Here is a 56,423-nt window from a genome sequence, read left to right on the forward strand (position 1 = left end):
GGAGGGCCCCGGACGGCTCACTTCCGCGGTGTCAGACCCTGGAGCACCGCGTCGATGATGCGCCCGGCCAGATCGTCGTCCAGGGGCGCGTCCGGCCGGTGCAGGGTGCGGACGAGCATCGGACCGACGATCATGTCGCTCATCAGGTCCACGCCCAGGTCGTCACGGAGCTCGCCGGTCGCGATGCCCCGGCGGATGGCGGCCAGCGTGGCCACGCGCCGGGGCTCTATGACCATCCGGTGGTACTCGCCCCACAGCTTGGGCCGGCTCTTCATCTCCGCGAAGACGTTGTGCAGCAGGACGGACGAGCGCTGGGCGAGCCCGCGCCTGCGCAGGGATTCCAGGATGACGGTCAGATCGTCCAGGGCGGAGGTGCCGGGCAGCTCCGGCTCGGGCGGCTCGATCTCCCGCAGGACATCGACGAACAGCTCTTCCTTGTCCTGCCAGCGGCGGTAGATGGTGGCCTTGCCGACGCCCGCGGTGCGGGCGATGCGCTCTATGGACAGGGCGCCCAGCGGCACACCGTCCTCCAGCAGGGTCACGACGGCGGCCAGGATCGCCCGCTCGGCCGCCTCACTGCGTGGCCTGCCGCGCCGGTGCTCCTTTTCGTGATCATGCTCCCGCACGTGTGTCACGCCTCACCCCTCGCTGCCGTCCGCTGCCGTGCGCCGCCGTCCGCCGCGCCCGTTCGGCCGCACCCGTTCGCCGCGCTACTCGCTGCGACGATTCTCGTACACAGCGGCGGCACCCCGTCCCGCCGCCCGTCCGGCCCTGCCACGGGACGAGCGGCGGGGATACGGCCGCACCGGGGAACGGGGCTCAGTGGCTCGCGGCCTCCGCCGGCGCCGGCGCCTCGTCGGCCCCGGCCGGCTGCTCCGCCCGCGGCCGTCCCGGCAGGAACACCGCGACCACCGCGGCACCGATCAGCGCGACGGCCGCCGAGCCGAGCGCGGTGACATGCATGGCGTCGAGGAACGCGTCGTACGCCGAGCCGATCAGCGGCTTGCCCGCCGGGCCGAGCCTGGCCGCGACGCCGAGGGTCGCCTCGATCGACTCGCCCGCCGCGTCACGCGCGGCTGCCGGGACGGCCCCGAGGTGTCCCTCGATCTCTCCCCGGTAGGTCGCGGACAGCACAGAACCGAGGACCGCGACCCCCAGCGCCCCGCCGACCTGGCGGAAGGTGTTGTTGATCGCCGAGCCGGAACCGGCCTTCTCGCGGGGCAGGGCCTGCATCACGGCGACGGTCACCGGCGGCATGATGTGGGCCATTCCGGTGCCCTGGACGAAGAAGACCAGGCACAGGACCCAGACCGGTGTGCCGGTGTCGAAGAGCGCGAACGCCGCGAGCCCGGCCGCGACCAGCAGCATGCCGACGGTGCAGACCGCGCGGGCGCCGAACCGGTCCACCACCAGCCGGGCGCGCGGGGCGAAGATCATCTGGGCCGCCGCCAGCGGCAGGATCAGCAGGCCGGACTGGAGCGCGCTGTAACCGCGCACGCTCTGCAGATAGAAGGCCGAGAAGAAGGTCACCCCCATCAGCGCGAAGAAGACCAGGGCGATGGCGGCGACCGCGGCGGCGAAGGCCGGCTTCCTGAAGTAGCTGATGTCGATGGCCGGATGGCTGCTGCGCTTCTCGTGCCAGACGAAGCCGGCCAGCACCGCCACCCCGCCGAGCAGCGGGAGCAGCACCGTCGGCTCGGTGAAGTCGGCCAGCTCGCCGCCCCGGATGATGCCGTACACCAGCAGGACGAGTCCGACGATGGAGAGCGCGACACCCAGCGGGTCGAGCCGGCCCGGCCTGGGGTCCCTGGAGTCCGGGACGAGCAGCACCATCGCGATCAGCGCGACGACCACCACGGGGACGTTGACCAGGAAGATCGAGCCCCACCAGAAGTGCTCCAGCAGGAGTCCGCCGGTGATCGGGCCGATGGCGATGCCGAGGCCCACGCTGCCCGCCCAGATGCCGATGGCCTTGGGCTGCTCCTCGCGTTCGAAGACGTTCATCAGGACGGCGAGGGTGGCGGGCATCACAAAGGCGGCGCCGAAGCCCATCAGGGCCCGGTAGCCGATGAGTTCGGCGGGCGATCCGGACATCGCGGCGAGCGCCGAGCCCAGGCCGAAGACGAGTATGCCGAAGAGCAGCACCTTCTTGCGGCCCACCCGGTCACCGAGGAGGCCCGAGGTGAAGAGCAGTCCGGCGAAGACGAGCGTGTAGGAGTTGATCGCCCACTCCAGCTCGCTCTGCGTGGCGCCGATGCCGGCCGGCGCGGGGGCGGCGATCGTCTTGACCGCCACATTCAGTATCGAGTTGTCCAGCACGACGATGAGCAGGCTGAACATGAGGACGCCCAGGATGGCCCAGCGGCGGCGGTGAACGGCTTCGGGTATTCGAGGTGCGGCGGCAGGGGCGCCGGACGGTGTGGACATGGCGTACAGACTAGGCGTATTTCGATACGAGACCGTCTCGTATTGGAAAGTCTTTACCGTGCGGCGGACCGGGCTCCGGGTCCGGTGCCGGGCCCACTTCCCGTGGACGGCCTCGGGATGCCACCATGGTTGTGGTCCGGGGACACCGTCAGGGTGCCTCGAGATGACGAAAGGGCCATCGGCCATGACTCTTCAGGCTGAGCAGACGCCGGCCGCGGGCGGTTCCGCCGGCAGCGCCAAGGCGCTCTACGGCGGCAAGAGCTCCCGTCGCATCACCGTCCACGACATCGCCGCCGCCAAGGAGCGCGGCGAGAAGTGGCCCATGCTCACCGCCTATGACGCGATGACGGCCTCCGTCTTCGACGAGGCGGGCATCCCGGTCATGCTCGTCGGCGACTCCATGGGCAACTGCCATCTCGGCTACGAGACCACCGTCCCCGTGACGCTGGACGAGATGACGATGCTCTCCGCCGCGGTCGTCAGGGGCACACGGCGCGCGCTGATCGTCGGCGACCTGCCGTTCGGCTCGTACCAGGAAGGCCCGGTGCAGGCCCTGCGCAGCGCCACGCGCCTGGTGAAGGAGGCCGGGGTCGGCGCGGTCAAGCTGGAGGGCGGCGAGCGCTCGCACACCCAGATCGAGCTGCTGGTGCAGGCCGGTATCCCGGTGATGGCGCACATAGGGCTCACTCCGCAGTCCGTCAACGCCATGGGATACCGGGTGCAGGGCCGCGGCGAGGAGGCCGCCCAGCAGCTTCTCCGCGACGCCAAGGCGGTGCAGGACGCGGGCGCCTTCGCGGTGGTGCTCGAACTGGTACCGGCCGAGCTGGCCGCCGAGGTCACCCGGGTCCTCCAGATCCCGACCGTCGGTATCGGCGCCGGCCCCGAGACGGACGCCCAGGTGCTCGTCTACACCGACATGGTGGGCCTGACGGGCGGCAAGGTGCCGCGCTTCACCAAGCAGTACGCGAACCTCCGGCAGACGCTCGGAGACGCGGCGAAGGCGTTCGCCGACGAGGTGGTCGGCGGAACGTTCCCGCAGGAGGAGCACACCTTCCACTAGGGCAGCGACGGCGCCCAGGTCCCCGGAGGCCGCCGCGCCGCGGCCTCTCCCGGAGCCACTGCCCGCATGAAGCGACAGCCCGCCGATCTTCCCCCGTCGGCGGGCTGTCGCGCGTCACGGGGCCGCCGGCCGGTGCCGGTGCGGTGCCCGTGACGGCCTGTCGGCGGAGTGTCGGGAGTCGTTGGGCCCTGTCGGCGGATTGTCGGCGGATTGTCGGTGGCGGCATGTCCAATGGTGGCATGACGCGAATCGACAAGAACCCCAACGGCGGCCGCTCGGGCAACGCCGTCGAGGTGCGGGGGCTGGTCAAGCAGTACGGCGGACCCCAGGGCACCCGGGCCCTCGACGGAATCGACCTCGATGTGCGCGAAGGCACCGTCCTCGGTGTGCTCGGACCCAATGGCGCCGGCAAGACCACGCTCGTACGCATTCTGTCCACGCTCGTCCAGCCCGACGCCGGCACCGCGATGGTCGCCGGATACGACGTGCTGCGCCAGCCCCGGCAGTTGCGCCGCACCATCGGCCTCACCGGCCAGTACGCCTCGGTCGACGAGAAGCTCTCCGGCTGGGAGAACCTCTACATGATCGGGCGGCTCCTCGACCTGTCCCGCAAGGACGCCCGCCGCCGCTCCGACGAGCTGCTGGAACGTTTCTCGCTCACCGAGGCGGCGAAGAAGCCGGCGATGCAGTACTCCGGCGGTATGCGGCGCCGCCTCGACCTGGCCGCCTCGATGATCGGCCGCCCGTCCGTGCTGTATCTGGACGAGCCGACGACGGGCCTCGACCCCCGTACCCGCAACGAGGTCTGGGACGAGGTGCAGCGGATGGTCGCCGAGGGCGCCACCGTCCTGCTCACCACCCAGTACATGGAAGAGGCCGAGCAACTGGCGAGCGAGCTGACGGTCATCGACCGCGGCAAGGTCATCGCCAGCGGCGGGGTGGACGAGCTGAAGGCGAAGGTCGGCGGCCGCACGCTCCAGATCCGGCCGGCCGATCCGGCGCAACTGCCCGCGATGGCACGGGCGATCACCGAGACCGGCCTCGACGGACTGTCCGGCACCCAGGCCGTCCCCGACGAGGGCCTGCTCTACGTACCGATCCTCAGTGACGAGCAACTCACCGCCGTCATCGGCCTGCTCGGCGAACGCGGCTTCGGCATCGCCCACATCGGCACCCATCTGCCCAGCCTGGACGAGGTGTTCCTGGCCGTCACCGGCCAGAAGACGAGCCACGCGTCCGACACCACCCCCGAGGAGATCGCGGCATGAGCACGACCACACTGCCCACCTCCGCTCCGACGCGGACACCCGGGCCCGCCGCGGCGGCCGACGACGACGCCCGGATCGGAGTGCGCGCCAATCTGCGCCACATCGGCGCGCTGGCGCGCCGCAACGTCCTCCAGATCAAGCAGGACCCGGAGTCGATGTTCGACGTCCTGCTGATGCCGATCGTCTTCACGCTGCTGTTCGTGTACGTCTTCGGCGGTTCCGTCGGCGCGAGCCTCGGCGGCAGCCGGGACGCCTATGTGAACTACGTGGTCCCCGGTCTGATGGCGATGATGGGCATGAACATCGCCATGGCGGTCGGCACCGGGGTGAACGACGACTTCCGCAAGGGCGTCATGGACCGGTTCCGTACGATGCCGATCGCCCGGTCCTCCGTGCTGATCGCCAAGATCGTGGTCGAGATCGGCCGGATGCTGGTCGCCACGGCGATCCTGCTCGGCATGGGCTTTCTGCTCGGCATGGAGATCAGGACATCGGTGTTCGAGCTGTTGGGCGCCGTCGGTCTCTCGCTGGTGTTCGGCGCCTCACTGATGTGGATCTTCATCCTGCTGGGTCTCACCATGAAGACGGCGCAGGCCGTCCAGGGCGTGGCCATGCTGGTGCTGATGCCCCTGCAGTTCGGTTCGTCGATCTTCGCCCCGCCGGCCACCATGCCGGGCTGGCTCCAGACCTTCACGGACTACAACCCGCTGTCCAACCTCGCCGACGCGGCGCGGAATCTGATCAACGGCGGTCCGGTCGCGCACTCGGTATGGGTGACGCTGGCGTGGGCCGCGGCGATCACGGTGGTGACGGCGCCGCTGGCGGTCGCCAGGTTCCGCAAGAAGTCCTGAGCGCGGACACGGCTCCTCAGACGAGTGCGGCGGCCTCCTCCATCGTGAGGCCGCCGCCCTCGGCGTGTCCCGCCTCGTACCCGGCCTCGCCGAGCACGGCGGTCACGCTCTCCCGCGCCTTCGCCAGCAACTCCCGCTCCATGGAGGCCCGGAAGTGTCCCTCGGGCAGGAGCACCTCATAGGCACCGAGCAGCCGCGCCGCGTCCCACGCCCGGTCCGGCGGGCCGGTCCCGGCCGCGCGCTCCCGGTCCGCGCCGGCCAGGCCGCTCAGCGCCCAGGCGGCCGTGACCAGATGGAGCGCGGCCATCTCGGGCGCCATCAGCCGCGACAGCGGCGACAGCGAGGTCTCCAGGGCGGCGCGCGCTCCCTCCAGCCCCTCCGCGTACCGGCCGTCCGCGCAGTCCAGCCAGGCCAGGATGCCCCGCACGAAGCCGCCGAAGATGGCGAGGGTCTCGGAGCTGAACACCTCCATCAGCGCGCCCAGTTGCTCCCGGGCCTCGTCCCGGCGCCCGGTACGGCCCAGCCGCAGCGCGAGAAAGAGCCGGGCGGCGGCCAGCGCCTCATGGGCCCCGTCCCGGCCCTCGGCCAGCACCTCACGGAGGATCCGCTCGCCCTCCTCACCCCGGCCCGTCTCGAACAGCGACGCCGCCAGCCGGGACCGCAGCACCGCGACCTGGGTCTGCGCGCCGAGCCCCTCGGCATGGCCGATGGCGGCCGTGTAGTCCTCGGCGGCGAGGGCGAAATCCCCCCGCTTCTCACGTGCCTCGCCCCGGGCGGAGAGCGCCTCCGCGATGCCCCAGGCGTCGCCGAGCCGGTCGAAGATGGCCAGGCTCCGGTCGGCGTCCCGGCTCGCGTCGCCCGCCGAAGCGCCGCGGTTGGCCAGGACATTGGCCCGCATGTGGAGCACCATGGCGAGCTCCCAGTCGTAGCCGAACTCCTCACAGGCGCGCACGGTCTCGTCCAGGACGCCTCTGAGCTGCTCCGCCTCTCCGGTGAACATGAGCACGAAGAACCACAGCGTGCCGGGGAAGCGGCAGGTCTGCGGCAGACCCGGCCGGTAGACCGTGGCCACCGCGCCCAGCCAGGCGCGCCGCTCCGGCGAGGTCCAATCGCCCGCCTCACGTTCCAGGGAGACCATCTCGATCAGCCGCACCTGCCGCCGGGCCTCATCGAGTACCTCCGGGGCCAGCGGCGGCGGCGCGTCCGTGCACCGCTCGGGCAGCGGCGGCGCGGGCCGCGCGGGCGGTGCGAACGGGTCGGGGCCGAGGGCCGCGGCGGCCTTCGACCACTGCCGCGCGTCGGCGAGCAGATCGATCATCTGCCAGAACCACGCCAGGGAGAGCACGAGGACGAGCGCCTCGTGTTCGTCGCGGGCGGCGACGGCGCGGCGCAGCGCGGTGCGCAGATTCTCCTGCTCCAGCCGGAGCCGGGCCATCCCGGCGCGCTGGCCGGCGCCGCGCAGTACCGGATCGGTGGTGCGGGCCAGTTCCCGGTAGTGGACGAGGTGCCGGCGTTCGGCCGCGGCGCGGTCGCCGGCCTGGTCGAGCCGCTCCGCGGTGTACTCCGCGACGGTTTCGAGCAGCCGGTAGCGCATGTCGCCGTCCGGCGACGGCGCCGCGACGACCAGGGACTTGTCGATGAGGGCGCCGAGGAGCCCGGAGACCTCGCGAGGACCGACGGCGGCGTCCGCCGTGCCGTCCGCGCACACGGACTCGGCGGCCGTCAGATCACAGCCGCCGGCGAAGACGGACAGCCTGCGCAGCACGGAGCGTTCCGGCGCGTCGAGCAGGTCCCAGGACCAGTCGACCACGGCGCGCAGGGTCTGCTGGCGTGGCAGTACGGTCCTGCTGCCGCTGGTCAGCAGGCGGAAGCGGTCGTCCAGACGGTCGGCGATCTGCCGGGGGGTGAGCATGCGCAGCCGGGCCGCGGCCAGTTCGATGGCGAGGGGCAGCCCGTCGAGCCGGCGGCAGATCTCGGCGACGGCGCCGGGGTCCTCGGCCGGGTCGAAGCCGGGCTGGACGGCGCGGGCCCGCTCCGCGAACAGCCGGTGCGCCGGGTCCGGCGGCAGTGGCTCGACGGGGCGTATCACTTCGCCCGGGACCCCGAGCGGCTCCCGGCTGGTCGCCAGGACGGTCAGCTCGGGGCAGCGCGCGAGCAGTTCCTCCGCGAGGGTCGCGGCGGCCTCGACGACATGCTCGCAGTTGTCCAGAAGGAGCAGCATGCGGCGGCGCGCGCAGTGCTCGACCAGCCGTACGAGGGGCTCGCTGCCGTGCCGGTCGGCGGCCCTCAGCTCCTCGGCCCCGGCCCCGCGCAGCACGGTCTCGCGCGCCCCGAGCGCGGTCAGCACGGCCTCGGCCACGGTCTCCGGGTCGTCCACGGGCGCGAGTTCGGCCAGCCACACTCCGTCCGGCCAGCCCTCGGCGACCCGCTCCGCGGCCTCCTGCGACAGCCGCGTCTTCCCGGCGCCGCCGGGGCCGAGCAGGGTCACCAGCCGGGCCCGGCCGAGATCATCGCGAATGGCCCCGATGTCCGACTCGCGCCCCACGAAACTGGTCAGCCGCGCGCGGAGGTTGCCGTTCGGCGGGCTCCCCCGGTCCGCCGGTACGCCGCCCGGACCGGGCCGCCGGGCCGCGCCGCCCGGCCCGTTCTCCGGGCCGGGCCTCTCCCCCCGGGCCGGGCCGTGACCGCTCGTCCGCTCGTCGGTCCTCTCGCCCGCGTGGAGCAACTCCTCGTGCAGGGCGCGCAGTCCGGGGCCGGGATCCGTACCGAGCCGGTCCGCCAGGGCGCGCCGGACCGTGTCGTACGCCACCAGGGCCTCGGCCGGACGGGACGCGTCGCGCAGGGCCCGGACACGCAGCGCGTGCAGGGGCTCGTCCAGCGGGAACTCGTCGCAGAGCGCGGCCAGTTCGGGCAGCGTCTCGTCGGCGCGGCCCAGGTCGAGCGCGGCCGTCAGCCGGGCCCGGCGGGCCTCGAGACGGCGGGTCTCCCAGCGGGCGGCCTCCGGCGCCCGGTCGGGCAGATCGGCCAGGGCCGGGCCCTGCCAGAGCGCGAGCGCGTCGTCGAGGAGGGCCACCGCCTTGACCGCGTCCCCCTCCTCCAGGGCCCTGGCGCCCTCGGCCGCGAGCCGTCCGAACCGGTGGAGATCGACGTCCTCCTCGTCGGCGCACAGCCGGTACCCGCCGTCGGACGAGGACACGGCCTCGTGCCCGAGCGCCCGCCGCAGCCGTCCGACCAGCGCCTGAAGGGCGCCCACCGCGTCCACCGGCGGATCGCCGGCCCACACCTCGGCGACCAGCGCGCCGACGGGCACCGTGCGCCCCGTCCGCAGGGCGAGGACCGTCAGCAGCGCACGCAGGCGTGCTCCGCCGAGGGCGACGGGCGTGCCGTCGTCGTGCAGTGCTCGTGTGGTGCCGAGGACGCGATAGCGCATCCGCCCATTGTCCCCGGCACGGCCCCGGCGTCCACGCGCCCCTCCCGGCGGCCGGGACCTTCCCGCCCGCGGGTCCGCGCGGGCTGGAACCCCGGACCCCTCGCGGGACGTTCTTCCGGCGTCGCGAGGGCCCTGTCCGGCACCTGGCGCCGTCCGCCCGCGGGCCCGCCGGGATGTGCCGGAGGGGGCCGAGTACGGTCGATCCGCACAGCCACCGACCCCGGGGAGCCCCGCCCATGACCACCGCCACCGTCCGCAGCAGCGATCGGCGGATCTCTCCCGTCTTTCTCGGCATCGTCGCCGTCATGGCCGTCTCCGGCTGGGCCGTGTGGACGGACTTCTCCGCCAACGCCGGAGTGGCCGTCTTCCTGTTCGTCACGGCCGCCTGGATCGTCTCGCTCTGTCTGCACGAGTACGCGCACGCCAGGACCGCGCTGCACGGCGGGGACATCTCCATCGGCGCGAAGGGCTATCTGACGCTCAACCCGCTCAAGTACACCCACGCTCTGCTGAGCATCGTGCTGCCCGTGGTCTTTGTGATCATGGGCGGGATCGGGCTGCCCGGCGGAGCGGTCTTCATCGAGCGGAACCGCATCCGGGGCCGCTGGAAGCACAGTCTGATCTCGGCGGCCGGGCCGCTGACGAACGTGCTGTTCGCGATCGTGTGCACGGCGCCGTTCTGGCTGGGCGCGCTCGACGGCGTGCCGCTCGGTTTCCAGTACGCGCTCGGTTTCCTCGCGCTGCTCCAGGTCACGGCGGCGATCCTGAACTTCCTGCCGGTGCCGGGTCTGGACGGCTACGGGGTGATCGAGCCGTGGCTGTCGTACAAGGTCCGCCGGCAGGTCGAGCCGTACGCGCAGTTCGGGCTGCTCGGCGTCTTCGTCATCATCCTGATCCCCGGCGTGAACGAGGTCTTCTTCGACGCGATTCACGCGATCCTCGGCGGGCTCGGTGTCTCGGATCTGGACGCCTACTGCGGACGCAACCTCTTCAGTTGGTGGACCGCCAGGAACGAATTCGCCTGCGGCCCTGTCAGCTCGTAGCCGCGGTCGTACGGGCCGCCCGCTCGGCCCTCGCCCGGCGCACGTAGTACCAGGCCATGTTGGACGACAGCGCGGCGAGCAGCACCCAGACGAGGCCGAGCCAGTTCCCGGCGACGAAGGAGACCACGGCCGCGACGACGGCGAGGACGCAGACGGCTGTGGCGTAGAGAGCGAGGCGGGGCATGGGGGTCGGCTCCTGTCGGGGGCGGCTGACCGGGCCGCGTCCACGCGGCCGGCGCCGTCCAGTGTCCCCCATGCCCGCCGGTGCCGGTCGCCCGGCCGCCGGTCACACGTCGGTGACCCGCAGCCCGGCGTGCGCCTTGTAGCGGCGGTTGACCGAGATCAGATTGGCGACCAGCGACTCCACCTGGTGGGCGTTGCGCAGCCGGCCCGCGAAGACCCCGCGCATCCCCGGGATACGGCCGGCCAGCGCCTGCACGACATCGGTGTCCGCGCGGTCCTCGCCCAGCACCATCACGTCCGTGTCGATCCGCTCGACCGACGGGTCCTGGAGGAGCACCGCGGACAGGTGGTGGAAGGCGGCGGTGACCCGCGAGCCGGGCAGCAGGGCGGCCGCCTGCTCGGCGGCGCTGCCCTCCTCCGGGGTGAGCGCGTAGGCGCCCTTCTTGTCGAAGCCGAGCGGATTGACGCAGTCCACGACGAGCTTGCCCGCGAGGTCGTCCCTGAGGGCCTCCAGGATCTCGGCGTGGCCCTCCCAGGGCACGGCGACGACGATCACATCGCTGCGCCGCGCGCACTCGGCGTTGCCGGCGCCCTCGACGCCGTTGCCGAGTTCGGCGGCGGCCGACTCGGCCCGCTCGGCGGCCCGGGAGCCGATGATCACTTTCTGCCCGGCCCTGGCCAGCCGGTAGGCGAGGCCGCGGCCCTGGTCGCCGGTGCCGCCGAGCACGCCGACGACCAGACCGGAGACGTCCGGGAGGTCCCAGGGGTCCTTGGCCGGGGGCTTGGGCGCGCTGCCGCTGTCGTGTGAAGTCATGCCCCGACCCTACTTCCCGCGCTACTCGCAGGTAGCGGCCCCCGTTCGGGTGAGCCCGGGGGTGACCGGCCCATACGGGCGGCCCCGCTGCGGCAGGATGCGGGCGCATGGATGCCGTACGCGTCGCACTGCTGCGTGAAGTCCTCGCCGGGACGCAATGGCCGTCCGCGGCCCGCCGGTTCGCCGGGGTCCTGCGGTCCTCCGTCGTCCCGCAGGGCGGCGGGCTGCTGCTGGTCGGGACCGAGGAGTACGAGCCGTGGCATCTCGCCGCGCATCTGGTGGACGAGGCCGCGTGGTCCGGCCAGCCGGAGCTGAATCCCACGCTGGTGCGCCACCGGGTGCGGCCGGAGGATCCGGCGCATCTGGCCGTCGGGCTGGGCCGGCTCAGGGCGGTGGGCCGGGGAGAGACCCTGCTGGTCGTCGCGCCGGAGCAGCCGGACAGCGGGCTGCTGGAGCGGGTGCACGACGCGCGGCGGGCCGGGGCGACGGTGCTGTCGCTCGACGGCGGGGACCCGGAGGTGCACGGGCTGGCGCACGAGGCGCTGACGGTGGCCGCGGCGGACATGGAGCACGGGGTGGACCTCGACACCGTGCAGCATCTGGTGAGCGCCGCCGCCGGAGAGAACAGCGTGCCGGGGCCCCGGGGACGGCGGCGCTTCCGGGACCGGCTGTCGCGGCTGGCGGAGCAGCTCACGGCGCCCCCGCCGGCCCGCTGGTAGCGGAGCGGCCGGCATCACCAGGATTTCGCTTGCATGTTCCACCTATCAGCACGGAACATGGCCCCTCGTGACCAGAAAGCTCCAGTCGATCCTGCCGGATCTCACCCCGCTCCGTACCCTGCGCGAATTCCGGCTGCTCTGGATCCAGGGCCTGGTGACCTCCTTCGGCAGCTCCATGGCCATGATCGCGCTGCCGCTCCAGATCAAGGACCTCACCAACTCCCCCTTCGCGGTCGGGGCGATGGGTGCCGTCGAGATGGTGCCGCTGATCGTCTTCGGGCTGTACGGCGGCGCGCTGGCCGACGCGGTCGACCGCCGCAGGGTCATCCTGCTCTCCGAGGCGGGGCTGGGGCTGCTCGCCACCGTCCTGCTGGTGAACGGGCTGCTGCCGAGTCCGGCGCTCTGGCCGCTGTACGTGGTCGCCGCCGGTGTCTCCGCGCTCTCCGGCCTCCAGCAGCCGGCGCTGGGCTCGCTGATCGCCCGGATCGTCCCGCACGACCAGCTCACCGCGTCGGCCGCGCTGAACTTCATGCGCGGGCAGATCGCGGCCGTGGTGGGCCCCGCGTTCGCCGGTGTCGTCGTCGCCTTCGCGGGCGCGCCCACGGCGTACGCGGTGACCGTCACCGGTTTCACGGTCTCCGTCCTGATGTGTCTGCGGCTGTCGCCGGCGCCGCCCTCGCACACGGCCGGCAAGCCATCGCTGCGCAGTGTGGTGGAGGGCGCGCGCTACGCCTGGAGCAAGCCCGTCCTGCTGGGCACGTACGCGATCGACATGGCCGCGATGTTCTTCGCCTATCCGATCGCGGTGTTCCCGTTCCTCGCCCAGGACCTGCACGCCGAGTGGGCGCTCGGGCTGATGTACGGGGCGATCCCGCTCGGCGCCGTCCTGGTGAGCCTGACCAGCGGCTGGGCCTCCCGGGTGCGCCGCCACGGCCGGATGGTCACACTGGGCGCGGCGGGCTGGGGTCTCGCGATGACCGCCGCCGGGTGGATGTCGAACATCTGGCTGGTCCTGGCCTGTCTGGTGATCGCGGGCGGCGGGGACATGGTCAGCGGTCTGGCCCGCCACACGATCTGGGACCAGACCGTCCCGGAGGAGCTGCGCGGCAGGCTCGCCGGGATAGAGGTGCTGTCGTACAGCACCGGGCCCCAGCTCGGCCAGCTACGGGCCGGCACGGTGGCCGGCTGGACCGGCGCCCGTCCGGCGATCTGGAGCGGCGGCCTGGCCTGTGTGGCGGCGGTGGGGCTGCTGGCGGCCGTACTGCCGAAGCTGATGACGTACAACGCCGACACGGACGAGGACGCGCTGCGCCGCCGGGCCCAGCGGGAGGCGACGGCCGGGGAGGCGGCGGCCGGGCCCGGCGCGGCCCCCGCGGGCGCGGAGGCCGCGGCCTGAGTGCCGCCGCCGTCAGGCGGTCGGGGCGTCGTCGTCCCCGCCCCGGGAGCGGTCGTGCCAGCGGGGGTCGTTCTCCCACTCCAGATTGCGCTCCCGCGCCGTCTCCATCGCGTGTTCCGCCTCCTGGCGGCTCGGGTAGGGGCCGAAGCGGTCCTTGGCCGGACAGTCGGGGCCCTCCTCGACCTTCTTGTGCTCCAGGCAGTAGTACCACTCGCCGGCCTTGGCGGTCGTACGCTTCTTGAACAGGGCCATCGTCGGCTCCTTCCTCTGACGCCATGCTGCCCCACGGTCGCCGGCCGGGCGTGTTGTGAACGTCCCGTCCGGCTCACGACGCCACCTCTCAGACACGCCCTAGACTCGCTGGCATGTCTGGCCAGTCGCTGCTCGTACCAGGGGAGATCTCTCCCGTCCGTTCCGTTCCCGGAAACATCCGGCGCCCCGAATATGTCGGGAAACCTGCTCCTACCCCGTACAACGGGCCGGAAGTGCAGACGCCGGAAACGATTGAACTGATGCGGATCGCGGGGCGGATCGCCGCGCAGGCGATGGAGGAGGCCGCGAAGCACATCGCGCCCGGTGTGACCACGGACGAGCTCGACCGGGTCGCGCACGAGTTCATGTGCGACCACGGCGCCTATCCGTCGACGCTCGGTTACCGCGGTTTTCCCAAGTCGCTCTGCACATCCGTCAATGAGGTGATCTGTCACGGCATCCCCGACTCCACGGTGCTGCGTGACGGCGACATCGTGAACCTCGATGTGACCGCCTACATCAACGGTGTGCACGGCGACAACAACGCCACCTACTTCTGCGGGGACGTCGACGAGGAGTCGAGGCTCCTGGTGGAGCGGACCCGCGAGTCGCTGAACCGGGCGATCAAGGCGGTGCGCCCCGGCCGCCAGATCAATGTCATCGGGCGTGTCATCGAGTCGTACGCCAAGCGGTTCGGCTATGGCGTCGTCCGGGACTTCACCGGGCACGGCATCAACTCGTCCTTCCACTCCGGGCTGATCGTCCCGCACTACGACAGCCCGCACGCCACCACCGTCATCCAGCGGGGCATGACCTTCACCATCGAGCCGATGCTCACGCTCGGCACCTACGAGCACGACATGTGGGACGACGGCTGGACCGTGGTGACCAAGGACCGCAGGCGGACCGCGCAGTTCGAGCACACGCTGGTGGTGACGGAGACGGGCGCGGAGATCCTGACGCTGCCCTGAGGTTGCCGCCGGGCGGGCGGGGAGTAGCGTTTTTACCGACAGGACGTCGGGAACCAGTTGACTTAGGTAAGCCTAAGTAAGAGTATCGGTCCTGGCGGCGGCCCCGTGCCGCCGCCGGCCCTTGCCTGCTCCCGTCCCCTCGGTCCCTGGAGGCCCGCCTTGGACGCCACCGCCACCGCCACTCCGTTCTCCACCCTCATCCGGGTCGCCTCGCACGAACAGCACACCGAGGCGGAGACCTCCGCCTTCATGAGCGACATGCTGGGCGGCCGGCTCGGAGTGGACGCGTACACGCGGTACACGGAGCAGCTCTGGTTCGTGTACCGGGCGCTGGAGGGCGCCGCCGAGTCGCTGCGGCCGGACCCGGTCGCCGGTCCCTTCATCCAGGACGAGCTGTTGCGTACGCCCGAACTGGAGCGCGACCTGGCGCATCTGCGGGGCGCCGACTGGCGGACGGGCCTGGAGCCGCTGCCGGCGACCGCCGCGTACGCCGCGCGGATCGAGGAGTGCGCGCGCACCTGGCCGGGCGGCTATGTGGCGCACCACTACACCCGCTATCTCGGCGACCTCTCCGGCGGCCAGATCATCCGTGACACGGCGGAGAAGACCTGGGGCTTCGACCGCAAGGGCGACGGCGTCCGCTTCTATGTCTTCGAGCGGATCTCCAACCCGGCCGCGTTCAAGCGGGGTTACCGCGAGCTGCTGGACCGGGTGGCGGCGGACGATCTGGAGAAGCAGCGGATCATCGGTGAGTGCAAGCGCGCGTTCGACTTCAACGGCGCGGTCTTCCGTGAGCTGGGCGAGCAATTCCCGCTGAGTGCCTGACCGGGGCGCGGCCGGGACGGGCCAGGTGCCCGCCGGCCGTCGCTCAGTGTGCCGAGAGCAGGCGGACGCGTCCGCCTATCTCGATGGAGCCGTCGGGGCCGGGGGCCGTGAGGAGTTGCGACCCCCGGCCCTGAGTGATGTTCAGGGCGCGGCCCAGCTCCGCCGTGAGCAGCAGCGCCGCCGCGCCGGTCGCCTCGTCCTCGGTAATGCCGTCGTCGCGGCGCGGGAAGGCGCGGGCCCTGACCCGGCCCGCCGCCTCGTCCAGCCAGGCCCAGGCGTAGAGCCAGCCCTCGCCGGGCGGCGGAGCGGGCAGTGCGTCGACCTCGGCGGGTGAGGCGTACCGCTGGATCGTGCGCGGCGGCGCCCATTCGGGCCGGGCCGTGATCCAGGTGAACTCGCCGTCCTGGCGCACCCATACCTCTCCGGCGGGCGGATTGACCGCCTCCAGGTCGAGCAGCCAGGCGGCGCCGACGAGCGGATGCCCGGCGAACGGCAGCCGCAGCCCCGGCGTGTAGATGTCGACCACGCCGCGTTCGGGATCGTCGACGAACACGGTCTCGCTGTAGCCGAGCCGGGCCGCGAGCGCCTGCCGGGCCGCCCGGTCCGGGTGGGCGCGCCCCTCGCGGACCACGCCGAGCGTATTGCCGTGCCGGCCGTCGGCGGCGCAGAAGACGCTGAGTACGTCGATGTCTGTCACCCGGGCATTCAAACATCACGGGCCCGCCGGGCGGCACCGCGGTGTGTCCCGGGCCGGACCCCGCGGCGGGACACGGCGGCGGGGCCGCGCCGTCCTTCCGGTCGGTGCGGCCCCGCCGTCGCGGGCGTGAGCGCGAGGGTTACGCGGTCTCCTCCTGGGGTGCCCGGCGGCGCTTCGCCGCGAAGACCACGGCCGCGCCCGCGGCGGCGACGGCGCCCGCCGCGCTCAGCAGCGTGCCCGCCGGGATCTCGGAGCCGGTGGAGGCGAGGGCGCCGGTGGACGCGAGGGAGCCGGCGCCGCCGACGGTACCGCCGCCGGCCGTACCGCCCGTGGAGCCACCCGTCGTGCTACCCGTCGTACCGGAGTCGCCGCCCGTGCCGCCGGAGTCGCCGCCGCCGCCCGGGAGCTCGGCGTCGTCGTCCAGCGCGACCGCGAGGGTCAGCGTGTCGAGCGCCGTGCCGGCCGGGTACATGCCGCCGAACGCCTTCGTGCCGTCGGCGGTGAGGGTCGCGGGAACACCGCTCAGGGTGACGACGCCGTCCTTGGCCACCGGGCCGCCGGCCGGGAGGTCCAGCGTGGCGAAGGTCAGGCCCTTGAAGGTGGTGACCTTGTGGGTCTCCCGGTCCTTGGCGCGGACGTCCGCGACGAGCGTGCCCCTGCCGTCCTTCACCTCGACCCGGAGCCCGCTCAGGCCGAGGTCGAGCACATACTCACCGGCCTCCTCGTGGCCGAGGAAGCGGACCGTACCGGCGAAGGACGCGGAGAGTGTCCCCGTGTCCGCGTCGAAGGTGCCCGTTCCGCCGGAGAAGCGGTAGGCGGCGCCGGACCGGGTGGCGCCGCCGGAGAGTTCGACCCTGCCCTTGGCGATCGGTCCCGTGACATAGGACCGGAAGGACTCCTTCACACCCCAGTCCAGATCGCCGTCGACGATCGTGACGTCCTCGGCGGCCGGCGGTGCCTCGCCGACCGGGGCGGTGGGGGTCGGGGTGGTCCCGCCGGTGGGCGCTCCGGTGGGCACGGTCGCCGTGGGGGTCGGGCTCGGCTGCGGCTCGGTCGGGGTCGGCGTCGGGGTGGGGGTCGGCGTGCCGCCCGTCGAGTACGCGACGGCGAGGGTGGCCTTGTCCAGCTCCGTGCCCGCCGCGTACATGCCGTTGAACGCCTTCGCGCCGTCGGCGGTCAGCCTGGCGGGGATGTCCTTGAACACCATCGTGCCCGCCCCGGTCTCCGGGCGGATGCCCGTCAGATCGATCTCGGCGAGGTCGATGTCGTCCTGGGTGGTGCCGTTGAGGCTGACGTCCGCCTGTATGGCGCCGCCGGTACCCTCGGTGACCAGCTTGACGTCGGCGATCCGGATGTCGAAGCCGTGCGCGGCGGAGCTGAACCGCACCCCGCCGTCGAAGTCCGTGGCCACGTTGTGTGTCGCCGGGTCATAGGTGCCCGTGCCGTTGGTGAAGGTGAAGGGACCATTTCCGGTGGCCTGGGTGGCGCCTTCGGTGGCCGAGATCGTGCCTGCGGCGATGCCCGTCACATACCTCCGGAAGGACTCCTTCAGGCCCCAGTCCAGGGTGCCGTCCTTCAGCTCCAGCTTCGGGGCACCGGGCGCGGCGGGCGCCGCGGCGGGGACACCGGCCGCGAGTGCCGGGAGGGTGAAGGCGGTGGCGCCGAGAGCGGCCGCCGTCGCGATGGCGGCGGCGAGGGCCCGGGGGCGGCGAGTGGCTGCCATGGTGGTGTTCTCCTCGATGGGTCGTGGGTCGTTGGTCGGCGCGGGCGCGGACGTGCGTCTCCGACGGCACGGAAGGCGCGCCGCGCGTGGATCGCGTGGGTGTTCAGTGGCCGCCGGGTCCGGCGGCGGCGCGGCGCCTGCGGACGGCGAGCACTCCGAGTCCCGCGGCGACGAGCAGGCCCGCGCCGATCGCCGCGTACGTTCCGGCGCCGGCGGACGGCGCGGAGGATCCGGAAGGTGCCGCGTTCCCGGTGGCCGGGCCCGCGGTGCGGCCGGTGGCCGCCGAGGGCTCAGGACGCGCGGAGGGTGTGGCGTCGCTGCCCAGATCGGGCAGGGCGGGCAGGCGCGCCGCCCGGTCGACGGCGACGGCGAGCGAGACGGGATCCATCGCCGTGCCCGCCGAGTAGAGGGAGCCGAATGCCCTGGCGCCCGCCGAAGTGAGCGTGGCGGGGGCCTCGTTGACCGAGGCGAGGCCGCGCCTGGGGGTGAAGTCCTTGGCCGCGAAGGTGACGAGCGGTACCGCCCTGGCCGGCGTCCGGCCCGTGGTGGCGTCGGTGACATCGGCGGACAGGGTGCCCCGGCCGTCGCTCACCCGGACGGTGATCCGGCTCAGCGTCAGGTCGAGGCCGGTGCCGGTGAACCGGACACTGCCCGCGAAGGCCGCGTCGAGCGTCCGCTTCCCCGGGTCGTACGAGCCCGTGCCCCGGGGGAAGCGGAACAGCGCGCCGCCGTCCCGGGCGCCGCCGCTCAGCGTCCAGCGGCCCTGGGCGATGGAGCCGGTGACGTACTCGCGGTAGGTGCGGCGCACGCCCCAGTCGACGGCCGCGTCCTGGAACGTTCCGGCGGCCCTGGGCCCCGTCTTCCCCTTCTTCGTGGCACCGCCGCCCGCGGGTTTGTCCACGGGCTTCTTCGCCGCCGCGACATCCACGGAGAGGCTCACCGGGTCGAGCGGCGTACCGGCGGTGTAGTAGCCGGCGAAGGCGGTGGCGCCGGTCGGGGTGAGCCTCGCCGGGACGTTGGCGAGGGCGACCGGGCTGCCGCCGCCCGTCATGTCGATCCCGGCGAGGTCGAGCGCGGCGAGCGGGACCTGGGAGGCGGTGGTGACCCTGCCCGATCCCTTCGCCTTGCTGGTCATGTCCGCGTAGAGGGTGCCGCCGCCACCGGAGATCCGCACGGTGGGGCGGCTGATCGTGAGGTCGAGCTCATACGTCCCGTCGGCCTTCCGGTGCCCGAGGAAGCGGACGCCGCCGGCGAATCCGGCGCGGAAGGCCCCGCTCCCGGGGTCGTAGGTGCCGGTGGCGGAGTGGAAGCGGAACTGGCTGCCGCCCACGGTGGCCGCGCCCCCGACGAGGCTCCAACTGCCATGCGCTATGGGCCCGGTGACATAGCTCTGGAACGAGGACTTGATGCCCCAGTCGAGCCGGCCGCCCTGGACCGTGCGGTCCGCCGCCTGTGCGCCGGCGGCCGGCAGCAGGGCCACCGGCAGCGCCAGGAGAAGCGCGACGGCGAACGCGCGCAGGGGTCTGAAGGACGGCATGAGCTCACTCCCACGTCTGAACGAGCCGGAATCCGGGCAGCCCCGGACCTGGCAAGCAAGGTAAGGCTAACCTAAGCTATCTCATGCTGTTCCGGAACCTCCCGGTCCAGGGAAACGGCGGCAAAGCGCCACACAACGATGGACAGACCCCCTGACCACCAGCAGAACGAACAGGACGGTGCACTCCGTGCGCAGATCACGTCTGGCGGGTGCGCTTCTCTCCGTACTCGCCCTCGCCCTGACCGCCACCGGCTGCGGGGACGGCGGCTCCACATCCGGCTCCGGCTCCGGCCCCGGAGACAGGACCGGTGCGCGCGCCGCCACGGCGGACCGGGTCGAGCCGTTGGCGTCCGTGCCCGCGCCCCGGCTGCCCGTCACCGTGGACTCGGCGGACGGCCGGCGCGTGACGGTCACCTCGGCCGACCGGATCGTGCCGCTGACCGGCTCGCTGAACGAGATCGTCTTCACCCTCGGTCTCGGCGCGAAGGTCGTGGCCCGGGACATCACCGCCACGTTCGAACAGGCGGCGAAGCTGCCGGTGGTGACCCGGGCGCACGATGTCTCGGCGGAGAGCGTGCTCTCGCTGAAGCCGACCATCGTCATCGCCGACACCTCCACCGGCCCCGCCGAGGCCATCGGCCAGATTCGCGACGCCGGGATCCCGCTGGTCGTCGTCGAACCGGCGAAGAGCCTCGGCGATGTCGGGAAACGGATCGACACGGTGGCCGCCGCCCTCGGCGTCAAGGCGGCGGGCACCGAGCTGAAGGCACGTACCGAGCGGCGGATCGCCGCCGTACGGGCGGACATTCCCGCCCGGGAGTCCGGCGCGAGGCCCCGCGTCGCCTTCCTCTATCTGCGCGGCTCGGCCTCCGTCTATCTGCTCGGCGGCGGTGACTCCGGGGCGAGTTCCCTGCTGGAGGCCGCCGGAGCGGTCGACGCGGGCAAGGAGTCCGGGCTGCGGAAGGACTTCACCCCGATCACGAGCGAGGCGCTGGCGAAGGCCGCGCCCGACGCGATCCTGGTGATGACCAAGGGCCTCGCGTCGGTGGGCGGTACGGACGGCCTGGTGAGGATCCCGGGGGTCGCGGAGACACCCGCCGGGATGGACCGCAGGGTCGTCTCCGTCGACGACGGCGTGCTGCTGAACTACGGCCCCCGCACCGACCGGGTGCTGCGGTCGATCGTCGACCAGCTCTACGGGGACGGGAACTGATATGACGGCGACCCCCACCCACGCGCCGGCCGACGGCGCCCCGGAGACGGACGGTCCGCCCGCGCCGGCCGCCGGGGCCCGGGCCGAGAGCCGGCGGCGGCCCGGGAACACAGCCCTGCTGACCGGCGGGCTGCTCGGGGCGCTGATCGTGCTCTGTCTGCTCTCCGCCGGGACCGGCGCATACCACATACCGCTCGCGGACGTGCTCGCCTCCGTCCAGCACCGGGCCGGCCTCGGCGGCGCCGCGCTCGACCGTGTCGGGGAGAGCGTCCTGTGGAACGTCCGGCTGCCACGGGTCGTGCTCGCGCTGCTCGTCGGCGCCTCGCTCGGCTGCGCGGGCGCCCTGACGCAGGGCGTGTTCGGCAATCCGCTCGCCGAACCGGGCGTCATCGGCATCTCGTCGGGCGCCGCCGTCGGCGCGGTGGCCTCGATCGCGCTGGGGCTGGGCTTCTTCGGCAACTGGACGGTGACGTTCTGCGCGTTCGCCGCCGGGCTGGCGACGGTACTGCTCGTCTACGCGCTGTCCCGCTCGGGCGGCCGTACGGAGGTGGTCACGCTCATCCTGACCGGGATAGCGGTGAACGCGTTCGCGGGTGCGCTGATCGGGCTGTTCATCTTCTTCGCGGACAACGCGCAGATCACCCAGATCACCTTCTGGCAGCTCGGTTCGCTGGCGCAGGCGACCTGGCCGAAGGTGCTGGCGGTGCTGCCGTGCGCGCTGGCCGGGCTGGCCGTGGCGCCGTTCCACGCCCGGAAGCTCGACCTGCTCGCGCTCGGAGAACGGCCCGCCCGCCATCTCGGTGTGGATGTCGAGCGGCTCCGTACGGTCTTGGTCCTGGTGGTCGCGCTGCTCACCGCCGCCGCGGTCGCGGTGGCCGGGATCATCACCTTCGTCGGGCTGCTGGTGCCTCATCTGCTGCGGATGGCGCACGGCCCCGGCCATCGCTTCCTGGTGCCGGGCAGCGCGCTCGGCGGCGCGCTGGTGCTGGTGGCGGGCGACCTGGCGGCCCGTACGGTCGCGGCCCCCGCCGAGCTCCCGCTGGGTGTGCTCACCGCTCTCCTCGGCAGTCCGTTCTTCTTCTGGCTGCTGCGCAGGACCCGTCGCAGGCAGGGCGGCTGGGCATGACCGGCGCCGCGCCGCCGTATCCGCATCCGCATCCGCATCCGCATCCGAGGAAGTCGCCCATGCGTCTCAGGAGTCTGTTCGCCGCGCGGGAGCGCACCCTGCCCGGGCCCGTCCGGCCGGGCACCGCCGTCGCCGCAGCCGAGGGACTGCGGCTCCGTCTCGGGCAGCGCGAGGTGCTCTCCGGGATCGACCTCACCGTCCGCGCCGGTGAGGTGCTCGCGCTCGTCGGGCCCAACGGCGCCGGGAAGTCGACCCTGCTCGCCGCACTCGCCGCCGATCTGCGCCCGGACAGCGGAAGGGTACGGATCGGCGGCCGGCCGGCGGACGACTGGTCCGCGCCGGAACTCGCCCTGCGCCGCGCCGTGTTGCCGCAGGCCGCCACGCTCTCCTTCCCGTTCCCGGTCGCGGAGGTGGTACGGATGGGCCGGGCGCCATGGGCGGGGACCGCGCTGGAGGACGAGGACGGGGCCGCCGTCGCCGAGGCGATGGCGCTCACCGAGACCACGGAGTTCGCCGGGCGTCCCTTCTCCGCGCTCTCCGGCGGCGAGCGGGCCCGGGTCGCCCTCGCCCGGGTGCTGGCGCAGCGGGCGCCACTGCTGCTGCTCGACGAGCCGACCGCCGCGCTCGATCTGCGCCATCAGGAACTGGTGCTGCGGATCTGCCGGGCGCGCGCGGCGGCGGGCGACGCCGTCGTGGTCGTCCTGCACGACCTGGGGCTGGCGGCGGCGCACGCGGACCGGGCCGCCGTCCTGCACGACGGCCGGATCGCCGCCGAGGGGCCGCCGGAAGACGTCTTCCGCGACGAACTGCTGAGCCGGGTCTACCGGCAGCCCGTCGAGGTCCTCCGCCATCCCGCCACCGGAGTGCCGCTGGTGATCCCGAGGCGGGTCGCTTGACCGCCGCTTTGCGTCCCCGTGGGGCCTCCATGGAGCTGTCGTAACCTCCCCGTATCCGGCCAAAAGAGTGAGATCTGAATCACCTGACCGGCGGGTAGCGCTTAGGAAAGCCTCGGTTAAGTTAGGTCCGCCTCAGTACCCCCATTCCATCCATCGTGGAGCCCTGTATGCGACCCGTCCGCCTCTCCGTCGCCACCGCCGTCGCCGCGGTGGCCGCCCTGACCACCGTCACGGGCTGCGCCGAGAAGAGCGACACCAAGGCCGGCGACGGCGCCGTCCGGGTCACGGCGAAGGACGACTCCTGCGAGGTCTCCAGGACGGAGTTCCCGGCGGGCCATGTCGAGCTGGCCGTGGAGAACAAGGGCTCCAAGGTCACCGAGGTCTATGTCCTCTTCCCGGACGACCGCATCGTCACCGAGCGGGAGAACATCGGCCCCGGCACCAAGGCCAAGGTCACCGCCGAGGTGAAGGCCGGTACGTACGAGATCGCCTGCAAGCCCGGTATGAAAGGCGACGGCATCCGGCAGAAGATCACCGTCACCGGCGGCACCGCCGCCAAGCGCAGCCCGGAGATGGACGCGGCGGTCGCCGCGTACCGCACGTACGTCCAGGCGCAGGCCGACGAGACGCTGCCCAAGGTCAAGGTCTTCACCGACGCCGTGCGCGCCGGAGACACCGAGGCCGCGAAGAAGGCGTACGCCCCCTCCCGGATCGGCTGGGAGCGCACCGAGCCGGTCGCCGAGTCCTTCGGTGACATCGACCCCAAGGTGGACGTCCGCGCCGACGGCCTGGAGGACGGCCAGAAGTGGACCGGCTGGCACCGGCTGGAGAAGGAACTCTGGCAGGACAAGAAGCTCGGCCCGGACGCGAAGGCGCTCGCCGACGCCCTCGACAAGGACCTCACCGACTGGCAGACGCGCGTCGGCAAGGCCGAGATCACACCGACCTCCATGGCCAACGGCGCCAAGGAACTCCTCGACGAGGTCGCGTCCGGCAAGGTCACCGGCGAGGAGGAGCGCTACAGCCACACCGACCTGGTCGACTTCAAGGCCAATGTCGAGGGCGCGCAGCACTCCTACGAGCTGCTCAAGCCGGTCGCCTCGAAGAACGACCCGGCGCTGGTGACCGAGCTGGACAAGCGGTTCGCCGCGATCAACACGCTGCTCGACACGTACCGCGCCGCACCTGACTCGTACGACTTCACCTCGTACGAGAAGGTCGGCGAGGCACAGCGCAAGGAGCTGTCGGACGGTGTGAACGCGCTGGCCGAGCCGCTCTCCAAGCTCGCCGCCGCCGTCGTCAAGTAGCCGTCGAGCAAGGGAACACCGGGACATGTCCGACGAAACACCGGAGTCCCCGGCGACGGGCCGGGGCGGTCCTTCCCGTGCCGCGCCCTCCCGGCGTGCGCTGCTGGGCTGGGGCGGTGCCGGGCTGGCGCTGGGCGCCGCCGCGGCCGGCGGCGCGGTGGCCGCCGTACGGGACGGGGACGGCGCCGCGTCCGCGAGCGGCACCGGCGGGGCCGTCCCCTTCCACGGGCCGCACCAGGCCGGTATCGCCACCGCCGTCCAGGACCGGCTGCACTTCGCCGCGTTCGACGTGACCACGGAGGACCGCGCCGAACTGGTCCAGTTGCTCAAGGACTGGACCCGGGCCGCCGAGCGGCTGACGGCGGGGCGCACGGTCGGTGAGGGCGCGTACGGCGGTCTCGCCGAGGCCCCGCCGGACGACACGGGCGAGGCGCTGGGCCTCCAGCCGTCCCGGCTCACGCTCACCTTCGGCGTCGGCCCCTCGCTCTTCGCCAAGGACCGGTTCGGGCTGGACAGCCGCCGTCCGGCCGCGCTGGTCGACCTGCCGAAGTTCCCCGGCGACAATCTCGATCCGGCGCGCGGCGGCGGCGATCTGTGTGTCCAGGCGTGCGCGGACGATCCGCAGGTCGCGGTGCACGCGATCCGCAATCTGGCCAGGATCGGCTTCGGCAAGGTCGCGGTGCGCTGGTCGCAGCTCGGCTTCGGCAAGACGTCCTCGACGACACCGGGCGCCCAGACCCCGCGCAATCTCTTCGGATTCAAGGACGGCACCAGCAATATCGCGGGCACCGACACCGCCGCGCTCACCCGTCATGTGTGGGCGGCGGAGCGGGACGGCGCCGCCTGGATGGCCGGCGGCTCCTATCTGGTCGCCCGCCGGATCTCGATGCGGATCGAGACCTGGGACCGCACGTCCCTCCAGGAGCAGGAGGACGTCTTCGGCCGGGACAAGGGCGAGGGCGCGGCCGTCGGCCGGGCCCACGAGCACGACCGGCCCCGTCTGGAGGCCATGCTGCCGACGTCGCACGTACGGCTGGCGCACCCGGACTCGCACCACGGCGCCCGGCTGCTGCGCCGGGGCTACTCCTTCACGGACGGCACGGACGGTCTGGGCCGGCTGGACGCGGGGCTGTTCTTCCTGGCGTACCAGCGCGACATACGGGACGCCTTCATCCCCGTACAGCAGAGCCTCGCGCGCTCCGACGCGCTCAACGAGTACATCCAGCACGTGGGTTCAGCGGTCTTCGCGATCCCGCCGGGCGTCCGGGACACGGACGACTGGTGGGGCCGGACGCTGATCTCCTAGTACCTGATCTCCGAGAAGCAGAAGGGACCCGACGCCGTGTTCGGCAATTACCTGATCGGTCTGCGCGAAGGGCTGGAGGCCAGTCTCGTCGTCTGCATCCTGATCGCGTATCTGGTGAAGACGGACCGGCGTGACGCGCTGCGGCCCATCTGGGCCGGTATCGGCGTCGCGGTCGCCCTCGCGCTCGGCTTCGGCTGCGCGCTCGAATTCGGCTCGCAGGAGCTGACGTTCGAGGCTCAGGAGGCGCTCGGCGGCTCGCTGTCGATCGTCGCGGTGGCGCTGGTGACGTGGATGGTCTTCTGGATGCGGCGTACCGCGCGGCATCTGAGGGCGGAGCTGGACGCCAAGCTCGACGCGGCGCTGCGGATGGGCACGGGCGCGCTGGTCGCGACGGCCTTCCTGGCGGTGGGCCGGGAGGGGCTGGAGACCGCGCTGTTCGTCTGGGCGTCGGTGCGGGCGTCGTCGGACGGCACGCACGGGCCGCTGGTCGGGGTGCTGCTCGGCATCGCCAGCGCGGTGGTGCTGGGCTGGCTCTTCTACCGGGGCGCGGTCAGGATCAATCTGGCGAAGTTCTTCACCTGGACCGGCGGAATGCTGGTGGTCGTCGCGGCGGGCGTGCTCGCGTACGGCGTGCACGACCTCCAGGAGGCGCGCTTCCTCGGCGGTCTCTCCGACCGCGCCTTCGACATCAGCTCGACGGTCCCGCCGGACAGCTGGTACGGCACTCTGCTCAAGGGCGTCTTCAACTTCCAGCCGGATCCGACGGTGCTTCAACTCGTCGTGTGGTGCCTGTATCTGGTCCCGACGCTCGCTCTGTTCCTGGCCCCGGTATGGTTCGGACGGTCAGTGGGGGTCAAGGAGCAGAAGGCGACCGATGAGCAGGCTGAGAAGGCCGATTCGGGCAGCGGCGGGGCTCGCGGCGGTGACGGCGCTGGCGCTGACGGCGAGCGGGTGCGTGACGGTGCACGGGGAGCTGGCGGTCGTACCGTCGGCGAACCGGAGTGAGGCCGCGCGGGCGCTGAAGGACTTCACCGACGCGTACAACAAGGCGGACAAGGCCTACGATCCGGCGCTCGACGCGGGCCGGGTGACCGGCGCCCTCGGCGCGATCAACCAGGCCGGTCTGAAGGCGCGGAGCATCACGAGCCCGGACGGCAATCCCGGGCACCAGCCGCTCGAACTGGCCGACGCGAAGTACACGATCCCGAAGAAGGCCGGCTGGCCGCGCTGGTTCGTCGCGGACACCGACAGCAACCGTGACCGGGACGGCGGCCCCGAGGACAACCGCTGGGTGCTGGTCTTCGTACGCGAGGCGCCCGGCAAGCAGTGGCAGGTGCCCTATCTGACGATCCTCTCCCCGGACGAGGTCCCCGTCTTCAGGACGGACAAGGACGGCTGGGGCGAGGCGGTGGCACCGGACAGCGAGGCGCTGTCGGTGGCGCCGAAGGATCTGAGCGCGGAGTACGCCTCGTATCTGGGGAGCGGAGAGCCGGCGCATTTCGCGCCGGGCCCGCATACGGACGCCTGGCGGGAGACCCGCGCGAAGAACGCGCGGCTGCCCGGTCTCACCACGCAGTATGTCGACCAGCCGCTGACCGGCGGAGACTTCGCGCCGCTGGGGCTGATGACCAAGGACGGCGACGCGCTCGTCTTCTTCGCCACGCGCTACTTCGAACGCCAGACGGGCGCGAAGGGGGTCCGGCCGCCGGCGAACGCGGACGTGAGGGCGCTCATGACGGGTGAGGTGAAGACCACGGTCACCAAGGAGTGGGTGTCCAGCCAGGCGGTCCTGGTACCGCGCGCCGGTGGCGCGCAGGTCGTGGTGTCGGGCCGCCTCCAGGGGGTCACCGGGGCCACGGGCTCCTAGCCCCGGTTCGTGGCTGAGAAGCGAGACGGGCTCCTAGCCCCGGTTCGTGGCTGAGTAGCGGCGCCGTCCGCTCAGCGGCCCATCGGCCAGGCCACCGCGTGCGGATCCAGCTCGGCGTTCTCCCCCGCGTACCGGGCGCACGCGTCGGTCAGCGCCTCCAGGAGCGTCAGCGGGTCCGGCAGCGGGTGTTCGGGGCCGCGCAGCCAGCGCACCGCGAGTTCGCCGGGAAGCCGGGCCGGAGGCACGAGCACATAGCTGCCCCGGCAGTGCCAGCGCAGCCCGGGGTGTTCGTCCATGGTCTCGGGATGGCAGTCCAGCTCACAGGGCCACCACTCGTCCTCGTCCTCGGGGGTGCCGCGGGTCGCGGTGAAGAAGAGCATGCGGTCACCGCCGGAGTCGGCCACCGGGCCGATGTCCACGCCCTCTTCGAGCAGGCGCTCCAGCGCCCGGCTGCCTGCTTCCAGCGGGACGTCGAGGACGTCGTGGATCATGCCGGTCGCGGTGATGAAGTTGGCCTCGGGCTGGTTCCGCGCCCACCGCTCGATCTGCGCGCGGTCGGTGGTGGACTGGGTCCCCCACGCGAAGGAGAGGGGGTGCCGGGCCGGGGTCGGACAGCCGATCCGCTCGCAGGAACATCGGTAGCCGACCGGATGCGCGGCGGGCGAGACGGGCATACCGGCGTCGGCGACGGCGAGCAGCAGTGCCTCCCGGCCACCGGCGTCTCCGTCGAGCCCGGGATCACCGGCGCTCTTCTTGGGGCGCCTGCGCAGCCACTGGGGAATCCTGCTCTCCGTGCCGCGGTAGCGGCCGAAATCGTCGCCCATCTATCCCCTCACACACCTCACGCTCGTCCCTGCGGACACTCCCATGGTCGCACCATCCTGCTCCTCAGGTGGCCGTGCTCCCCAACCGGGGTACGGAGACCGGACCTCGGCCCCGGTGAACTTCTCGCCGTATATACCGAAATGCACCGAGGGTTCGACGGCCGGTGCCCGATGGCGTCGGACACATGGCGGCGGCCGGCGACCGCTCAGCGCCGCGGCGCCAGACCGTACAGCGCGTACTCGACAACCCGGTCCGCGTACTCGTGCGTCAGCGGAAACGTCCGCAGCAGCCAGCGATGGGCCACCGGTCCCGTGAACTGCTCCAGGGCGACACGGAGGTCGAGGTCCTGGCGCACCTGTCCGGCGTCCTGGGCGGCCCGCAGCCGCCTCACATAGAGCTGGAGCTGTGGTTCGAGCAGCTTTCCGACGAACTCCGCGCCCAGCTCGGCGTCGACGATCCCCGCGGCGGTGAGCGCCCGGCTCGGCACGTCGAACCGGGGGTCGTTCATCTCGTCGACCGTGGCCCGCAGCACCAGCTTGAGATCGGCCTCCAGATCACCGGTGTCGGGGATCCCGTCCACCGGGACCCCCTCGGCCGCCGCCCGCGCCGTCCGGTCGGCGAGACCGAGAAAGGCGTCCAGCAGCACCGCTCCCTTGGAGGGCCACCAGCGGTAGATCGTCTGCTTGCCCACCCCGGCGCGGGCCGCGATGCCCTCGATCGTCGTCTTCGGATAGCCCACCTCGCCCACCAGCGCGAGGGCCGCGTCATGGATGGCGCGGCGGGACCGCTCGCTGCGCCGGGTGGAGTCGGGTGTCCTGCTCTCAGCCATGGGCCCAATCTACCGAGAGGGCAAGCCGATACGTGTCGTCTCACTCCCGCACCGGACCGGGCGGCGGCACGCCATGACCGCCGTACGGCCGACCGGGGTACGGCCGACCGAGCCGTCCATGGAAACCACCCGAATGGATCACAGCGCGGGGCCCCCGCGGAGCGGAGCATGGCTTGCACGCACATGCTGTGCGCACCACCGCTCGTGAGGAGCCCCCCTTGCCTCGTGACGCCTCGCCCCGCCGCTATCTCATGTGTCCGCCGCACCACTTCCGGGTGACGTACTCGATCAACCCCTGGATGGATCCGGCGAAACCGGTGGACCTTCCGCTCGCGCTCGCCCAGTGGGAAGACCTCCGCGACCGCTTTCTCGCCCTCGGCCACACCGTCTCGCTGCTGGATCCCCGGCCCGGCCTGCCCGACATGGTCTTCACGGCCAATGGCGCCACGGTCATCGACGGCAAGGTGCTCGGCGCCCGCTTCGCGTATGAGGAGCGCATGCCGGAGGCCGAGGCGCATCTGGCCTGGTTCCGTGCCCGGGGATACACCGAGATCCATGAGCCGGCGCACATCAACGAGGGGGAGGGCGACTTCGCCGTCACCGCCTCCTGGCTGCTGGCCGGGCGCGGCTTCCGCTCCAGTCCGCTCTCCCACGACGAGGCACAGGAGTTCTTCGGCCGGCCGGTGATCGGCCTGGATCTGATCGATCCGCGCTACTACCACCTGGACACGGCGCTCTGTGTGCTGGACGACACGGCGGACGAGATCATGTACTACCCGGGCGCCTTCTCACCGGGCAGCAGGTCCGTGCTCGCCCGGCTCTTTCCCGACGCGCTCGTCGCCTCGGAGGAGGACGCGGCGGTGCTCGGTCTGAACGCGGTGAGCGACGGCCGCCATGTGCTGCTGCCCGCCACGGCGGCCGGGCTGTTCGCGCCGCTCCGTGACCGCGGGTTCGTACCGGTCGGCATCGATCTGGGTGAGCTGCTCAAGGGCGGCGGCAGTGTGAAGTGCTGCACCCAGGAGCTGAGGGGCTGACCGCTACGCGTCCGGCGGCTCTTGCGTGGCGCGGGGCGGCCAGACATCGCCCCAGGCCGTGTCCCTGGCCGCCCGGTACAGCGGGCCGTGCCGCTTGGTGACCGTCTCCCGCCGCAGCCCGTCCTCCACGGTGCACAGGTCGAGCAGCACCTGGCCCTTGCGGATCTGCGGCTTGCGCGTCACCCGGCCCTGCGCCGGGCTCGCGTCGAAGCGCACCGCCGCGACATAGCTGAACTTCTCGTCCTCGTAGGCCAGCGAGCCTCCCTTCACCTGCCGGTGCAGGGAGGACCGGCTGACCCGCGCCGCGAAGTGGCACCAGTCCTCGCCCGGTTCGATCGGGCAGGCGCCGCTGTGCGGGCAGGGCGCGGCGATCCGCAGCCCGGCCGCGATGAGCCGATCACGCGCCTCGATGATCCGGAGATAGCCGTCCGGGGTGCCGGGCTCCACGACCACCACGGCCCGCGCGGCCCGGGCGGCCTCGGCGACCAGCGCCTCCCGGTCCCGTTCCGCCAGTTCCTTCAGTACGTACGAGACGGTCACCAGGTCGCTCTCCGGCAGCTTCAGCGCCGCTCCGATCCTGGCCTGCCGCCATTCGGCGGCACTCAGCCCGGGAAGGCCGGAGGCGGCGGCCAGTTCGCGGCCGAGGGCCAGCGCGGGCTCGGCCCAGTCCAGGACGGTGGTGGCGCGCGGTTCCCCCCAGATCGCGTCGGCCGCCCAGATCGCGGCCCCGGTCCCGCCACCGACGTCCACATGGCTGCCGGGCACCCAGTCCGGCGCGGCCCCGGCCAGCCCGTCCAGGGCCGCCCGTACCGCTTCGAAGGTCGCGGGCATCCGGTACGCCGCGTAGGCGGCGACGTCCGACCGGTCGCGCAGCACCGGCGCGTCCGTGGGGGTGGCGCCGCGGTAGTTGGCGATCAGCCGGTCGACGGCCTGTCCCGCCTGCTTGGGCGGCAGCCCGTCGAGCAGCCCGGCGAGCGCGGTCCGCAGGACGTCCGGGGTGGAGAGGGTGACGTTCACCGCCGAATTCTACGGCGGCGTTCGCCGGACTCGCGCGATGGCGCCCGCCACAGTGGCCACGGGGACGCGGTCGGCGACTGCCCCAACGCACCACCTGACTCTGCGGCAGCCCCCGCCCCGTCGGAGTCCTGTTGTCCGGCCGCTCAAATCGCCGAGATCTCCAGGGGATTCATATAGTCGCGGAACCGGCTCACCTGACCGTCCTGCCGCGTGACAAACCAGATGTAACTCAGGTCGAGCGGCGATCCGTCCGCCGCGCGGTAATGGCGAGCGACGGCCTCGACGATCAGGTCGTCCTGGGACTCGTAGGCTCGGACCTCCGTAAGAGAGCCGTAGCGGAGCCGGCCGCTGTCAAGGAGGTCCCGCATAAAAGTACCGATCTCCTCACGGCCCTGGAGCCGCACCGGGCCCGTGGGGGTGAAGGGAATCTCATAGAGCGCGTCCGGAGCGAAGATCGATGTGAAGCCGTCGAGATCACGGGCCCACAGCGCGTCAAGTGCGCGAGAAAACCACGGGGGCAGGGTGGATGATGAGGACATGCTATCTCCAGTCAGGTTTCGAACCTGTGTGTCCTGAGCAGCCTAACATCAATACGGACCATCAGTCCGAAATTCTCGGACGGAGGCGGGGCCGCCCTTCGACATCGCCTGCCGTCGTGCTCGCCGCCGCGGACGGCCTCTTCGCCGGAGCCGACGTCAGCGGTGTCTCCGTGGATGACATCGCAGCGGCGGCCCATGTCGGGAAAGGGACGATCTTCCGGCTCTTCGGCAGCCGCGACGGCCTGCTGGACGCCCTGTGGGCCACCAAAGCCCAGGATCTGCGGGACCAGGTGGAGAACGGCCCCCCGCCGCTTGGGCCCGGAGCCCCGGCGCGGGAGCGGGCCGTGGCCTTCCTCGACGCGGTGCTCACCTTCAAGCTCGACAACCGCAACCTGCTGAGAGCCCGGGAAGTCGCCACGGCAGGACTCCTGCAAAGCGAGCAATACCGGTGGATGCGGGACCTGCTGGCGCGGACCGCGACGGAGGCCATGCCCACACTGACAACCGAGGACGCCGAATACCTGGCGCACGTCTTGCTGGCCACCGTGCACATCACTCTCATCGACGAGCTATTGGCATCGGGACAGACCCCCTCCGCGATACGCCGCGTCCAGCGAGCACACGTACTCGCCGTCTTGAGCAGCGAACTCGGCTGAGAGTCGTCCCGCAATCCCCGGCGGGCAGGCCGGTGACGGTCCGCCGCCCCGCCCCCCTCCGGATTCCCTCGTCTCCCTCGATGTGTACGACGCGGCCGACGGCTCCCGGCGGCGGATCGAGGTCCCCTGGCGCGGCTGAGCGGTGCGGCCGGGCGCCGGGTCAGGCGCCGGCGGGCTGGGCGTGCTGTTCCATGGGGCGCTGGTGCTGCCAGGGACGTACGAGGCCCAGGAAGCAGGCGACCGCGCCAACCGCGCACACAAGCTGGACGACGGCCATCGGGACCGCGGTCTCCTCCCCCGCGATACCGACGAGCGGTGAGGCGATGGCGCCGATCAGGAACGACGACGTACCGATGAGGGCGGAGGCCGAGCCCGCCGCGTGCGGGGTCCGCATCAGCGCCTGGGCGTTGGTGTTGGGCATCGCGAGGCCCATCGCCGACATCAGCACGAACAGGGCCGCCGCCACCGGGAAGAGCCCCACGGTCCCGAACACCCCGGAGGTCATCAGCAGCAGCGCCAGCCCGGCGAGGGTGATGACGACCAGACCGAAGCCCAGCACCCGGTCCATGCTGACCCGGCCGACCAGCACCTTGCCGTTGATCTGGCCGACGGCGATCAGGCCGATGGAGTTGACGCCGAAGAGCAGGCTGAAGGTCTGCGGCGAGGCACCGTAGATCTCTTGCACCACGAACGGCGAGGCGGAGACGTACGCGAACAGCGCGGCGAAGGCGAGCCCGCCCGCCAGCATGTAACCGGTGAAGACCCGGTCGGCGACCAGGCCCCGCATGGTGCGCAGCGCCTCGCCGACGCCACCGCTGTGCCGCTTCTCCGGCGGCAGCGTCTCGTGCAGGAACTTCCAGACGACCAGGGTCAGCAGGGCGCCGATCACGGTCAGGACGACAAAGATGCCGCGCCAGTCCGTGAGGCGCAGCACCTGGCCGCCCAGGACGGGCGCGATGACCGGCGCGACGCCGGAGATCAGCATCAGCGTCGAGAAGAAGCGCGCCATCTCGACGCCGTCGTACAGGTCGCGCACCACCGCGCGGGAGATCACGATGCCCGCCGCTCCGGCCAGCCCCTGGAGGAGGCGGAAGCCGATGAGGAGTTCCGTGGTGGGGGCCAGCGCGCAGATGGCCGTGGCGAGGACATAGACGACCATGCCGAGCAGCAGGGGCTTGCGCCGGCCCCATTTGTCGCTCATGGGTCCGACGACGATCTGGCCGAGGGCCATGCCCGTCAGACAGGCGGTGAGGGTGATCTGGACGGTCGCGGCGGGCGAGTTCAGCGCGCGGGTGACCTCGGGCAGCGCCGGGAGGTACATGTCCATGGAGAGCGGCGGCAGCGCGGTGAGTCCGCCGAGGACCAGGGTGACCAGCAGTCCGACCCCGCGCGCGGCCGCCACGGGCGGGGTCGTGTGGGTGGCTGACGGAGCCCCGGCCGGTCCCGGACGCTGGGCCGGCACCTCTTCCGACAGGCGTCGGCCTGAAGGTATATGTCCTTTACGTCCCTCGGTGGTCTGCCCGCCGTCCGGCATCCGCATCTCCATGTCGTTGAATCCTTACCTATGCTCTCAGCTCAGCGAGAGTGGTCGAGACCTTTTTAATGGGGCGGATATGGCAGCCGGACAGGTGGTACAGGACAGAGCCGTGCGCTGGGGCGTGCTGGCGACGGGCGGCATCGCGGCGCGGTTCACGGCCGATGTGCTGGAGCTGGCGGACGCCGAGGTCGTCGCGGTGGCCTCGCGCAGCGACGCCTCCGCGCGGGAGTTCGCCGGACGGTTCGGGATCGCCCGCGCCCATGGCGACTGGGCCGGGCTGATGGCCGACGAGGACGTGGATGTCGTCTACGTCGCGACTCCGCACTCCGCGCACCGGGCCGCCGCCGGGCTCGCCCTCTCCGCCGGAAAGCCGGTGCTGTGCGAGAAGGCGTTCACGCTCAACGCCAGGGAGGCCGGCGAGCTGGTGTCGCTCGCCCGGGAGCGGGACCTCTTCCTCATGGAGGCCATGTGGACCTACTGCAACCCCGTCATCCTGCGCCTGGTGGAGCTGGTACGGGACGGGGCGATCGGTGAGATCCAGACCGTCCAGGCCGACTTCGGCCTCCAGGGCCCCTTCGCCCCGGAGCACCGGCTGCGCGACCCCGCGCTCGGCGGCGGCGCCGTCCTGGACCTCGGGGTGTATCCGGTGTCCTTCGCGCAGCTTCTGCTGGGCGAGCCCGACCGTGTGCACGCCGACGCGCTGATCTCCCCGGAGGGCGTGGACCTCAACACCGGGATTCTGCTCGGCTGGGACTCGGGGGCGACGGCGCTGCTGTCCTGCTCGGTGACGGGCGAGACCCCGAGGACCGCGACGGTGACGGGCACCACCGGCCGGATCGAGGTACCGGCCGGCTTCTTCGACCCGGAGCGGTTCGTCCTGCACCGGAGCGGCGCCGAGCCCGAGGAGTTCACGGCCGCGAGCGGACTGCGCGGGATGCAGCACGAGGCGGCCGAGGTGATGCGCTGCCTGCGGACCGGCGAGACGGAATCACCGCTGGTGCCGCTGGACGGCACGCTCGCGGTGATGCGTACGCTCGACGCGGTGCGGGAGCGCGTCGGTGTCCGCTTCCCGGTGGACGGGCCGACCGGCTGACCGGCCGGCTGCGCCTGACGGTGTGCCGGTCTGCCGGAGGGGCGGTACCCGGGCGCCGCCGTCAGGCCGGCTTGAGGCCCGGGTCGCCCACCTCGGTCACAAACGACGCCGCCGTGGTGACCGGGGCGCCGGACTTCGTGACGGCGGAGAGTGTCTTGAAGTCCGACCGGGCCTGGCGCTCGCCGAGGGTCACGGTCACATAGCCGCGCCGCCCGTTGTAGAACCTCATGTGCGGATTGGCCGCCATGTGCGCGGCCCAGTCGAGCGGCTTGTCCTTGCCGTCCTTGCCGCTGGCGATGGAGGTCGCCACGATCTCGGTGCCGAGCGTGCGCGAAGCCGGATCGTTCCAGTCCTTCTTCAGGTCGTACGCGTTACCGGTGTGCACATCGCCGGTCAGCACCATGAAGTTCTTGATGCCGGACCGCTCCACCCCGTCCATGAGCCGCTGCCGGGAGGCCGGGTAGCCGTCCCACGAGTCCATCGACAGCTTGAAGTCGGGCGTCGAGAGATTGCGCCGCCGGGCGAAGGTCACCTGCTGCGGTACGACGTTCCAGGTGGCACCCGACGTCCGCCAGCCGTCCAGCAGCCACTGCTCCTGGGTCTCGCCGGTCAGGGTGCGCGACGGGTCCTCGGACTCGGGGCCCGGGGTCTGCCAGCCGTCGCCGTACGCCTGGTTGGAGCGGTACTGCCGGGTGTCCAGGATGTCGAACTGCGCGAACCGCCCGAAGCTCAGCCGCCGGTAGAGCCGCATGTCGGGTCCCCTGGGCTGCTGCGGCTTGCGCAGCGGCTGGTTCTCCCAGTACGCGCGGTAGGCGGCGGCCCTGCGCAGCAGGAACTCCTCCGGCGGCACGTCGTTCTCCGGCGTCCCCGTCGCGTAGTTGTTCTCGGTCTCGTGGTCGTCCCAGGTGACGACGAACGGATGCGCGGCGTGCGCGGCCATCAGGTCGGGGTCCGACTTGTAGAGGCCGTACCGCATCCGGTAGTCCTCCAGCGTGACCGTCTCGCGGTTGAAGTGCGCGGGCAGCCGGCGGTCGGTGTAGGCGCGGGCGCCGCCGGAGGAGGTCACGGCGTATTCGTACAGATAGTCGCCGAGGTGGAAGACGACATCGAGGTCTTCCTGGGCGAGGTGCCGGTACGCGGTGAAGTAGCCGTCGTGGTACGCCTGGCAGGAGACCGCGGCGAACCTGAGCGAGCTGATCCGCGCGGTGCGCAGCGGCGCGGTGCGGGTGCGGCCGACGGGGCTGAGCCAGGTACCGGCGCGGAAGCGGTAGTAGTACACCCGGTCGGAGGCCAGCCCCCGGACATCGACATGCACGCTGTGGTGCAGCTCCGGATGCGCCTGCGTGTGTCCGCGGAAGACGATCCGGCGGAAGTTCGCGTCGCGGGCCAGCTCCCAGCGCACGGACACCCGGCTCGTCGGCAGCCCGCTGTACGGCTCGTAGGGGCGGGGCGCGAGCCGGGTCCAGAGCACCACGCCGTCCGGGCGCGGGTCACCGGAGGCGACGCCGAGGGTGAACGGATTCTCCGCGATCTTCCTGGCGTCCAGTTCGGCGGCGCTCGCGGTGCCGGTGCGCGGGAGGTCGACAGCGAACGCGAGGGCGGCGGCGGCCGCGGTGCCGGTCAGGAACCGGCGGCGCGCGATATGTGCGGCGGCGGCTCTGAGCTCCGGCGCGTGGGTGCCCGCCGTGCGGCGCTGAACAGGTGTCATATGCCCCTCCCCTGGTGGTGTTTGTCGCATACATCACAGCGGGGGGCGGAGGCGCCCTATGTCGCGTACACAACATCAATATGGCGAATGGATGATTGCGCCGTGTCAGACGTTCCGGGCCCGCGAAGATTGTCCGGACACGGCCCAGCTGCGCCCACAGTTGTACCTCACGTACGCTGCGTAGCCATGGACGCCATGCGGAACAACGACATCAAGCGGAAGTTCGCCGTGGTGACGGGGGCGGGCTCGGGCATCGGACGGGCGGTGGCGCGGCTCCTCGGTGAGGCGGGCTGGTCGGTGGCGCTCGCCGGGCGGCACAGCGAGACGCTGGAGGAGACGGCCCGGGAGATGAGCGGTGACGTTCTCTCCGTGCGCACCGATGTCTCACGCCCCGAGGACGTCGACGCGCTGTTCGCCGCGGTGAGTGAGCGGTACGGCCGGCTCGACCTGCTCTTCAACAACGCGGGCACCTTCGGCCCCGGCGGCATCTCGCTGGAGGACCTGCCGTACTCGGCCTGGCGGAAGGTCCTCGACACCAATCTGACCGGCACCTTCCTCTGCGCTCAGGCGGCGTTCCGGCTGATGAGGGCTCAGCGTCCGCAGGGCGGCCGGATCATCAACAACGGCTCGGTCTCGGCGCACGCCCCCCGGCCCGACTCGGTGGCCTACACCGCCACGAAGCACGGCATGACCGGGCTCACGAAGTCGCTGTCGCTGGACGGCCGTCCGTACCGGATCGCCTGCGGCCAGATCGACATCGGCAACGCGGCGACCGACATGACGGAGCGGATGCGCCGCGGAGTGCCGCAGGCGAACGGCGAGTTGGCGGTGGAGCCGGTGATGGACGTGGCGGACGTGGCCAGGACGGTGCTGCACATGGCGGAGCTGCCGCTGGAGGCGAACATCCAGTTCGCCACGGTGCTGGCGACGGCGATGCCCTTCGTGGGCCGGGGCTGAGGACCCCCGGGCACGCCCGCCCTCCTGCGCCGTGATGCCCGCGCGGGAATGCGTGTGGCCGCCGGCGCCGTTGGCCCGTCATGAGACCGCATACCGGCGCCTCCGCCGATGTCCTCCGGTACACCGCTTTCTCCACCGATCCCCGGGGCGGTAATCCCGCCGGTGTCCTGCTGGACGCGGCCGGGCTCGGTGACGACGAGATGCTCGCCGTCGCGGCGAAGCTGGGATACAGCGAATCCGCCTTTCTGACCGAGCCGCCCGAGGGGCTCGGTGCGCCGGGCCGGGCGTTCACCGTCAGGTATTTCAGCCCCCGGGCGGAGGTCCCGTTCTGCGGACACGCCACCATCGCCACCGCCGTGGCCCTGGCGGAGCGGATCGGGCCCGGTGACCTGGTCTTCGAGACCCGCGCCGGGACCGTGCCGGTCACGGTCACCGAGCAGGACGGGACGCTGCGGGCCACCCTCACCAGCGTGGAACCGCGGGTCGGCGGCGTGGCCGGGGAGGACGTACGGGAGGCGCTCGCCGCCCTGGACTGGCCCGCCGCGGATCTCGACCCGGCGCTGCCGGCCCGGATCGCCTTCGCCGGAGCCCGCCACCTGGTCCTGGCCGCCGCGACCCGGGCCCGGCTGGCGGATCTCTCGTACGACTTCGACCGCCTGGAGGCGTTGATGCGGCGCCTCGATCTGACGACCGTTCAGCTCGTCTGGCGGGAGTCCGCGACGGTCTTCCATGTGCGCGACCCGTTCCCGGTGGGCGGTGTGGTCGAGGACCCGGCGACGGGAGCCGCGGCGGCGGCGTTCGGCGCGTACCTCCGCGAACTCGCCGCCGTCCCCGAGGAGTCGGTGCTCACCCTGCACCAGGGCGAGGACCTGGGCCGTCCCGGCGTCCTGACCGTGGAGCTGCGGGCCGGTGACCCGCGCGTCCGGGTGAGCGGCGCGGGGGCCCGGATCCCGGAGCCGCCCGGTGGCCAGGTCCGGTAGCCGGGTCCGGTTGGTCGGGTCCGCTCCGGGGGGCACTGTTCCGGCGCCGGGCGGGCGTCACACGGCGAGCAGCGCGGCGATCTCCTGGAGCTGCCCTTCCCGCAGCGGACCGAACGCGAGGGCGCACGCGTTCTCCTCGGCCTGCGCGACCGAGCGGAAGCCCGGGATCGGCACCGTGTGCGGGCTGCGCGCCCACAGCCAGGCCAGCGCGCCCTGCGCGAGGGTGCGGCCGTCCTCGGTGAGGACGTCCCGTACGGCGTCGACCCGCGCGGACCACTCGGGCGACGGCACTCCGCCCTCGCCGAACCACCGCAGCCAGGACGGCGGCACCGCCCGGATGTCCCCGGCCGCGCCCCGGGCACCGGGCCGGTACTTCCCGGTGAGCAGGCCCATCGCGAGCGGACTGCGGACGATGCTCGCGAGGCCGCGCTCGGCGCAGAGGCCGAACATCTCCGGCGTGTCCTCCAGGACATTGCAGGCGTGCTGGACGGCCGCGCAGTGCGGCCCCTCCGCGAAGAGCGCCGCCCGCTCCGGGTCGTCGGTGCTCCAGGCGTACGCGCGGATCAGCCCCTCGCGTACGAACTCCTCGCAGGCGTCGCGGAGTTCGGCGGCCCGGTCGAGCGGGGCGTCGGAATGGTGAAGCTGATAGAGGTCGACACGGTCGGTGCCGAGCCGGCGCAGTGAGGCGGTGAGGGCCCGCCGGGCGTACGCGGGGGTGTCGTCGGTGCCCGTGAGGGTCCGGGTGCTCTCGTCCAGTGTGTTGCCCCACTTGGTCGCGATCACCACCTCGTCCCGCCGCCCCCGGAGGGCGCGGCCGAGTACGCGTTCGCTGTGGCCCGTGCCGTACACATCGGCCGTGTCGAAGAAGGTGATCCCGAGGTCGAGGGCCCGCCGGATCGCCGCGACGGACTCCTCGTCGTCGACCTTGCCCCAGCCGAGCGGATTGCCCCGGCTGTCCTGCCACTCACCGCCGATCGCCCAGCAGCCGAAGCCGAGCGCGCTCACGGTGATTCCGCTCTGTCCCAGCGTTCTGTTCTCCATGGCTTCCATGGGCACCACGCTAGGAGTTGGAGCGCACACGAAGACAACAGGCCCGGTGCGCCCCGGAGCGGCCCGCGCGGACGGCGGTCCCCGGCCGGTCACCCTCAGCCATCACCCGGACGGAGCAGCACCCTCCGCGCCGTCGCCCGATCGGTAGTAGGACGGACATCACGGGCGTCGCGGTGGGAGGAGTGGGCTCGGGATGAACGTCGTCGTCGACCTCAATCGATGCCAGGGCTACGCACAGTGCGCGTTCCTCGCTCCCCAGGTGTTCGAGATGCATGGCGAGGAGGCCCTGCTGTACAGCCCCGTCGTGCCCGAGGACCAGTACGAACGCGTCGCGGAGGCCGCGGCGGCCTGTCCGGTGCAGGCCATCCTCGTCGGCGAGGAGGCGGGCGCCGATGCCGGGCAACGGTGAGCTGCGCGGCTGCCGGATCGTCATCGTGGGTGCTTCGCTGGCCGGGCTGCGGGCCGCCGAGACTCTGCGCGCGGAGGGCTTCACCGGCTCGCTGACCCTGGTCGGCGACGAGCCGCATCCTCCGTACGACAGACCGCCGCTGTCCAAACAGGTGCTGCTCGGACGCGTGGCCGCCGGGGACACCGGGCTGCCGCGCCGCCGCGCGGTGGACGCGCGCTGGAAGCTCGGGGTACGGGCCACCGGCGTCGACCCGGTCGGGAAACGGGTCCTCCTCGCCGACGGTGAGGAGCTGCCGTTCGACCGGCTGCTGATCGCCACCGGAACCCGGGCCAGGCCCTGGCCGAACCCCGCCGAGGGCGCCCTGGACGGGGTGTTCACGCTGCGCACCAGCGACGAGGCGGGCCGTCTCGCCGCACGGCTCGACGCCGGGCCGCGCCGGGTTCTGGTGATCGGCGCCGGATTCACCGGCTCGGAGATCGCCTCCGCCTGCCGGGAGCGTGGTCTTGAGGTGACGGTCGCCGAGCGCGGCCCCGCGCCGCTGGTCGGCGCGCTCGGCGGAGCCTTCGCCGCGCTCGCCGCGAAGGTGCAGCTCGCGCATGGTGTCGACCTGCGCTGCGGAGTGACCGTCACGGCGCTGGAAGGCACCGACCGGCTGACCGGTGCGACCCTCTCCGACGGCAGCAGGATCGACGCCGACATCGCCGTGGTCGCCCTGGGCGCCGTCCGCAACACCGAATGGCTGGCCGAGTCGGGGCTCGCCGCGGGCCCGCTCGGAGTGACCTGCGACGCCGGATGCCGGGCCTTCACCATGTACGGGATCGTCACCGACGACGTCTTCGTCGCCGGTGACGTGGCCCGCTTCCCGCATCCGCTCTTCGAGTACCAGATGCTCTCCCTGGAGCACTGGGGCAACGCCGTCGCGCAGGCCGAGGTCGCGGCCCACAACATGGTCAACCCGGGGCCGGAGCGGCGTCCGCATCTGGCGATGCCGGCCTTCTGGTCCAGCCAGTTCGGCCTGAACATCAAGTCCATCGGCGTACCCACCTTCTCCGACCAGGTGGTGATCGCCCAGGGCTCCCTCAAGGAGGCCCGGCTCGTCGCCGTCTACGGCTACCGGGGACGGGTCACCGCGGCGGTCAGTGTGAACCGGACCAAGTGGCTGGAGTACTACCAGAACCAGGTCGAGACGGCGGCGCCCTTCCCGCCCGAGCCCGGCGCCGCCGACCGTCCCGACACGTCCGGCCCCGTCCCCTCCGACGTACTGGACCCGAAGGTGCTCTCGCACGGACCCACCGTCGCGCTCACCGGCTATCTGCCGGACCGGCGCCTCACCCTGGTGCGGCACGCCGACTGAAGCGCCCGCACCTCCACCGACAAGGAGCGTCTCCCATGGCCGGCGACACACTGCTCCACCGGATCACCGACTACGCCAACCGCGCCGATCCCTATCCGCTCTACGCCGAGCTGCGGCAGAGCCGGGTCGCACGCCAGGACGACGGCAGTTATGTGGTCGGCACCTACCACGACATCGCGGCGCTGCTCCACGATCCCCGGATCAGCTCGGACCGCCGCAAGCTCAATAACCCGGACGAGGACGCCTATGACCTGGAGCCCGCGTTCATCTCGGTCGACGACCCCGAGCACGACCGGCTCCGCCGCCTCGCGATGCGGCCCTTCGGCCCGCCCCACACCCCGGGCCGGGTCGACGCCATGCGCGGCGGCATCACCCGGATCGCCGAGGAACTCATCGCCGGTTTCCGGGGCAAGGACCGGATCGACCTCGTCGACGACTTCGCCTACCCGCTGCCCGTCACCGTGATCTGCCGGCTTCTGGGCGTACCACGCGAGGACGAGCCCCTCTTCCGGGCGTGGTCGGACACCATCATCGCCAGAATCGACCCCGTCTCCGACGAGGACTCCGCCGAGCGCCTGCGTGCGGGCGTGGCGGCCCGGCAGGCGATGGGCCTGTATCTGGGCGAGCTCGCGGACAGACGCCGTGGGCACCCGTCCGACGACATGCTCTCCGCGTATGTCAACGACGAGGGCTCCGAGGGACACCTCACCAGGACGGAGCTGATGGCCACGTCCGTCCTGCTGCTCATCGCCGGTCATGAGACGACCGTCAACCTGATCACCAATGGCATGCTCACTCTGCTGCGCCACCCCGAGGAACTGGAGCGGCTGCGCCGGCAGCCCTCGCTGATGCCGAGGGCGGTGGAGGAACTCCTCCGCTACGAGCCGCCCGTACAGATGCTGCCGCAGCGCACTCCGCTGGCGGACATCGACGTCTCGGGCACCCTCGTGCCCAAGGGCGCGCCCCTCGTCCTCATGATTGCCTCCGGCAACCGTGACCCCAAGCGTTTCCATGATCCCGACCGTTTCGACCCGACCCGTGAGGACAACCAGCATTTCGGCTTCGGCAGCGGCGTCCACAACTGCTTCGGCGCACCGCTCGCCCGGGTCGAGACACAGATCGCGCTGACCCAGCTCATCAGGCACCTCGACAGTCCCCGCCTGATCGAAGACCCGCCTCCGTACCGGCGCAGCGCCATCCTGCGCGGCCCGCGTCATCTCGCGGTCGGGTTCGGCGCGGCGGGGTCGTAGGGCCTGGCGGGACCGTAGGGCCGCTCGCCGGGTCGTGCCGGGCTCGGGTGCCCCGGCACCGCGCCCGGCAGCGTTCTCCTACGCCGCGTCCGCGCGCCCTCCCCGACGCGGGACCGCGATGGTCCCGGCGGCACGGGCGCCCTACCCTGTGAGGGTGCCGGACCACCGGGGCTGACGCCGTGTCAGGGCGCCGCCCCGAGAGGCGGAGAAGGGGGAGCGAGGAGTGGACCATCCGCGCGCGCTGATCAGCTGGGCGCACAAGGACCGCCGTTGGGACAGCGCGCGGACGGCCGCCTGGCGGGAATCGGTGGTCGGCTTCGCGGAGCTTCTCATCGCACACGGCATCGACGCCGAACTGGATCTCTGGGCGCCCGGCCTCACCGACTGGACCCGGCAGGGCCAGCGGTTCGTCATGGAGTGCGACTTCGTGCTCATTGTCATCAGCTCCGCGTGGAGCGAGCGGTGGCAGGGACACAACGACCCGCGTGAAGGCGCCGGTGTGGTGGTCGAGGCGGACACGCTGAAGGGGCTCTTCACCAGAAACCAGGACATCGTCCAGAACAAATGCGTGATCGTCCTCCTGCCCGGGGTGGACGAGGACGACGTGCCGCCCGATCTGGAGCGGCTGCGGCGCGTCACGGTCCCGGAGATCACTCCGGCGGGAATCGAAGAGCTGGTCCGGGTGATGACCGATCAGCCCGAGTACCTCAAGCCCCCGCTCGGCGCGCTGCCCCGGCTGCCACCCAGGCCGCGTTCGGCGGTGCTCCGTCCGGACCCGCCCGGCACCGGCACACCGGACCCGCTGCTGGCAGCCGTGGAGTCGAGCAGCCGTCAGGCCCGGTCCGTCGTATGGCCGGACATCATGCCGACCATGGACCGGCTGGCCGGTCTCACGGACAAGCTGGGGGTCCCCCTCTCCCGGCTGAGAGCGCCCCTTGTCATCGTCGGGGACGGCGGATACGGCAAAAGTGTGCTGCTCGGCCAGGTCTACGACGCCCTGGCGCGGGACGAGGAGGACAGCGGCGCCCGCACCCTCTTCCTTCCGTGCGGGCGCGTTCCCGCGTCGGCGGATCTGTCGGACCTGGAGTCCCTGGACCGCGCGCTGGGAAACGCGCTGGTCGACTCCCGCGACTCTCCGCCGCTGACCGGCATCGTCGCCGCGCTCGCCGCGCACCACCGGGTCCGTCTCCTCGTCGACACCCTCGATCTCGTGGTGCGGGATGTCAACGCGGACGACATCGCCTATCTCCTGCGGCAGTTGGCGCGCCGGTGCGAACTGGTCATCACCTGCCGCGAGCAGGAGTGGGGCACGTATCTGGGCAGCGACGGCGAGATCGCGCGGTCTCTCTACCGTATGCCGGTCCTCGGGGTGGCGGAGATCGGCCGGTGGGCGGAGGCGTATCTCCGGTCGTCGGACCTCGACGAGGGAAAGCGGCGGACGTTCCTGGCGAGCCTGGTGACCGACAGGAACGGCCGCCGGGTGCGGGACGTCTGCGCTTCACCGCTGAGACTGGCCATGGCCTGCGACATCTACGCGAAGTCCGGCGGAATCCCGGAGGACCTCACCGTCACGCAGTTGTACGAGCAGTACTGGGAGCGGCGTATCGCGCAGGACCGCCGGGGGCGCGGCGGCGCGGCCGCCACCGCGCAGGAGGCCGCCGCCGAGGGGCTCGCCACCGAGGTGTGGGCCGCCAGCACCTCCAGGTTTGTGGAGTCCGTCACCGGAGACCTGGCCAACACCGATCCGGGCGCGCTGAACAGCCTGCTCAGCGATGGTGTGGTGACAAAGACCACGGGCCGTTACGCGTTCTTCCACCAGACCTACGCCGAGTTCGCCGTCGCCCGTCTCCTCGTGCGTACCGGGGCGGACGAGGACCTCGCGCGGCTCGCTACGGATCTCCGGTCGGCTTCCCCGGCCTACTGGCCCGTCGCCAAGCACCTGTTGATGATGACGATGAACGCCGACCGCTACGCACTCATGGCCGAGGCGGTCCCGTGCGACTCGGTGGAGGGCGCGCGGACCCATTTCCTCGGCGCCTTCAACCGGGGCTCCGCCCCTCTGGTGAAGCAGGTCTCGGAGAGAGTGTGGGCACAGTCGCCGCACACCCTGCTGACCAGTGTCAGTGTGCTGGACAAGAGCCCCCCGGAGTGTGTCGGCGTCTCCCTCGACACTCTGCTGATGTGCGCGGCGGGCGCGGAGACGGCGAAGGACCTCTCGGGCGTCGGCATCGCCGCCGCGTCGTTGATCCTCAACAGCCGCCCCGAGGAGCAGGCGCAGGCGCTGCGCCGGGTGGTCACCGGGATCGGGGACGGCCCCGGGAAGCTCGGACACGCCGTGGTGTCGTCCGTCATCAGCAGGCTGCTGTCCCAGACGGTCAAGGTCTCGCCGTCCGGGCCCGCCATGGTGCGGGTGCTGGTCGACGCGTACGAGACGCTGCCCGACGCCGCTCGTGCCGAGGTCATGAGCCTGGTCGCCACCGGCCCCGGGGATCCGGCGCTGGACCGCTCCCTGCTGGTGAAGGCGGTGCGGCTGCCGTGCCCGCAGGGCGCGGTGGAGCACGCGACCGCCATCCTGGTGCGGAGCTGGGAGGACACCGCGTTCCGGAGCGAGGTCCGCTGGCCCGGCTGGGCCGACATGCTGGAAACGGATCTTCCGGCGCGCTGGGACGCGTGTCAGGTGAGGCTGGCCGCGGAGCTGTGCCGGGACGAGACGGCCGCCCAGAAGCTGCTCGACACCGTGGCCGGCCCCGCGGATGTTGCCCGCGTCCGGTACACCAACGCCGCCAAGAGGATCGCCGACGCCAGTCCTGAGCTGATAGGCCGGATGCTTCTGGGCGTCGGCGACGGACTCACCGCGAACGCGCTCGGCTCGGTCTGCTCGGTGGCGAGCCATGTCGCCCCGCTGCTTCCGGCCGGGGAACGGCGGGCCCTGATCGCCGTACTCGACCGTTACGCGTCGGCCGAACCACGACGGGTGTGGCCGGCCACGATCAAACTCTGCGGTGGCGACATCGGTCTTCTGCGTGCCAGAGCGGCCACCCTCCAGGACATGGTGGAACGGGCGGAACAAGGCGATGCCCCGGTCCGCACGGTGTTGCAGAGCAGCTTCGACGGCTTCCTCCTCATCCTGAGCAGGCGGCAGGTGGCCGAGATGAAAGAGGAACTCCGTGTGCTGTGTACGGACAAGGCGGAGGACCGGGTAAGAAGGGCGCGGCTGGAGGGGACCATCGCGCTCTACGCCGCCGAAGCCCGCGACTGGGTCGGGACGGAGCTGCTCACGGGGCAGAGCGCCAAGGCCGTTTCGGCGGCCGCACGGGCCGTAATAAACGCGCTCCCGGAGCTGGCCGCCGCCGAGCCGCACTCGGACGCCGTCGACTGGCTGTTCGGTCTGCTGGAGTCGCCGCACTCGAACGCGGTACGGACGGTGGCCAGGGGCCTGGCGGAGACCGCACCGCTCGCTCCGCTGCCGGCCCGGCACGGTGTGGCCGTGAGCGGCCATCTGGTCACCTGGGCCCAGCGCGACGCCGATGCCCAGGTGCAGGGCGCGCTGCTCGATCTCCTCATAGCGCTCGACCATCCCCCGGGACTCGACGCAGCAGTGGCGACCGGCGTGGTCGCCACCTATGTCGACATCGTGATGGACGGTCTCCGGCCGGATTCCGCTCCCCGGCGAAGGACGCAGCTTCCCGCCCTCTTCCTGCTCTGCACCAAGGCGGTCGCGGCCCTCGGGCTCCGGCATCTCAGCGACGACCAGGTGACCGAGCTGGTGACCGAGGTCGTCACACGCGTCGACTCGGGGAGGATCGGCGGCCGGTCACGGCGCTCCCTGGCCTCCTTGCTGGAGACAGCGGGCCTGCGGTGTCCCCAGGTGCTGTCGGCGCTGGAGCAGCAGCTCTGGACCGCCGCGTCGAGTGCCAACAAGTACGCCATCGCGGAGTGCTTCGCGCGCGTGGAGTCGGGCACTCCGGGGCACCGCAGTCTGGCGCTGGCCAGACGTCCGGACTGCCCGCCCGAGGCCGCCAACCATATCCACGACACGTTCGGCGGCTGAGCGCGCTGCGTTGAGCGCGTTGCGTTCACGGTGACCGGCCCGGGGTGGGCGGGCCGTGGGAAGAGGGCCTCCTCCCGGGACGCGGCCTCCGCTCCGCTTTGACAGGCGGATCCCTGGTGAGACGCTGGAGGGAAGAGGTGTGTCTCGCCGCCCGGACGGCCGGCACACAACACAACACCGCAGCCGCCCCCGGCGACACCGCAGCGCTCGCGCCCTTCGCGGGGATTCGCGCGGCGGGCACGGAAGCGCCTCCCTACCGGCTGTGTGTCTCGCCAACAACACCACCACTTTGTGCCGCGAAGAGTCTGTGCCGCGAGAACAGTCAGCGGCGGACGCGCACACGGGCGGTGGAGCGAAGGGAGTACACCATGAAGGCAGTCGTGTACGAAGGACCGCGCTCGGTGAGCGTGAAGGAAGTGCCGGACGCGAAGATCGAGCGCCCGACGGACGTATTGGTGAGGATCACCACCACCAATATCTGCGGTTCCGATCTGCACATGTACGAGGGCCGCACCGACTTCGAGAGGGGCCGGATCTTCGGCCACGAGAACATGGGCGAGGTCGTCGCGATCGGTGACGCCGTGGACCGAGTGCGGGTCGGTGACCTGGTCTGTCTGCCGTTCAACATCAGTTGCGGCTTCTGCCGCAACTGTGAGAAGGGCCTGACCGCCTTCTGTCTGACGACCCCGGACGACCCCAAGATGGCCGGCGCCGCGTACGGCTTCGCGGACATGGGCCCGTACGACGGCGGGCAGGCCGAACTGCTGCGGGTGCCCTACGGCGACCACAACTGCCTCGTGCTGCCGGAGGAGGCGTGGGAGAAGCAGACCGACTATGTGATGCTCTCCGACATCTTCCCCACCGGCTGGCACTGCACGGAGCTGGCGAACGTGCAGCCCGGAGACACCGTGGTGATCTACGGCGCCGGGCCGGTCGGGCTGATGGCCGCCCTGTCCGCGACCCTCAAGAGCGCATCCAAGGTCATGGTCGTGGACCGCCATCCGGACCGCCTGAAGCTGGCCGAGGAGATCGGGGCGATCCCGATCGACGACTCCAAGACGTCGCCCATCGACCGGGTCAACGAGGAGACCAAGGGACTCGGCGCGGACCGGGGCTGTGAGTGCGTGGGCTATCAGGCACACGACTCGCACGGCCGCGAGCACCCCAACCTCACCTTGAACAATCTGGTGCACTCCGTGAAGTTCACCGGCACCATCGGCGTGGTCGGCATCTTTGTCCCGCAGGACCCCGGCAGCCCCGACCAGCTCTACAAGGAGGGCGAAGTCGCCTTCGACTACGGGCTGTTCTGGTTCAAGGGCCAGTCCGTGGGCAACGGCCAGGCCAACGTCAAGGCGTACAACCGTCAGCTCTGCGACCTGATCGAGCAGGGCAAGGCCAAGCCGTCCTGGCTCGTCTCCCACGAGCTGCCGCTGGCCCAGGGCCCCGAGGGTTACCAGCACTTCGACGCTCGCGACGACGGCTGGACCAAGGTCGTCATGCATCCGTCCTTCTGATCCACGCCATGCGCGGGCGGCCCCATCGACGTCCGCTCACGGCGACGGCATTACGCCAACTCCCCCGCGCCACGGGGCCGAACAAGGAATCCTCATGACACACCACGAACTGCACGGCCGCACCGTGGCCATCCTGGCCACCGACGGAGTCGAGCGAGTGGAGCTCGAAGAGCCACGCGGCGCCCTGCTCGGCGCCGGCGCCCGCACCGAACTCCTCTCCATTCACGACGGCGACATCCTGGCACGCCAGCTCGACATGGACCCGGCCGGGAGCTTCCCCGTACAGCGCCTGGTGTCCAACGCCAAGCCCGAGAACTACGACGCGCTGGTGCTGCCTGGCGGCACCATGAACCCCGACCAGCTACGGATGGACCCCGACGCCCTCGCCTTTGTGAAGGCGTTCGTCGCGACCGGCAAACCCATCGCCGCCATCTGTCACGGCGCGTGGACTCTCGCGGAGGCCGACGTCATCCGGGGACTGCGGCTGACCTCCTGGCCCAGCATCCGCACCGACCTGCGCAACGCGGGAGCCGAGGTGGTCGACGAGGAGGTCGTCATCGACCGCCAGTTCATCACCAGCCGCTCCCCCGACGACCTGCCGGCCTTCTGCGCGGCGATCGTCGAACGGTTCGCCGAGTCCCGCCAGCCGCAGGCGGCCTGACCCCCGCGCCACGCGGGCGCTCAGCCCGGCTGACCGGTGTCCTTGAGGGTGCCCCAGCCGTGCCAGCGGTCGACCTCGATCCATGCGTTGATCCGCCGGCGGCTCCGCTCCGGGTAGGGCCCCCCGCGATACCGCTGGGCGAGCCGGTCGCTGTAGACCAGGCCCTCGTCCTCACTGATCTCGGTGACCCGGCCGATGATGCTGACGTGTGTGTACCAGTTGCCCTCGTCGAGCACCGTGAGGGTCACCCGGGGATCGTTGCGGATATGGTCCAGCCGCTTGCGTGCCTCATCCATGTTGACCAGCGCGCGGCCGTTCTCCCACAGGTACCAGGTGGCGGTGGACACCGGCTGGCCGTCCGAGCGCAGGGTCGTGATGACGGACGGGTTGGCCTTGGACAGCAGAGCGACGGCCTCTTCGGGAAGCGGCGGTTTTGACATGGGACACCCTCCTTGACGCGATGTACGTGTCCGTGCGGATCACCACCATGATCATCCCTGTCCTGCCCCGGGTCCGCTCCCCGGCACCGCCCGCTTCCGGCCGGCGCCGACACGCCGCCGAGCCTCCCGCCACGCTCCGGCACCGACCGCTACAGTGATCACACGACGCGGGTACGAATCCCGCCGCCGGCCCCCCCCGGCGCAGTCGAGCAGGCGACATCAGGGCCCCCACCGCGGTGGGGGCCTTCGTCGTGTGTGCCCCACCGTCGTGCCTCTTCGCCGTACGGGCCCCCGCAGCGGGTAGCGGTGCCGAGTGCCCAGATCTGCGAGGAAGCGCGTCCTGGGCTATCGAGGCGATTGTGCTCGCTCGCACAAAGCATCAGGACATAGCCGAAAAGCTGCCGAGGACATCCGTGCAACCACCGTGCAACCGGGCAACCTCGACGCGTACTGGGGCGCCCGCCGGTCTCTCCTGAGACTGGGTGTGCGACCGGCCCAGTGGTCCGGTCACGGGAAGGGAGAGACCGGATGGGGAAACACGTCGTGGTCCTGGACTGCTACACCGTTGAACCCAGCGGACTGGGGGTGCCGCCGTATGTGTCGACATATGTACGGGCCGCGTACGACGCGCTGAGCCGCGCCTGGCCGGACGCGCAGGTGCGGTACCTCACGATCGACGATGTGCGGTGGTGCCTGGCCGACGGGCGGCCGGGAGTGGAACCGCCGCTGAGCGATCCGCTGACCTACTCGTCGACGGTGAACCGCGAAGACGCGATCCGGCTTCTCCGGGACGCGCGAGCGGTGGTGGTGGTCGCGGGTGACAAGGTGCCCTCGGTGCATCTGCACGCGGTCAACGGCACACTGGAGGAGATCGCTCGCGCGCTCGCCTGTACCCGGGACCGCCGGTATCTGCTGGGCCCCATGGCCACGTACGCGCTGGCCGAGCCCGCAGCGTTCGCCGGGTTGTTCGACGCCGCCCACACACACTCGGTGACCTCAGGAGACCTGGCCCTCGGCAGCCGGTCAGCGGCGCCGTATGACCGGCTCCGAGCGGATCGCGGCTCGTACTCCGGGTTGGTGGAGCAGATGCGGTGGCGGCCGATCGCTGAGATCGAACTGTACCGGGGCTGCACCCGCAAGCGATTCTGTAGCTTCTGCAACGAGCCGGTGAAGTCGGCGTCAGTCGAGTTCCGGGAGGTGGATGACGTCCTGGACGAGGTGCGGCGGCTGTATGAGGCCGGGGTACGCAACTTCAGGCTTGGCCAGCAAACCTGCTTCTTCTCCTATCAAGGCCGCGACGACGGAGCCATCACCGCACTGCTGGGCGGAATCCGGGAGGTCTGCCCGGAACTGGAAGTGCTGCACATTGACAACGCCGACCCCCTCGCGGTGGCTTCTCCCGCAGGCAAGCGGATCGCGAAGCTGATCGCCGACTACTGCACCGAGGGAAACTGCGCGCCCATGGGCATGGAGTCCTTCGACCCGGCAGTGATCGAGCGGAATGCTCTGACCTGCACTCCGAAGGTGCTGATGCGCGCGGTGGAGCATGTGAACGAGGCCGGCGCCGAGCGCGGGCCGGGCGGGCTGCCCAAGCTGCTCCCAGGACTGAATCTCCTTTACGGCCTGCCGGGTGAAACTCCCCGCACCCACATCGCCAACCTCACCGGCTTGCAGCAGATCCTGGACGCCGGATGGCTGTGCCACCGCACCAATGTCCGCCAGGCACGCGCTTTCCCCGGTACCCCACTCGCCGCTCTCCACGAGTCGGACCCGCCTCCGTCAGCGGAGCGTTTCGCTTCCTGGAAGACAGACATCGATCACTTGTGGGATCAGCCGATGAAGGAACGCGTGTACCCGACGGGGCTGCGGCTTCCGGGCCTGCACGCGTTTTTTGTCAGCACTGGCGGGACGTGGTACCGGCGGCTGGGCTCGTACTCCATCCAGATCATTGAACGCGGTACTACCGAACCGATCGGCACACCGGCGGAGTTGACAGTCACTGGGCATGCCTCACGGGTGATCTACGGGGAGCGCCGTGCGGCGGCCGTATGAAGACCCGCTGCGGCTGCTCGCCGAGTACGACGAACGGGCACTCCGGACGGCTCATGTCGGGGTGCTGCTGCCGTGGGCGAATGTCGCGGTCGAGACGGAGTTGCCACGTTTCGGCTTGCGCCATGTGGTCTTCCACTTCGCCCGGCTGGTACCGGCCAGCAGGACGACAGCGGTGGACGACGCCTTCTGGCACGGACTGCGCGAGGCGGCGTCCCCAGCGATGGAGTCGCTCTCCCACATCCCGCTCGACGGTGTGCTGCTGGCCTGTACCTCGGCCGGATTCACCAGCGACACGCCGCTGCCGACCGGCGTGGTAACCGCGTTCGACGTGCTGCGGGAATCGCTTCGCCTGCTGGGTGCCGAACGTGTGGCCCTGAGTGCACCGTATCCGAAGGACGTCACCCGGGCCGAGGCCGACGCCTTGGGACGAGCGGGGGTGGAGGTGACAGAGTGGTCGGCGCTCGACCTGGAGGACGGATATCCCAGCGTGACGCCGGATCAGATCCGTAGTGTGGTGCGGGCAATCCCGCCGGAAGGGCTGAAAGTCGCGCAGGCGCTGGTTCTGTCGTGCACGGGCTGGCACACCCAGGAACTGCTGGGCGAGATCCAAGCCGTACTGGACAAACCTGTCGTGTCCTCCAACGTGGCCATGGCCCTCTACGCCGCCCGCCTCGCCACCGGAGTCCGCCATGACGGTCGCCACGCCCCCGAAGCCCACCCGGCAACAGAGCACACGCATCCTCCGGTTGGTCCAGCGCGCCGCCGCGCTGCCGGAGGTCAGACAGGAGGTCGAGGCGAACCATGACAACAACCGCTGGTGGCCACTGTCGGTCAGCGACACACGTCTGCGGATGCTGGCCGCCGGATGGTCCACCAGAGTTTCGTACCGCATGATCGGCACCTACTCGGGCGTCATCACCGCGGCCAACGCCGCCGGCTTCGACGCGCTCGCGGCAGGCACCGACGCCGAACTGGCCGAACTCGTCACCCCGCTCGGGCTGACACGTGCCCGTGTGGACTACTTCCGGTCACTCAGCGAGCTGACCGAACGGTGGGCGAAGGACAGCGTCGATCCGCTCGCCCGGGACGCCGACCACAGCGCCCTGATCCAGCGGTTCGCCGAGGAAGTTTCCGGTGCTTCGTACAAGGTCGCGCAGTGTGCCCTGCTGTACGCCCGTGGCTACCACTGCGGCATCATCCCGGTCGACTCCGGGATGGTCACCAAACTCGCCCCCGTGCTGGGTCTGGACCTTCCCGGCGGTCCTGTCGCACACGAACATCTGCGGCACCTCCTCGAAGGCGCGGTCCGGGCTCGGGCGGAAGACATCCGAAGTCTGATCGGACATCAGAGGTACGCCGTCACCATTCCGGCCGATGCGCTGCCGACCTGGTGCGCTCACCTGGTGCTCATCTACTTCAAGCGCCTGTATCTCAACCGGCCGGCGGACCGTCTCTGCCGAGAGCGCCCGGTATGCGCGACAGCGATCGACTGCGATCACACGTCGCCGTAGGCGCTCACCGACTTCGGGGGGATCATGCGGCGCCTTTCCGTGATCGGCAACATATCCCGCGACCACACGTGCTATCCGGACGGCAGGGGCAGCGAACGATTCGGGGGTGCGGCTTTTCACGTGGCCGTCGCCGCCGCACGCGCGGGGGCCCGCGCCACGCCGGTCTCCGTGATCGGCGACGATCTGCGCGACGATGTGCCGGCCGTCCTTCGCGCATCACAAGTGGACCTGACGGCTCTACTCGCCAAGCCCGGCCGCTCCACTTCTTTCGCCATGGAATACGACCTCGAAGACCGGCTCGTCGGGGTAACCGCCGCCTACGGCGTCGCCGAGCAACTCACCGCACACGCACTTGCCCGCGTGGCCCGACACCCGCACGACTGGTATCACGTCTGCTGCCGCCATCCGCTCGACGCGGCCCCTGTCCTGCAAGCCCTCTCGGCCTGCGGCTCCTCCTTCAGTGTGGACTTCATCGTCAGCAGTATCGAGCACACGCTTGCCCGAACCGCACACCTGCTCCCTCACGCCGACATCGTCTTCACCAACGCTGACGAATACCGAGTGCTGGCACGCCAGGTCGACATCAGCAGCCTGCGAACAGTGATCGTTTCCAACGGTCCGCAGGCCGTTCATCTCCTCGAGCAAGGGCGAGACGTCCTTACGGTCATGCCGCCGACCGCCGCTCCGGAGGAGGTCACCGGTGCCGGCGACACACTGGCCGGTACCTTCCTCGCCCACCGTATCGCCGGCCACGACGACAGAACGGCCCTGCGCGCTGCCGTCGCCGCCGCCTCCGCGCATGTCCTCGTGTCACCGCCGCATCGGCGCTGAAGATCCGCTTCAGAGCTTCAGAAGGGAGCCGCACGGTGTACTACGTAGCCCATCGTCTCTTCGCCGCCCAGGATCGTGCCCTGGCGGCCCGACTCGCCGACCGGCTGGCCAACGAAGTCGGAGCCGACAACGTCTTCCTGCCATTCTGCGACACCGACGAAGAGGACTTGGTGGCCCAGGCCAAGGGCCGTCGCCTGTTCGAGCTCGACCGCGAGCGGCTCTGCCGCCTGACCGCCATGATCGCGATCCTCCACGGACCCAGCCTGGACGACGGAGTGTGTATGGAGATCGGCTATGCCGGAGCGCTCGGAACACCCGTCATCGTGATGACCACCGACTTCCAGACCTACTCCATGACCGGAGCCGGCACGCCACTGTCATTCCCCGACCCCTTGGTGGAGTGCCTTGCCAGTCGGGTGGTGAGGGGAGAGCGACTGGGTTCCCCGTCCTCGACGCTAGGCATCAGCCGCTTCGAGGCATTTGAGGAGCGCAACAGGGAGCAGATCGAACGTACGGTGAAGGAGACGGTCGACGCCACTTTGGGCGTGTCCGCCCACCGGACCACGGCCCTTCCGGTTTCCGGTGCTCGGCCGCGTACCGCGTTCGTCGAGCCCTCCCCTTATGGAGGCGGGGAATCCGCGATCGGTGGCGTCCTCACCCGTGCCGGATACGCGCTGCGTACAGCTACCCGTCTGAGCGCCACCGACGCGATGGCTGCCGTACGGAACGACTGGGCCGCCGCCACGGCATCAGAGGTGTTCGTCGCTGACGTTTCAGGCCCGGAAACACCGCCTGGAGCCGCCGTGCTGATCGGAGCCGCTGCCGCACTCGGGCGCCAAGTCGCCGCGTATCAGCCGCGTCCCGTTTTCACCCACGCGCACGGCCGGGAACCGAACTGGCGCAACCTGATGATCCAATACGCCTCCGGCGCACACATCACCAGCGCCGCGGACCTCGCCGCATGGACGGGCGTATGAGCGCCGCCGAGGAGGCAGCCGCTTACCGGACCATCATCCTCGAAGGCTGCGACGGCACCGGGAAGTCCACCATCGCCACTCACCTCGCCCGGACCCACGACTTCAACACGGTGCACTCTCTTCGCACCCCCGACCACCTCGACCTCGCCGGCCGCTACCGCGACCTGCTCCAACAGCCCGGCCGCCTCATCCTGGACCGCTGCTTCATCAGCGAACTCGTCTACGGCCCGCTGCGCCGAGGACGCTCCCGGCTCACCTGGGCCCAGGCATTCGACCTCGCCGAGGCAGTCGCCGCCCGCGACGGCGTCTTCCTCCACCTCACCGCTCCACCGACAGTGATCCGTGCCCGCCTGCTCGAACGGGACGGCACGGCTGAAGATCTGTCCGAACTCACCGCGATCGTCAGTGCCTACCACCGCACCTTCGAAACGATCACCTCATACGCTCCCGTTCTCACCATCGACACGAGTATCGAGGAACTCCCCTCAACCGGATGACAGTTAGCTCACATCCCGCCATGACGCCCCAGCGTCCTCGCTAGGCTGCGGCAGCAACTGCCGTACCGTCTGCGACGGAGGAGTCTTGGACATCCGATCCGCCCAGAAGCTGGCCTGGGACAACAAGCTGGACAAGGGCTTCAACACCACAGATGCCGCCCTGGAATTCGGCCTGCTCACCGCCGAAGTCGGCGAAGCCTTCACGGCCTGGCGCAAACGCCTGCCCGACTTCGGCGAGGAGCTGGCCGATGTCTTCCTCTATCTCACGGCCCTCGCCGAGATGAATGGCGTCGACCTCCAGACCGAGGTCCAGCGCAAGCTCGACAAGAACACCAAGCGCGTCTACGAACGAAACGAGAACGGTGTGCCGATCCGCGTCAGCGACATCTGACCCCGCTCCCGGCACGGCCTGGCGGACTGAGTCGGCACTCTTCGGACGTTTCGCGCATGCGCATAGTAGCCGGGACGTCACAGCAGGCATCATCGGTGTATGAGCGAGCACGCCGGGGGGCCTCTCACCACCAGTCACCCGCTGGCCACTGCCCTTGCCGAGGCAGGCTGTTCCCATGCCGCACTCGCCCGCCGGGTGAACGGACTCGCCGCCCGCCAGGGACTGGTGATGCACTACGACAAGGCGTCCGTGACCCGATGGATCCAGGGCAAACACCCACGCGGCAGGGCTCCGGAGTTCATCGCCGCCGCCCTGTCCGAGCGCCTGAACCGTCCCATCAGCCCCTTCGCCCTGGGCTTCACCACCGAGCCGGAACCCCCCGTGGGAACGCGTTCCCTGCTGTATCGCGAAGACGTCGCCGCCACTTTGCACACACTCGCAGAACTCGGCTCATTGGACATCTCGCGACGTAGTCTGCTCGGCCCTGTTCCCTTCGTGGCCGCTACCGCGGCGGACACCCAACGCCACTGGCTGTTGTGGCTCGGCGAGTTGGACGACTCCGCTGTGCCTCATCTCGCGGCGGCTGCCGACCAGGGACCGGTGGAGGCGGTGCACTTCATGATCTGGATGTTCGACGAGATGGACAATCGACACGGCGGCTCCCAGGTCCGGAGCGCGATCATCCACTACCTCACCAGCGAGGTCATCCCGATGCTGCAGCAGCACCGACTCCCCGAGCGGCAACGGACACAGCTCTTCGGCGCAGCCGCCAAACTGGCCGCCACGGCGGGCTGGTGCTCGTACGACTCGGCCGAGTACGGACTTGCCCAGCGCTATATGACCCAGGCCCTTCGCCTGTGTCAGCAAGGCGGCGACCAGGTACTCGGCGGCCAGATCTGTGCCGGCCTGTCCCATCTCGCCACCAACCTCGGCCATCACTCCGAAGGTGTCGCCTTCGCCCGCATGGGGCTGGTCACCGCCAAGCACGCCGGCAGTCCACTTGGGCTCATGCGCCTGTATCTGATGGCCGCGCGCGGCCCCGCCGCGCGAAACGACCCCAAGAACACCGCCACCGCACTACGCGCAGCCGAGAGTGCCTGGGAATCCAGCCGCGGCCCCACCCACGAATCTCCTTGGGTGCGCTACCTCGACCACCATTACCTGGAAGCCGAAGCCGCCCACTGCTTTCGCGACCTCGGCGACGCCAAGCAGGCCGAGGCCCATGCCACCGCCTCCGTCCATGCCAACGGAGAACGCGCCCGCCGCAAGGGCATCAGCCAGGCCGTGCTGGCGACCGCCCACCTCCAGCAGAATCGCCTGGACCAGGCGGTCGACGCGGCCGAGACCGC

Annotated in this window: 51 protein-coding genes (1 of these 51 cut by a window edge); 34 read left to right on the forward strand and 17 right to left on the reverse strand. The window is 71.3% G+C overall.

Annotation, left to right across the window (positions count from 1 at the left end):
* Nucleotides 1–17: 17 nt before the first annotated feature.
* Complete coding sequence (locus ABZ707_RS02065) at nucleotides 18–635, reverse strand: TetR/AcrR family transcriptional regulator (protein WP_360166188.1); 618 nt, start codon at nucleotides 633–635, stop codon at nucleotides 18–20.
* 184 nt (nucleotides 636–819) lie between these two features.
* The gene (locus ABZ707_RS02070) at nucleotides 820–2,427 is read right to left on the reverse strand and encodes an MFS transporter (RefSeq protein ID WP_360166191.1); all 1,608 of its coding nucleotides are present in this window, start codon (nucleotides 2,425–2,427) and stop codon (nucleotides 820–822) included.
* A 184-nt stretch (nucleotides 2,428–2,611) separates the two neighbouring features.
* On the opposite strand from ABZ707_RS02070, the gene panB reads away from it, so the two are divergent.
* The 3 genes from panB (at nucleotide 2,612) to ABZ707_RS02085 (ending at nucleotide 5,606) form a co-directional block, all read left to right on the forward strand.
* Nucleotides 2,612–3,487: a 3-methyl-2-oxobutanoate hydroxymethyltransferase gene (gene panB, locus ABZ707_RS02075; protein ID WP_360166194.1), complete on the forward strand. Its 876-nt coding sequence runs from the start codon at nucleotides 2,612–2,614 to the stop codon at nucleotides 3,485–3,487.
* Between the two features lie 239 nt (nucleotides 3,488–3,726).
* A complete protein-coding gene (locus tag ABZ707_RS02080) occupies nucleotides 3,727–4,755 on the forward strand; it encodes an ATP-binding cassette domain-containing protein (protein ID WP_360166197.1) in 1,029 nt (342 codons plus the stop codon).
* Nucleotides 4,752–5,606, forward strand: a complete 855-nt coding sequence (locus ABZ707_RS02085) for an ABC transporter permease (protein ID WP_360166200.1) — start codon at nucleotides 4,752–4,754, stop codon at nucleotides 5,604–5,606. Before ABZ707_RS02080 ends, ABZ707_RS02085 begins: the two co-directional genes overlap by 4 nt.
* A gap of 16 nt (nucleotides 5,607–5,622) precedes the next feature.
* Here the strand turns inward: ABZ707_RS02085 and ABZ707_RS02090 are convergent, their stop codons facing one another.
* Nucleotides 5,623–9,036, reverse strand: coding sequence for a BTAD domain-containing putative transcriptional regulator (locus ABZ707_RS02090; RefSeq protein ID WP_360166203.1), 3,414 nt, complete (start codon nucleotides 9,034–9,036; stop codon nucleotides 5,623–5,625).
* A 236-nt stretch (nucleotides 9,037–9,272) separates the two neighbouring features.
* Here ABZ707_RS02090 and ABZ707_RS02095 point away from each other — a divergent pair, with 236 nt between their 5' ends.
* Nucleotides 9,273–10,079, forward strand: a complete 807-nt coding sequence (locus ABZ707_RS02095; RefSeq protein ID WP_360166206.1) for a site-2 protease family protein — start codon at nucleotides 9,273–9,275, stop codon at nucleotides 10,077–10,079.
* On the opposite strand, the gene ABZ707_RS02100 is transcribed toward ABZ707_RS02095, so the two are convergent.
* Complete coding sequence (locus tag ABZ707_RS02100; protein WP_360166209.1) at nucleotides 10,069–10,335, reverse strand: hypothetical protein; 267 nt, start codon at nucleotides 10,333–10,335, stop codon at nucleotides 10,069–10,071. The genes ABZ707_RS02095 and ABZ707_RS02100 overlap by 11 nt on opposite strands.
* A gap of 30 nt (nucleotides 10,336–10,365) precedes the next feature.
* Nucleotides 10,366–11,076, reverse strand: a complete 711-nt coding sequence (gene npdG / locus ABZ707_RS02105) for an NADPH-dependent F420 reductase (RefSeq protein WP_360166211.1) — start codon at nucleotides 11,074–11,076, stop codon at nucleotides 10,366–10,368.
* A 107-nt stretch (nucleotides 11,077–11,183) separates the two neighbouring features.
* Between npdG and ABZ707_RS02110 the strand changes: the two genes are divergently transcribed.
* Nucleotides 11,184–11,795, forward strand: coding sequence for a hypothetical protein (locus ABZ707_RS02110; RefSeq protein WP_360166214.1), 612 nt, complete (start codon nucleotides 11,184–11,186; stop codon nucleotides 11,793–11,795).
* 67 nt (nucleotides 11,796–11,862) lie between these two features.
* Entirely contained in the window at nucleotides 11,863–13,191 is a 1,329-nt protein-coding gene (locus tag ABZ707_RS02115) for an MFS transporter (protein WP_360166217.1), read from the forward strand.
* 12 nt (nucleotides 13,192–13,203) lie between these two features.
* On the opposite strand, the gene ABZ707_RS02120 is transcribed toward ABZ707_RS02115, so the two are convergent.
* Nucleotides 13,204–13,443: a hypothetical protein gene (locus tag ABZ707_RS02120; RefSeq protein ID WP_360166219.1), complete on the reverse strand. Its 240-nt coding sequence runs from the start codon at nucleotides 13,441–13,443 to the stop codon at nucleotides 13,204–13,206.
* A 113-nt stretch (nucleotides 13,444–13,556) separates the two neighbouring features.
* Here ABZ707_RS02120 and map point away from each other — a divergent pair, with 113 nt between their 5' ends.
* Nucleotides 13,557–14,414: a type I methionyl aminopeptidase gene (map, locus tag ABZ707_RS02125; protein ID WP_360166222.1), complete on the forward strand. Its 858-nt coding sequence runs from the start codon at nucleotides 13,557–13,559 to the stop codon at nucleotides 14,412–14,414.
* A 159-nt stretch (nucleotides 14,415–14,573) separates the two neighbouring features.
* A complete protein-coding gene (locus tag ABZ707_RS02130; protein ID WP_360166225.1) occupies nucleotides 14,574–15,239 on the forward strand; it encodes a biliverdin-producing heme oxygenase in 666 nt (221 codons plus the stop codon).
* Nucleotides 15,240–15,282: 43 nt separating this feature from the next.
* Here the strand turns inward: ABZ707_RS02130 and ABZ707_RS02135 are convergent, their stop codons facing one another.
* The 3 genes from ABZ707_RS02135 to ABZ707_RS02145 form a co-directional block, all read right to left on the reverse strand.
* Nucleotides 15,283–15,936 (reverse strand): PhzF family phenazine biosynthesis protein, encoded by a 654-nt coding sequence (locus ABZ707_RS02135; RefSeq protein WP_360166228.1) that lies wholly within the window; start codon nucleotides 15,934–15,936, stop codon nucleotides 15,283–15,285.
* 139 nt (nucleotides 15,937–16,075) lie between these two features.
* On the reverse strand, nucleotides 16,076–17,659 hold the full coding sequence (locus tag ABZ707_RS02140) for an HtaA domain-containing protein (RefSeq protein ID WP_360166231.1): 1,584 nt from the start codon (nucleotides 17,657–17,659) through the stop codon (nucleotides 16,076–16,078).
* Between the two features lie 103 nt (nucleotides 17,660–17,762).
* Nucleotides 17,763–19,196: an HtaA domain-containing protein gene (locus ABZ707_RS02145; RefSeq protein WP_360166233.1), complete on the reverse strand. Its 1,434-nt coding sequence runs from the start codon at nucleotides 19,194–19,196 to the stop codon at nucleotides 17,763–17,765.
* A gap of 187 nt (nucleotides 19,197–19,383) precedes the next feature.
* Here ABZ707_RS02145 and ABZ707_RS02150 point away from each other — a divergent pair, with 187 nt between their 5' ends.
* From ABZ707_RS02150 to ABZ707_RS02180, 7 genes are all read left to right on the forward strand, one after another.
* Nucleotides 19,384–20,409 (forward strand): ABC transporter substrate-binding protein, encoded by a 1,026-nt coding sequence (locus ABZ707_RS02150; RefSeq protein ID WP_360166236.1) that lies wholly within the window; start codon nucleotides 19,384–19,386, stop codon nucleotides 20,407–20,409.
* A gap of 1 nt (nucleotide 20,410) precedes the next feature.
* Nucleotides 20,411–21,535 (forward strand): iron ABC transporter permease, encoded by a 1,125-nt coding sequence (locus ABZ707_RS02155; RefSeq protein WP_360166239.1) that lies wholly within the window; start codon nucleotides 20,411–20,413, stop codon nucleotides 21,533–21,535.
* Nucleotides 21,536–21,594: 59 nt separating this feature from the next.
* A complete protein-coding gene (locus ABZ707_RS02160; protein WP_360166242.1) occupies nucleotides 21,595–22,431 on the forward strand; it encodes a heme ABC transporter ATP-binding protein in 837 nt (278 codons plus the stop codon).
* Between the two features lie 167 nt (nucleotides 22,432–22,598).
* Nucleotides 22,599–23,738 carry an iron uptake system protein EfeO gene (gene efeO / locus ABZ707_RS02165; RefSeq protein WP_360166245.1) on the forward strand — a complete coding sequence of 380 codons (1,140 nt, stop codon included), beginning with the start codon at nucleotides 22,599–22,601 and terminating at the stop codon, nucleotides 23,736–23,738.
* Between the two features lie 25 nt (nucleotides 23,739–23,763).
* Nucleotides 23,764–25,044, forward strand: a complete 1,281-nt coding sequence (efeB, locus tag ABZ707_RS02170; RefSeq protein WP_360166248.1) for an iron uptake transporter deferrochelatase/peroxidase subunit — start codon at nucleotides 23,764–23,766, stop codon at nucleotides 25,042–25,044.
* Between the two features lie 36 nt (nucleotides 25,045–25,080).
* Nucleotides 25,081–26,049: an iron uptake transporter permease EfeU gene (efeU, locus tag ABZ707_RS02175; RefSeq protein ID WP_360166251.1), complete on the forward strand. Its 969-nt coding sequence runs from the start codon at nucleotides 25,081–25,083 to the stop codon at nucleotides 26,047–26,049.
* Nucleotides 25,967–26,911, forward strand: a complete 945-nt coding sequence (locus tag ABZ707_RS02180; protein ID WP_360166955.1) for a hypothetical protein — start codon at nucleotides 25,967–25,969, stop codon at nucleotides 26,909–26,911. The genes efeU and ABZ707_RS02180 overlap by 83 nt, the downstream gene beginning before the upstream one ends.
* 71 nt (nucleotides 26,912–26,982) lie before the next feature.
* On the opposite strand, the gene ABZ707_RS02185 is transcribed toward ABZ707_RS02180, so the two are convergent.
* Both ABZ707_RS02185 and ABZ707_RS02190 read right to left on the reverse strand, forming a co-directional pair.
* Nucleotides 26,983–27,735 (reverse strand): bifunctional DNA primase/polymerase, encoded by a 753-nt coding sequence (locus ABZ707_RS02185; RefSeq protein WP_360166254.1) that lies wholly within the window; start codon nucleotides 27,733–27,735, stop codon nucleotides 26,983–26,985.
* Nucleotides 27,736–27,941: 206 nt separating this feature from the next.
* On the reverse strand, nucleotides 27,942–28,565 hold the full coding sequence (locus tag ABZ707_RS02190) for a TetR/AcrR family transcriptional regulator (protein ID WP_360166257.1): 624 nt from the start codon (nucleotides 28,563–28,565) through the stop codon (nucleotides 27,942–27,944).
* 188 nt (nucleotides 28,566–28,753) lie between these two features.
* On the opposite strand from ABZ707_RS02190, the gene ddaH reads away from it, so the two are divergent.
* Nucleotides 28,754–29,599, forward strand: coding sequence for a dimethylargininase (ddaH, locus tag ABZ707_RS02195; RefSeq protein ID WP_360166260.1), 846 nt, complete (start codon nucleotides 28,754–28,756; stop codon nucleotides 29,597–29,599).
* Between the two features lie 3 nt (nucleotides 29,600–29,602).
* Here ddaH and ABZ707_RS02200 read toward each other — a convergent pair whose 3' ends face one another.
* Together ABZ707_RS02200 and ABZ707_RS02205 are read right to left on the reverse strand one after the other, a co-directional pair.
* Entirely contained in the window at nucleotides 29,603–30,616 is a 1,014-nt protein-coding gene (locus ABZ707_RS02200; RefSeq protein ID WP_360166263.1) for a small ribosomal subunit Rsm22 family protein, read from the reverse strand.
* 143 nt (nucleotides 30,617–30,759) lie between these two features.
* A complete protein-coding gene (locus ABZ707_RS02205; RefSeq protein WP_360166266.1) occupies nucleotides 30,760–31,155 on the reverse strand; it encodes a nuclear transport factor 2 family protein in 396 nt (131 codons plus the stop codon).
* Between the two features lie 116 nt (nucleotides 31,156–31,271).
* On the opposite strand from ABZ707_RS02205, the gene ABZ707_RS02210 reads away from it, so the two are divergent.
* The gene (locus ABZ707_RS02210; RefSeq protein WP_360166269.1) at nucleotides 31,272–31,811 is read left to right on the forward strand and encodes a helix-turn-helix domain-containing protein; all 540 of its coding nucleotides are present in this window, start codon (nucleotides 31,272–31,274) and stop codon (nucleotides 31,809–31,811) included.
* 160 nt (nucleotides 31,812–31,971) lie between these two features.
* On the opposite strand, the gene ABZ707_RS02215 is transcribed toward ABZ707_RS02210, so the two are convergent.
* Complete coding sequence (locus ABZ707_RS02215) at nucleotides 31,972–33,345, reverse strand: Bcr/CflA family multidrug efflux MFS transporter (protein ID WP_360166958.1); 1,374 nt, start codon at nucleotides 33,343–33,345, stop codon at nucleotides 31,972–31,974.
* 79 nt (nucleotides 33,346–33,424) lie between these two features.
* On the opposite strand from ABZ707_RS02215, the gene ABZ707_RS02220 reads away from it, so the two are divergent.
* Nucleotides 33,425–34,441, forward strand: coding sequence for a Gfo/Idh/MocA family oxidoreductase (locus tag ABZ707_RS02220; RefSeq protein WP_360166272.1), 1,017 nt, complete (start codon nucleotides 33,425–33,427; stop codon nucleotides 34,439–34,441).
* A 61-nt stretch (nucleotides 34,442–34,502) separates the two neighbouring features.
* Here the strand turns inward: ABZ707_RS02220 and ABZ707_RS02225 are convergent, their stop codons facing one another.
* Nucleotides 34,503–36,149 (reverse strand): alkaline phosphatase D family protein, encoded by a 1,647-nt coding sequence (locus ABZ707_RS02225; RefSeq protein WP_360166275.1) that lies wholly within the window; start codon nucleotides 36,147–36,149, stop codon nucleotides 34,503–34,505.
* Between the two features lie 186 nt (nucleotides 36,150–36,335).
* Here ABZ707_RS02225 and ABZ707_RS02230 point away from each other — a divergent pair, with 186 nt between their 5' ends.
* Nucleotides 36,336–37,106, forward strand: a complete 771-nt coding sequence (locus ABZ707_RS02230; protein ID WP_360166278.1) for an SDR family oxidoreductase — start codon at nucleotides 36,336–36,338, stop codon at nucleotides 37,104–37,106.
* An 80-nt stretch (nucleotides 37,107–37,186) separates the two neighbouring features.
* A complete protein-coding gene (locus tag ABZ707_RS02235) occupies nucleotides 37,187–38,086 on the forward strand; it encodes a PhzF family phenazine biosynthesis isomerase (protein ID WP_360166281.1) in 900 nt (299 codons plus the stop codon).
* 57 nt (nucleotides 38,087–38,143) lie between these two features.
* Here the strand turns inward: ABZ707_RS02235 and ABZ707_RS02240 are convergent, their stop codons facing one another.
* On the reverse strand, nucleotides 38,144–39,127 hold the full coding sequence (locus ABZ707_RS02240) for an aldo/keto reductase (protein ID WP_360166961.1): 984 nt from the start codon (nucleotides 39,125–39,127) through the stop codon (nucleotides 38,144–38,146).
* 202 nt (nucleotides 39,128–39,329) lie between these two features.
* Between ABZ707_RS02240 and ABZ707_RS02245 the strand changes: the two genes are divergently transcribed.
* From ABZ707_RS02245 to ABZ707_RS02270, 6 genes are all read left to right on the forward strand, one after another.
* Nucleotides 39,330–39,545 (forward strand): ferredoxin, encoded by a 216-nt coding sequence (locus tag ABZ707_RS02245; protein WP_360166284.1) that lies wholly within the window; start codon nucleotides 39,330–39,332, stop codon nucleotides 39,543–39,545.
* Nucleotides 39,529–40,899: an FAD-dependent oxidoreductase gene (locus tag ABZ707_RS02250; RefSeq protein WP_360166287.1), complete on the forward strand. Its 1,371-nt coding sequence runs from the start codon at nucleotides 39,529–39,531 to the stop codon at nucleotides 40,897–40,899. Before ABZ707_RS02245 ends, ABZ707_RS02250 begins: the two co-directional genes overlap by 17 nt.
* A gap of 35 nt (nucleotides 40,900–40,934) precedes the next feature.
* On the forward strand, nucleotides 40,935–42,149 hold the full coding sequence (locus ABZ707_RS02255; protein WP_360166290.1) for a cytochrome P450: 1,215 nt from the start codon (nucleotides 40,935–40,937) through the stop codon (nucleotides 42,147–42,149).
* 223 nt (nucleotides 42,150–42,372) lie between these two features.
* Entirely contained in the window at nucleotides 42,373–46,200 is a 3,828-nt protein-coding gene (locus ABZ707_RS02260) for an NACHT domain-containing protein (RefSeq protein WP_360166293.1), read from the forward strand.
* A 368-nt stretch (nucleotides 46,201–46,568) separates the two neighbouring features.
* Nucleotides 46,569–47,714, forward strand: coding sequence for a glutathione-independent formaldehyde dehydrogenase (locus tag ABZ707_RS02265; protein WP_360166296.1), 1,146 nt, complete (start codon nucleotides 46,569–46,571; stop codon nucleotides 47,712–47,714).
* A 94-nt stretch (nucleotides 47,715–47,808) separates the two neighbouring features.
* Nucleotides 47,809–48,375: a type 1 glutamine amidotransferase domain-containing protein gene (locus tag ABZ707_RS02270; protein WP_360166299.1), complete on the forward strand. Its 567-nt coding sequence runs from the start codon at nucleotides 47,809–47,811 to the stop codon at nucleotides 48,373–48,375.
* Between the two features lie 20 nt (nucleotides 48,376–48,395).
* Here ABZ707_RS02270 and ABZ707_RS02275 read toward each other — a convergent pair whose 3' ends face one another.
* Entirely contained in the window at nucleotides 48,396–48,815 is a 420-nt protein-coding gene (locus ABZ707_RS02275) for a PPOX class F420-dependent oxidoreductase (protein ID WP_360166302.1), read from the reverse strand.
* Between the two features lie 528 nt (nucleotides 48,816–49,343).
* Here ABZ707_RS02275 and ABZ707_RS02280 point away from each other — a divergent pair.
* The 8 genes from ABZ707_RS02280 to ABZ707_RS02315 all read left to right on the forward strand — a co-directional run.
* The gene (locus tag ABZ707_RS02280) at nucleotides 49,344–50,867 is read left to right on the forward strand and encodes a radical SAM protein (RefSeq protein WP_360166304.1); all 1,524 of its coding nucleotides are present in this window, start codon (nucleotides 49,344–49,346) and stop codon (nucleotides 50,865–50,867) included.
* A complete protein-coding gene (locus ABZ707_RS02285) occupies nucleotides 50,851–51,672 on the forward strand; it encodes a hypothetical protein (protein WP_360166307.1) in 822 nt (273 codons plus the stop codon). The genes ABZ707_RS02280 and ABZ707_RS02285 overlap by 17 nt, the downstream gene beginning before the upstream one ends.
* Nucleotides 51,614–52,378, forward strand: a complete 765-nt coding sequence (locus ABZ707_RS02290; RefSeq protein WP_360166310.1) for a hypothetical protein — start codon at nucleotides 51,614–51,616, stop codon at nucleotides 52,376–52,378. Before ABZ707_RS02285 ends, ABZ707_RS02290 begins: the two co-directional genes overlap by 59 nt.
* A gap of 24 nt (nucleotides 52,379–52,402) precedes the next feature.
* Complete coding sequence (locus ABZ707_RS02295) at nucleotides 52,403–53,209, forward strand: carbohydrate kinase family protein (RefSeq protein WP_360166313.1); 807 nt, start codon at nucleotides 52,403–52,405, stop codon at nucleotides 53,207–53,209.
* Between the two features lie 35 nt (nucleotides 53,210–53,244).
* Nucleotides 53,245–54,186: a nucleoside 2-deoxyribosyltransferase gene (locus ABZ707_RS02300; protein WP_360166316.1), complete on the forward strand. Its 942-nt coding sequence runs from the start codon at nucleotides 53,245–53,247 to the stop codon at nucleotides 54,184–54,186.
* A complete protein-coding gene (locus tag ABZ707_RS02305) occupies nucleotides 54,183–54,683 on the forward strand; it encodes a hypothetical protein (RefSeq protein WP_360166318.1) in 501 nt (166 codons plus the stop codon). Before ABZ707_RS02300 ends, ABZ707_RS02305 begins: the two co-directional genes overlap by 4 nt.
* An 85-nt stretch (nucleotides 54,684–54,768) precedes the next feature.
* On the forward strand, nucleotides 54,769–55,074 hold the full coding sequence (locus ABZ707_RS02310; protein ID WP_360166321.1) for a MazG-like family protein: 306 nt from the start codon (nucleotides 54,769–54,771) through the stop codon (nucleotides 55,072–55,074).
* Nucleotides 55,075–55,173: 99 nt separating this feature from the next.
* On the forward strand, nucleotides 55,174–56,423 hold the 5' portion of the coding sequence (locus ABZ707_RS02315; RefSeq protein ID WP_360166324.1) for a hypothetical protein. The gene runs 148 nt beyond the window's last position; 1,250 of the gene's 1,398 nt are visible here — the first part of the coding sequence; it begins with the start codon at nucleotides 55,174–55,176; the stop codon falls past the right edge of the window.

This window comes from Streptomyces sp. NPDC006923, from assembly GCF_040635655.1.
Taxonomy (GTDB): domain Bacteria; phylum Actinomycetota; class Actinomycetes; order Streptomycetales; family Streptomycetaceae; genus Streptomyces.

Excerpts from the sequence above, each read along its gene's own strand:
- ABZ707_RS02085 (WP_360166200.1), top strand. The coding sequence starts at position 4,752 with ATGAGCACGACCACACTGCCCACCTCCGCTCCGACGCGGACACCCGGG.
- ABZ707_RS02205 (WP_360166266.1), bottom strand. The coding sequence starts at position 31,155 with ATGTCCTCATCATCCACCCTGCCCCCGTGGTTTTCTCGCGCACTTGAC.
- npdG (WP_360166211.1), bottom strand. The coding sequence starts at position 11,076 with ATGACTTCACACGACAGCGGCAGCGCGCCCAAGCCCCCGGCCAAGGAC.
- efeB (WP_360166248.1), top strand. The coding sequence starts at position 23,764 with ATGTCCGACGAAACACCGGAGTCCCCGGCGACGGGCCGGGGCGGTCCT.
- ABZ707_RS02215 (WP_360166958.1), bottom strand. The coding sequence starts at position 33,345 with ATGCCGGACGGCGGGCAGACCACCGAGGGACGTAAAGGACATATACCT.
- ABZ707_RS02235 (WP_360166281.1), top strand. The coding sequence starts at position 37,187 with ATGAGACCGCATACCGGCGCCTCCGCCGATGTCCTCCGGTACACCGCT.
- ABZ707_RS02160 (WP_360166242.1), top strand. The coding sequence starts at position 21,595 with ATGCGTCTCAGGAGTCTGTTCGCCGCGCGGGAGCGCACCCTGCCCGGG.
- ABZ707_RS02225 (WP_360166275.1), bottom strand. The coding sequence starts at position 36,149 with ATGACACCTGTTCAGCGCCGCACGGCGGGCACCCACGCGCCGGAGCTC.
- map (WP_360166222.1), top strand. The coding sequence starts at position 13,557 with ATGTCTGGCCAGTCGCTGCTCGTACCAGGGGAGATCTCTCCCGTCCGT.
- ABZ707_RS02145 (WP_360166233.1), bottom strand. The coding sequence starts at position 19,196 with ATGCCGTCCTTCAGACCCCTGCGCGCGTTCGCCGTCGCGCTTCTCCTG.
- ABZ707_RS02275 (WP_360166302.1), bottom strand. The coding sequence starts at position 48,815 with ATGTCAAAACCGCCGCTTCCCGAAGAGGCCGTCGCTCTGCTGTCCAAG.
- ABZ707_RS02185 (WP_360166254.1), bottom strand. The coding sequence starts at position 27,735 with ATGGGCGACGATTTCGGCCGCTACCGCGGCACGGAGAGCAGGATTCCC.
- ABZ707_RS02270 (WP_360166299.1), top strand. The coding sequence starts at position 47,809 with ATGACACACCACGAACTGCACGGCCGCACCGTGGCCATCCTGGCCACC.
- ABZ707_RS02095 (WP_360166206.1), top strand. The coding sequence starts at position 9,273 with ATGACCACCGCCACCGTCCGCAGCAGCGATCGGCGGATCTCTCCCGTC.
- ABZ707_RS02190 (WP_360166257.1), bottom strand. The coding sequence starts at position 28,565 with ATGGCTGAGAGCAGGACACCCGACTCCACCCGGCGCAGCGAGCGGTCC.
- ABZ707_RS02100 (WP_360166209.1), bottom strand. The coding sequence starts at position 10,335 with ATGGGGGACACTGGACGGCGCCGGCCGCGTGGACGCGGCCCGGTCAGC.
- efeO (WP_360166245.1), top strand. The coding sequence starts at position 22,599 with ATGCGACCCGTCCGCCTCTCCGTCGCCACCGCCGTCGCCGCGGTGGCC.
- ABZ707_RS02250 (WP_360166287.1), top strand. The coding sequence starts at position 39,529 with ATGCCGGGCAACGGTGAGCTGCGCGGCTGCCGGATCGTCATCGTGGGT.
- ABZ707_RS02280 (WP_360166304.1), top strand. The coding sequence starts at position 49,344 with ATGGGGAAACACGTCGTGGTCCTGGACTGCTACACCGTTGAACCCAGC.
- ABZ707_RS02240 (WP_360166961.1), bottom strand. The coding sequence starts at position 39,127 with ATGGAGAACAGAACGCTGGGACAGAGCGGAATCACCGTGAGCGCGCTC.
- ABZ707_RS02255 (WP_360166290.1), top strand. The coding sequence starts at position 40,935 with ATGGCCGGCGACACACTGCTCCACCGGATCACCGACTACGCCAACCGC.
- ABZ707_RS02155 (WP_360166239.1), top strand. The coding sequence starts at position 20,411 with ATGACGGCGACCCCCACCCACGCGCCGGCCGACGGCGCCCCGGAGACG.
- ABZ707_RS02120 (WP_360166219.1), bottom strand. The coding sequence starts at position 13,443 with ATGGCCCTGTTCAAGAAGCGTACGACCGCCAAGGCCGGCGAGTGGTAC.
- ABZ707_RS02230 (WP_360166278.1), top strand. The coding sequence starts at position 36,336 with ATGGACGCCATGCGGAACAACGACATCAAGCGGAAGTTCGCCGTGGTG.
- ABZ707_RS02305 (WP_360166318.1), top strand. The coding sequence starts at position 54,183 with ATGAGCGCCGCCGAGGAGGCAGCCGCTTACCGGACCATCATCCTCGAA.
- ABZ707_RS02090 (WP_360166203.1), bottom strand. The coding sequence starts at position 9,036 with ATGCGCTATCGCGTCCTCGGCACCACACGAGCACTGCACGACGACGGC.
- ABZ707_RS02295 (WP_360166313.1), top strand. The coding sequence starts at position 52,403 with ATGCGGCGCCTTTCCGTGATCGGCAACATATCCCGCGACCACACGTGC.
- ABZ707_RS02220 (WP_360166272.1), top strand. The coding sequence starts at position 33,425 with ATGGCAGCCGGACAGGTGGTACAGGACAGAGCCGTGCGCTGGGGCGTG.
- ABZ707_RS02140 (WP_360166231.1), bottom strand. The coding sequence starts at position 17,659 with ATGGCAGCCACTCGCCGCCCCCGGGCCCTCGCCGCCGCCATCGCGACG.
- ABZ707_RS02070 (WP_360166191.1), bottom strand. The coding sequence starts at position 2,427 with ATGTCCACACCGTCCGGCGCCCCTGCCGCCGCACCTCGAATACCCGAA.
- ABZ707_RS02245 (WP_360166284.1), top strand. The coding sequence starts at position 39,330 with ATGAACGTCGTCGTCGACCTCAATCGATGCCAGGGCTACGCACAGTGC.
- ABZ707_RS02110 (WP_360166214.1), top strand. The coding sequence starts at position 11,184 with ATGGATGCCGTACGCGTCGCACTGCTGCGTGAAGTCCTCGCCGGGACG.
- ABZ707_RS02080 (WP_360166197.1), top strand. The coding sequence starts at position 3,727 with ATGACGCGAATCGACAAGAACCCCAACGGCGGCCGCTCGGGCAACGCC.
- panB (WP_360166194.1), top strand. The coding sequence starts at position 2,612 with ATGACTCTTCAGGCTGAGCAGACGCCGGCCGCGGGCGGTTCCGCCGGC.
- ABZ707_RS02265 (WP_360166296.1), top strand. The coding sequence starts at position 46,569 with ATGAAGGCAGTCGTGTACGAAGGACCGCGCTCGGTGAGCGTGAAGGAA.